This window comes from Rhizorhabdus antheiae (assembly GCF_049889055.1).
Lineage (GTDB): Bacteria > Pseudomonadota > Alphaproteobacteria > Sphingomonadales > Sphingomonadaceae > Rhizorhabdus.
In genome coordinates this window covers 451,812-507,049 of sequence record NZ_JBLTWO010000002.1, presented here as the reverse complement: position 1 = coordinate 507,049, position 55,238 = coordinate 451,812, and the positions used below count along the sequence as shown (strand labels likewise).

The 55,238-nt window shown below is 65.2% G+C and carries 57 protein-coding genes and 3 tRNA genes (2 of these 60 cut by a window edge); 22 read left to right on the top strand and 38 right to left on the bottom strand.

Translation table 11 applies throughout. The annotated features are described in order from the left end of the window. From ACNI3R_RS06770 to pgeF, 6 genes are all read left to right on the top strand, one after another. Nucleotides 1-601, top strand: partial view of a DnaJ C-terminal domain-containing protein gene (locus ACNI3R_RS06770; protein ID WP_426181052.1) — the 3' portion only. 365 nt of this gene lie to the left of the window's left edge; only the last 601 of its 966 coding nucleotides appear in the window; its start codon lies beyond the left edge, outside the window; the stop codon is at nucleotides 599-601. Between the two features lie 47 nt (nucleotides 602-648). Then, nucleotides 649-1,572: a YihY/virulence factor BrkB family protein gene (locus ACNI3R_RS06765; RefSeq protein ID WP_426181050.1), complete on the top strand. Its 924-nt coding sequence runs from the start codon at nucleotides 649-651 to the stop codon at nucleotides 1,570-1,572. Between the two features lie 10 nt (nucleotides 1,573-1,582). Beyond that, complete coding sequence (gene fabI, locus ACNI3R_RS06760) at nucleotides 1,583-2,386, top strand: enoyl-ACP reductase FabI (protein ID WP_426181048.1); 804 nt, start codon at nucleotides 1,583-1,585, stop codon at nucleotides 2,384-2,386. A 134-nt stretch (nucleotides 2,387-2,520) separates the two neighbouring features. After that, the gene (gene aroC / locus ACNI3R_RS06755; RefSeq protein ID WP_426181046.1) at nucleotides 2,521-3,594 is read left to right on the top strand and encodes a chorismate synthase; all 1,074 of its coding nucleotides are present in this window, start codon (nucleotides 2,521-2,523) and stop codon (nucleotides 3,592-3,594) included. Continuing rightward, on the top strand, nucleotides 3,591-3,884 hold the full coding sequence (locus ACNI3R_RS06750) for an acylphosphatase (RefSeq protein WP_426181044.1): 294 nt from the start codon (nucleotides 3,591-3,593) through the stop codon (nucleotides 3,882-3,884). The genes aroC and ACNI3R_RS06750 overlap by 4 nt, the downstream gene beginning before the upstream one ends. Further along, nucleotides 3,881-4,651, top strand: coding sequence for a peptidoglycan editing factor PgeF (gene pgeF, locus ACNI3R_RS06745; protein ID WP_426181042.1), 771 nt, complete (start codon nucleotides 3,881-3,883; stop codon nucleotides 4,649-4,651). Before ACNI3R_RS06750 ends, pgeF begins: the two co-directional genes overlap by 4 nt. 64 nt (nucleotides 4,652-4,715) lie before the next feature. Here the strand turns inward: pgeF and ACNI3R_RS06740 are convergent, their stop codons facing one another. Further along, complete coding sequence (locus ACNI3R_RS06740; protein WP_426181040.1) at nucleotides 4,716-5,501, bottom strand: DUF1134 domain-containing protein; 786 nt, start codon at nucleotides 5,499-5,501, stop codon at nucleotides 4,716-4,718. A gap of 157 nt (nucleotides 5,502-5,658) precedes the next feature. On the opposite strand from ACNI3R_RS06740, the gene ACNI3R_RS06735 reads away from it, so the two are divergent. Then, a tRNA-Ser gene (locus ACNI3R_RS06735) sits at nucleotides 5,659-5,751 on the top strand. A gap of 89 nt (nucleotides 5,752-5,840) precedes the next feature. Here the strand turns inward: ACNI3R_RS06735 and ACNI3R_RS06730 are convergent. The 10 genes from ACNI3R_RS06730 to ACNI3R_RS06685 form a co-directional block, all read right to left on the bottom strand. Further along, on the bottom strand, nucleotides 5,841-6,191 hold the full coding sequence (locus ACNI3R_RS06730) for a hypothetical protein (protein ID WP_426181038.1): 351 nt from the start codon (nucleotides 6,189-6,191) through the stop codon (nucleotides 5,841-5,843). Beyond that, entirely contained in the window at nucleotides 6,170-6,625 is a 456-nt protein-coding gene (locus ACNI3R_RS06725; RefSeq protein ID WP_426181036.1) for an acyl carrier protein, read from the bottom strand. Before ACNI3R_RS06725 ends, ACNI3R_RS06730 begins: the two co-directional genes overlap by 22 nt. A 24-nt stretch (nucleotides 6,626-6,649) precedes the next feature. Beyond that, nucleotides 6,650-7,066 (bottom strand): hypothetical protein, encoded by a 417-nt coding sequence (locus ACNI3R_RS06720; protein WP_426181034.1) that lies wholly within the window; start codon nucleotides 7,064-7,066, stop codon nucleotides 6,650-6,652. After that, nucleotides 7,041-7,505 carry a Panacea domain-containing protein gene (locus ACNI3R_RS06715; protein ID WP_426181032.1) on the bottom strand — a complete coding sequence of 155 codons (465 nt, stop codon included), beginning with the start codon at nucleotides 7,503-7,505 and terminating at the stop codon, nucleotides 7,041-7,043. The genes ACNI3R_RS06720 and ACNI3R_RS06715 overlap by 26 nt, the downstream gene beginning before the upstream one ends. 135 nt (nucleotides 7,506-7,640) lie before the next feature. After that, nucleotides 7,641-8,654, bottom strand: a complete 1,014-nt coding sequence (locus tag ACNI3R_RS06710; protein ID WP_426181030.1) for a zinc-dependent alcohol dehydrogenase family protein — start codon at nucleotides 8,652-8,654, stop codon at nucleotides 7,641-7,643. Beyond that, nucleotides 8,651-9,568 (bottom strand): polysaccharide deacetylase family protein, encoded by a 918-nt coding sequence (locus ACNI3R_RS06705; protein ID WP_426181028.1) that lies wholly within the window; start codon nucleotides 9,566-9,568, stop codon nucleotides 8,651-8,653. Before ACNI3R_RS06705 ends, ACNI3R_RS06710 begins: the two co-directional genes overlap by 4 nt. Further along, complete coding sequence (locus tag ACNI3R_RS06700) at nucleotides 9,565-10,452, bottom strand: polysaccharide deacetylase family protein (protein WP_426181026.1); 888 nt, start codon at nucleotides 10,450-10,452, stop codon at nucleotides 9,565-9,567. Before ACNI3R_RS06700 ends, ACNI3R_RS06705 begins: the two co-directional genes overlap by 4 nt. Then, complete coding sequence (locus tag ACNI3R_RS06695) at nucleotides 10,452-11,132, bottom strand: isochorismatase family protein (protein ID WP_426181024.1); 681 nt, start codon at nucleotides 11,130-11,132, stop codon at nucleotides 10,452-10,454. Before ACNI3R_RS06695 ends, ACNI3R_RS06700 begins: the two co-directional genes overlap by 1 nt. Nucleotides 11,133-11,263: 131 nt before the next feature. After that, nucleotides 11,264-13,486, bottom strand: coding sequence for a TonB-dependent receptor (locus ACNI3R_RS06690; RefSeq protein WP_426181022.1), 2,223 nt, complete (start codon nucleotides 13,484-13,486; stop codon nucleotides 11,264-11,266). 73 nt (nucleotides 13,487-13,559) lie between these two features. Next, nucleotides 13,560-14,861 carry an MFS transporter gene (locus ACNI3R_RS06685; RefSeq protein ID WP_426181020.1) on the bottom strand — a complete coding sequence of 434 codons (1,302 nt, stop codon included), beginning with the start codon at nucleotides 14,859-14,861 and terminating at the stop codon, nucleotides 13,560-13,562. 138 nt (nucleotides 14,862-14,999) lie between these two features. Here ACNI3R_RS06685 and ACNI3R_RS06680 point away from each other — a divergent pair, with 138 nt between their 5' ends. The 4 genes from ACNI3R_RS06680 (at nucleotide 15,000) to ACNI3R_RS06665 (ending at nucleotide 19,739) form a co-directional block, all read left to right on the top strand. Further along, nucleotides 15,000-15,653, top strand: coding sequence for a cytochrome b (locus tag ACNI3R_RS06680; protein ID WP_426181018.1), 654 nt, complete (start codon nucleotides 15,000-15,002; stop codon nucleotides 15,651-15,653). A 48-nt stretch (nucleotides 15,654-15,701) separates the two neighbouring features. After that, the gene (locus tag ACNI3R_RS06675) at nucleotides 15,702-16,658 is read left to right on the top strand and encodes a hypothetical protein (RefSeq protein ID WP_426181016.1); all 957 of its coding nucleotides are present in this window, start codon (nucleotides 15,702-15,704) and stop codon (nucleotides 16,656-16,658) included. A 141-nt stretch (nucleotides 16,659-16,799) separates the two neighbouring features. Next, complete coding sequence (locus tag ACNI3R_RS06670; protein WP_426181014.1) at nucleotides 16,800-18,305, top strand: aldehyde dehydrogenase family protein; 1,506 nt, start codon at nucleotides 16,800-16,802, stop codon at nucleotides 18,303-18,305. 48 nt (nucleotides 18,306-18,353) lie between these two features. Then, the gene (locus ACNI3R_RS06665; RefSeq protein WP_426181012.1) at nucleotides 18,354-19,739 is read left to right on the top strand and encodes an MFS transporter; all 1,386 of its coding nucleotides are present in this window, start codon (nucleotides 18,354-18,356) and stop codon (nucleotides 19,737-19,739) included. On the opposite strand, the gene ACNI3R_RS06660 is transcribed toward ACNI3R_RS06665, so the two are convergent. Both ACNI3R_RS06660 and ACNI3R_RS06655 read right to left on the bottom strand, forming a co-directional pair. Further along, on the bottom strand, nucleotides 19,711-21,078 hold the full coding sequence (locus ACNI3R_RS06660) for an MFS transporter (RefSeq protein ID WP_426181010.1): 1,368 nt from the start codon (nucleotides 21,076-21,078) through the stop codon (nucleotides 19,711-19,713). The genes ACNI3R_RS06665 and ACNI3R_RS06660 overlap by 29 nt on opposite strands. After that, the gene (locus tag ACNI3R_RS06655) at nucleotides 21,075-21,968 is read right to left on the bottom strand and encodes an alpha/beta fold hydrolase (protein ID WP_426181008.1); all 894 of its coding nucleotides are present in this window, start codon (nucleotides 21,966-21,968) and stop codon (nucleotides 21,075-21,077) included. Before ACNI3R_RS06655 ends, ACNI3R_RS06660 begins: the two co-directional genes overlap by 4 nt. A 115-nt stretch (nucleotides 21,969-22,083) precedes the next feature. Between ACNI3R_RS06655 and ACNI3R_RS06650 the strand changes: the two genes are divergently transcribed. Genes ACNI3R_RS06650 through ACNI3R_RS06635 form a run of 4 tightly spaced genes read left to right on the top strand, consistent with a single transcriptional unit; the run spans nucleotide 22,084 to nucleotide 26,375 of the window. Then, nucleotides 22,084-23,388 (top strand): M24 family metallopeptidase, encoded by a 1,305-nt coding sequence (locus tag ACNI3R_RS06650; RefSeq protein WP_426181006.1) that lies wholly within the window; start codon nucleotides 22,084-22,086, stop codon nucleotides 23,386-23,388. Then, entirely contained in the window at nucleotides 23,385-24,185 is an 801-nt protein-coding gene (locus ACNI3R_RS06645; RefSeq protein ID WP_426181004.1) for an LLM class flavin-dependent oxidoreductase, read from the top strand. Before ACNI3R_RS06650 ends, ACNI3R_RS06645 begins: the two co-directional genes overlap by 4 nt. Then, entirely contained in the window at nucleotides 24,182-25,417 is a 1,236-nt protein-coding gene (locus ACNI3R_RS06640; RefSeq protein WP_426181002.1) for an LLM class flavin-dependent oxidoreductase, read from the top strand. The genes ACNI3R_RS06645 and ACNI3R_RS06640 overlap by 4 nt, the downstream gene beginning before the upstream one ends. Further along, a complete protein-coding gene (locus ACNI3R_RS06635; protein WP_426181000.1) occupies nucleotides 25,407-26,375 on the top strand; it encodes an alpha/beta fold hydrolase in 969 nt (322 codons plus the stop codon). The genes ACNI3R_RS06640 and ACNI3R_RS06635 overlap by 11 nt, the downstream gene beginning before the upstream one ends. Here ACNI3R_RS06635 and ACNI3R_RS06630 read toward each other — a convergent pair. Next, the gene (locus tag ACNI3R_RS06630) at nucleotides 26,353-27,597 is read right to left on the bottom strand and encodes a serine hydrolase domain-containing protein (RefSeq protein WP_426180998.1); all 1,245 of its coding nucleotides are present in this window, start codon (nucleotides 27,595-27,597) and stop codon (nucleotides 26,353-26,355) included. The two genes, ACNI3R_RS06635 and ACNI3R_RS06630, sit on opposite strands and share 23 nt — an antisense overlap. A gap of 213 nt (nucleotides 27,598-27,810) precedes the next feature. Here ACNI3R_RS06630 and ACNI3R_RS06625 point away from each other — a divergent pair, with 213 nt between their 5' ends. Further along, nucleotides 27,811-29,019: an FAD-dependent oxidoreductase gene (locus ACNI3R_RS06625; protein WP_426180996.1), complete on the top strand. Its 1,209-nt coding sequence runs from the start codon at nucleotides 27,811-27,813 to the stop codon at nucleotides 29,017-29,019. Nucleotides 29,020-29,081: 62 nt separating this feature from the next. Continuing rightward, entirely contained in the window at nucleotides 29,082-29,828 is a 747-nt protein-coding gene (locus tag ACNI3R_RS06620; RefSeq protein ID WP_426180995.1) for a maleate cis-trans isomerase family protein, read from the top strand. On the opposite strand, the gene ACNI3R_RS06615 is transcribed toward ACNI3R_RS06620, so the two are convergent. The 7 genes from ACNI3R_RS06615 to ACNI3R_RS06585 all read right to left on the bottom strand — a co-directional run bounded on the left by ACNI3R_RS06615 (nucleotide 29,782) and on the right by ACNI3R_RS06585 (nucleotide 36,561). Then, nucleotides 29,782-30,711: a metallophosphoesterase gene (locus ACNI3R_RS06615; RefSeq protein WP_426180993.1), complete on the bottom strand. Its 930-nt coding sequence runs from the start codon at nucleotides 30,709-30,711 to the stop codon at nucleotides 29,782-29,784. The genes ACNI3R_RS06620 and ACNI3R_RS06615 overlap by 47 nt on opposite strands. 43 nt (nucleotides 30,712-30,754) lie before the next feature. Next, nucleotides 30,755-30,830 (bottom strand) — tRNA-Lys (locus tag ACNI3R_RS06610). A 179-nt stretch (nucleotides 30,831-31,009) separates the two neighbouring features. After that, nucleotides 31,010-32,113, bottom strand: a complete 1,104-nt coding sequence (gene rodA / locus ACNI3R_RS06605) for a rod shape-determining protein RodA (protein WP_426180991.1) — start codon at nucleotides 32,111-32,113, stop codon at nucleotides 31,010-31,012. Further along, nucleotides 32,110-34,122, bottom strand: coding sequence for a penicillin-binding protein 2 (mrdA, locus tag ACNI3R_RS06600; RefSeq protein WP_426180990.1), 2,013 nt, complete (start codon nucleotides 34,120-34,122; stop codon nucleotides 32,110-32,112). The genes rodA and mrdA overlap by 4 nt, the downstream gene beginning before the upstream one ends. After that, entirely contained in the window at nucleotides 34,119-34,631 is a 513-nt protein-coding gene (mreD, locus tag ACNI3R_RS06595) for a rod shape-determining protein MreD (RefSeq protein ID WP_426180989.1), read from the bottom strand. Before mreD ends, mrdA begins: the two co-directional genes overlap by 4 nt. After that, complete coding sequence (mreC, locus tag ACNI3R_RS06590) at nucleotides 34,628-35,503, bottom strand: rod shape-determining protein MreC (RefSeq protein WP_426180988.1); 876 nt, start codon at nucleotides 35,501-35,503, stop codon at nucleotides 34,628-34,630. Before mreC ends, mreD begins: the two co-directional genes overlap by 4 nt. Before the next feature lie 17 nt (nucleotides 35,504-35,520). Then, the gene (locus tag ACNI3R_RS06585) at nucleotides 35,521-36,561 is read right to left on the bottom strand and encodes a rod shape-determining protein (RefSeq protein WP_296625118.1); all 1,041 of its coding nucleotides are present in this window, start codon (nucleotides 36,559-36,561) and stop codon (nucleotides 35,521-35,523) included. A 127-nt stretch (nucleotides 36,562-36,688) separates the two neighbouring features. On the opposite strand from ACNI3R_RS06585, the gene mutL reads away from it, so the two are divergent. The 4 genes from mutL to ACNI3R_RS06565 all read left to right on the top strand — a co-directional run bounded on the left by mutL (nucleotide 36,689) and on the right by ACNI3R_RS06565 (nucleotide 40,350). Next, complete coding sequence (mutL, locus tag ACNI3R_RS06580; protein ID WP_426180986.1) at nucleotides 36,689-38,479, top strand: DNA mismatch repair endonuclease MutL; 1,791 nt, start codon at nucleotides 36,689-36,691, stop codon at nucleotides 38,477-38,479. 185 nt (nucleotides 38,480-38,664) lie between these two features. Next, nucleotides 38,665-38,931, top strand: coding sequence for an usg protein (locus ACNI3R_RS06575; RefSeq protein WP_426180984.1), 267 nt, complete (start codon nucleotides 38,665-38,667; stop codon nucleotides 38,929-38,931). A 240-nt stretch (nucleotides 38,932-39,171) separates the two neighbouring features. Next, the gene (locus ACNI3R_RS06570; protein WP_426180982.1) at nucleotides 39,172-39,612 is read left to right on the top strand and encodes a hypothetical protein; all 441 of its coding nucleotides are present in this window, start codon (nucleotides 39,172-39,174) and stop codon (nucleotides 39,610-39,612) included. 24 nt (nucleotides 39,613-39,636) lie between these two features. Continuing rightward, a complete protein-coding gene (locus ACNI3R_RS06565; RefSeq protein WP_426180980.1) occupies nucleotides 39,637-40,350 on the top strand; it encodes a DUF2971 domain-containing protein in 714 nt (237 codons plus the stop codon). A 107-nt stretch (nucleotides 40,351-40,457) separates the two neighbouring features. Here the strand turns inward: ACNI3R_RS06565 and ACNI3R_RS06560 are convergent, their stop codons facing one another. From ACNI3R_RS06560 to ACNI3R_RS06520, 9 genes are all read right to left on the bottom strand, one after another. Beyond that, on the bottom strand, nucleotides 40,458-40,631 hold the full coding sequence (locus tag ACNI3R_RS06560) for a hypothetical protein (RefSeq protein WP_426180978.1): 174 nt from the start codon (nucleotides 40,629-40,631) through the stop codon (nucleotides 40,458-40,460). Beyond that, entirely contained in the window at nucleotides 40,628-41,392 is a 765-nt protein-coding gene (locus tag ACNI3R_RS06555; RefSeq protein WP_426180977.1) for an MBL fold metallo-hydrolase, read from the bottom strand. The genes ACNI3R_RS06560 and ACNI3R_RS06555 overlap by 4 nt, the downstream gene beginning before the upstream one ends. Then, complete coding sequence (locus ACNI3R_RS06550) at nucleotides 41,389-42,165, bottom strand: TatD family hydrolase (protein ID WP_426180975.1); 777 nt, start codon at nucleotides 42,163-42,165, stop codon at nucleotides 41,389-41,391. The genes ACNI3R_RS06555 and ACNI3R_RS06550 overlap by 4 nt, the downstream gene beginning before the upstream one ends. Next, entirely contained in the window at nucleotides 42,165-43,724 is a 1,560-nt protein-coding gene (gene metG / locus ACNI3R_RS06545; protein WP_426180973.1) for a methionine--tRNA ligase, read from the bottom strand. Before metG ends, ACNI3R_RS06550 begins: the two co-directional genes overlap by 1 nt. Nucleotides 43,725-43,791: 67 nt before the next feature. Continuing rightward, nucleotides 43,792-44,766 carry a DNA polymerase III subunit delta' gene (locus ACNI3R_RS06540; RefSeq protein ID WP_426180971.1) on the bottom strand — a complete coding sequence of 325 codons (975 nt, stop codon included), beginning with the start codon at nucleotides 44,764-44,766 and terminating at the stop codon, nucleotides 43,792-43,794. After that, nucleotides 44,763-45,389: a dTMP kinase gene (tmk, locus tag ACNI3R_RS06535; RefSeq protein ID WP_426180970.1), complete on the bottom strand. Its 627-nt coding sequence runs from the start codon at nucleotides 45,387-45,389 to the stop codon at nucleotides 44,763-44,765. The genes ACNI3R_RS06540 and tmk overlap by 4 nt, the downstream gene beginning before the upstream one ends. A gap of 4 nt (nucleotides 45,390-45,393) precedes the next feature. Continuing rightward, nucleotides 45,394-46,572: a D-alanyl-D-alanine carboxypeptidase family protein gene (locus ACNI3R_RS06530; protein ID WP_426180968.1), complete on the bottom strand. Its 1,179-nt coding sequence runs from the start codon at nucleotides 46,570-46,572 to the stop codon at nucleotides 45,394-45,396. Beyond that, nucleotides 46,569-47,495: a septal ring lytic transglycosylase RlpA family protein gene (locus ACNI3R_RS06525; RefSeq protein WP_426180966.1), complete on the bottom strand. Its 927-nt coding sequence runs from the start codon at nucleotides 47,493-47,495 to the stop codon at nucleotides 46,569-46,571. Before ACNI3R_RS06525 ends, ACNI3R_RS06530 begins: the two co-directional genes overlap by 4 nt. Further along, a complete protein-coding gene (locus ACNI3R_RS06520; protein ID WP_426180964.1) occupies nucleotides 47,492-48,610 on the bottom strand; it encodes a lytic murein transglycosylase in 1,119 nt (372 codons plus the stop codon). Before ACNI3R_RS06520 ends, ACNI3R_RS06525 begins: the two co-directional genes overlap by 4 nt. Nucleotides 48,611-48,734: 124 nt before the next feature. Between ACNI3R_RS06520 and ACNI3R_RS06515 the strand changes: the two genes are divergently transcribed. Then, nucleotides 48,735-48,824, top strand: a tRNA-Ser gene (locus tag ACNI3R_RS06515). Nucleotides 48,825-49,031: 207 nt separating this feature from the next. On the opposite strand, the gene ACNI3R_RS06510 is transcribed toward ACNI3R_RS06515, so the two are convergent. The 8 genes from ACNI3R_RS06510 to bamA form a co-directional block, all read right to left on the bottom strand. Beyond that, complete coding sequence (locus ACNI3R_RS06510) at nucleotides 49,032-49,781, bottom strand: hypothetical protein (RefSeq protein ID WP_426180962.1); 750 nt, start codon at nucleotides 49,779-49,781, stop codon at nucleotides 49,032-49,034. A 36-nt stretch (nucleotides 49,782-49,817) separates the two neighbouring features. Then, complete coding sequence (locus tag ACNI3R_RS06505; protein ID WP_426180960.1) at nucleotides 49,818-50,594, bottom strand: hypothetical protein; 777 nt, start codon at nucleotides 50,592-50,594, stop codon at nucleotides 49,818-49,820. An 80-nt stretch (nucleotides 50,595-50,674) separates the two neighbouring features. Continuing rightward, nucleotides 50,675-51,463 (bottom strand): class I SAM-dependent methyltransferase, encoded by a 789-nt coding sequence (locus ACNI3R_RS06500; RefSeq protein WP_426180958.1) that lies wholly within the window; start codon nucleotides 51,461-51,463, stop codon nucleotides 50,675-50,677. Then, the gene (locus ACNI3R_RS06495; RefSeq protein WP_426180956.1) at nucleotides 51,460-51,810 is read right to left on the bottom strand and encodes a VanZ family protein; all 351 of its coding nucleotides are present in this window, start codon (nucleotides 51,808-51,810) and stop codon (nucleotides 51,460-51,462) included. The genes ACNI3R_RS06500 and ACNI3R_RS06495 overlap by 4 nt, the downstream gene beginning before the upstream one ends. Before the next feature lie 90 nt (nucleotides 51,811-51,900). Continuing rightward, complete coding sequence (rpmE, locus tag ACNI3R_RS06490; protein ID WP_426180954.1) at nucleotides 51,901-52,131, bottom strand: 50S ribosomal protein L31; 231 nt, start codon at nucleotides 52,129-52,131, stop codon at nucleotides 51,901-51,903. Between the two features lie 114 nt (nucleotides 52,132-52,245). After that, nucleotides 52,246-52,719, bottom strand: a complete 474-nt coding sequence (gene fabZ, locus ACNI3R_RS06485) for a 3-hydroxyacyl-ACP dehydratase FabZ (RefSeq protein ID WP_426180952.1) — start codon at nucleotides 52,717-52,719, stop codon at nucleotides 52,246-52,248. 10 nt (nucleotides 52,720-52,729) lie between these two features. Next, entirely contained in the window at nucleotides 52,730-53,362 is a 633-nt protein-coding gene (locus ACNI3R_RS06480; protein ID WP_426180951.1) for an OmpH family outer membrane protein, read from the bottom strand. Next, nucleotides 53,362-55,238 carry the 3' portion of an outer membrane protein assembly factor BamA gene (bamA, locus tag ACNI3R_RS06475; protein WP_426180949.1) on the bottom strand. 835 nt of this gene lie beyond the right edge of the window, so only the last 1,877 of its 2,712 coding nucleotides appear in the window; its start codon lies off the right edge, out of view; its stop codon occupies nucleotides 53,362-53,364. Before bamA ends, ACNI3R_RS06480 begins: the two co-directional genes overlap by 1 nt.

Below are 55,238 nucleotides of genomic sequence, written 5' to 3'. Positions count from 1 at the left end.
TGGCGCCGGTCCCGGCCCTGGTGCTGCCCGACGGGGCGGCTTCGGCGGCTTTGGTACACAGGGCGGCGGGCGCCCGATGCGCGGCGCGGACGTGTCCTACAAGCTGAGCGTCCCCTTCGAAGATGCTGCCGCGCTCAAGCCGCAGCGGATCAGCCTGCCGAGCGGCAAGACGATCGACGTCAAGCTGCCCAATGGCGTCGAGACCGGCACCCAGATGCGGCTTGCCGGGCAGGGGGACGAGGGTCCGGGCGGGCGCGGCGACGCGATCGTCACGGTCGAACTGCGTCCGCACCGCTATTTCACCCGCGACGGCGACGACGTCCGGCTTGACCTGCCCGTCGCTCTGGAAGAGGCGGTGCTGGGCGAAAAGGTCCGCGTGCCGACCGTGGACGGCGCGGTCATGCTCGCTATCCCGAAGGGCACCACATCCGGCAAGACGCTGCGCCTGAAAGGCAAGGGTTTCCATCGCAAGGATGGCAGCCGCGGCGATCAGCTGGTCACGGTCATGATCGATATTCCGCAGGGGGATGCGGAACTTGAAGCCTTTGTCGAGCGCTGGAGCGGCAAGGGCCAGCGCAATCCGCGCGCCCAGTTCGAATAGGCGAAGGAACGGGCGGGTGACGGCAGGGGTTTCGGGGCGGTTTCGCGATGCTGGATGAATCCCCCGAAGCCCGCCGCCAACGCCCCCTCGAAACCCATCTCGACCAGCTCCGCCCTGGTGGACGCATCTTCCTGGTGCTCAAGCGCGCGGCGATCGGCGTCTATTCGGACGGGTTCATCCACGCCGGCAACATCGCCTATCTCGCGCTGTTGACGATGTTTCCTTTCTTCATCGTCATGGCGGCGCTGGCGCAGCTGGTCGGGCGGACCCCCGATGTCCAGCAAGCCGTCTATGGTTTCCTCGCAACGGTGCCGACATCGGTCCGCGATCTCGTCGCTCAGCCCATCAACGACGTTCTTGCCGCCAACAACAAGGGGACGCTGCTCTGGTTCGGCGCGCTGATCGGGCTGTGGACCGTGGGCAGCTTCGTCGAAACGATCCGCGACATCCTTTACCGCGCTTATGGCGTGAAGCCGAGCAAGGGATTCTGGCATTATCGCGCGGGGAGCATCCTGATCATCGTCGTGTCGGTGGTCATGGCGATGGCCGCGTTCAGCGCGCAGGTCGTGCTGACCGGCGTCGAGCAGTTCGTCGTCCGGCTGCTGCCCTTCGCGGAAGGGTTCACCGCGCTGATCAGCGTCTCGCGCATCGCCCCGCTGCTTATGCTTATCGGTGCACTCTACGCCTTGTTCACGGTTCTCGCCCCGGCACGCTACCGGATGACGGGTTGCCCCAAATGGCCGGGCGCCCTGTTCACCGCCAGCTGGTGGATGGCGGTGACGATGCTGCTGCCCCTCGTCGTGGGTGCTTTCGGCGGCTATGGGCGCACCTATGGCAGTCTGGCGGGGGTCATCGTGACCCTGCTGTTCTTCTGGCTGGTGGGGTTGGGGCTGGTCTTTGGCGCGCACCTCAACGCGGCACTAGCCGAAACCCCGGAAACTTCTGTAAAGGAAGCCGCGCCGAACGAATAAGGGAGTTGTCGTGGCCGGTTTGATGAAGGGGAAACGCGGGCTGATCATGGGCCTTGCCAATGATCGGTCGCTGGCTTGGGGCATCGCCAAGGCTCTCCACGAGCAGGGCGCCGAGATGGCGTTCAGCTATCAGGGCGAGGCACTCGAACGGCGCGTGCGGCCGCTGGCCGAGCAGGTCGGTTCCGATTTCCTGATCGAGTGCGACGTGTCGACCGCCGAGGGTGTCGATGCGGCCTTCGCCACGCTGGCGGCGCGCTGGCCCAAGATCGACTTTCTGGTCCACGCGATCGGCTTTTCGGACAAGAACGAGCTGCGCGGCCTCTATGTCGACACCAGCCTCGAAAATTTCCTGCTGACGATGAACATCTCGGCCTACAGCTTCGTCGCGGTCACCCGCCGGGCGCGGGCGATGATGCCCGAGGGCGGCTCGATCCTGACGCTCAGCTATTATGGCGCCGAAAAGGTCGTGCCCCATTACAACGTCATGGGCGTCGCCAAGGCGGCGCTGGAAACCAGCGTCAAATATCTGGCGATGGACCTGGGCCCCGAGAATATCCGCGTCAACGCGATCTCCGCCGGCCCGATCAAGACGCTGGCGGCCAGCGGCATCGGCGACTTCCGCTACATCCTCAAGTGGAACGAGCTCAACTCGCCGCTGCGTCGCAACGTGACGATCGAAGATGTCGGCGGGGCAGGGGTCTATCTTCTGTCCGACCTCGCATCGGGCGTGACCGGCGAAATCCACCATGTCGACGCCGGCTACAACGTCATCGGAATGAAGGCCGAGGACGCGCCCGACATCGCGCTGGCGTGATCGCATCGGGCGGCGCGCGTCGCGGCCCTGCACGAACGGAATAGAGAAGATATCATGAACGCGCTGGAGGCAGGCCTTCATCCTCCCAAGCCCGAGGCTTGGGCCCCGCACTCTTACCAGAAGGGAGAGGGCTGATGTCGTTCAACAGCTTCGGCCGCGTTTTCCGCTTCAGCACCTGGGGCGAGAGCCATGGACCGGCGATCGGCGCCGTCGTCGACGGTTGCCCGCCGGGCCTGGAGATCAGCGAGGCGGCGATTCAGCCCTGGCTCGACAAGCGCCGCCCGGGTACCTCGCGCTTCACCACCCAGCGGCAGGAGCCCGATCAGGTCCGCATCCTGTCGGGGGTTTTCGACGGCCGGACGACGGGTACGCCGATCAGCCTGATGATCGAGAATGTCGACCAGCGCTCGAAGGATTATTCGGAGGTCGCGCTCGCCTATCGGCCGGGTCATGCCGATTATGCCTATGACGCCAAATATGGCTTCCGCGACTATCGCGGCGGCGGGCGCAGCTCGGCGCGCGAAACCGCGTCGCGCGTCGCGGCGGGCGCGGTCGCGCGGCTCGTCATCCCCGAGGTGCGGATCCGTGCCTATCTGACCGAATTGGGCGGCGATGCGATCGACCGTGCCGCGTATGACGATGCGGCGATCGACGAGAATCCGTTCTTCTGCCCGGATCGTGCGGCTGCCGCACGGTGGGAAAGGATCGTCGACGAGGCGCGCAAGGCAGGCTCGTCGGTCGGCGCGATCGTCGAATGCGTGGCCGAGGGTCTGCCGGCGGGATGGGGCGCGCCGCTCTATGCCAAGCTCGACAGCGAACTGGCATCGGCCTGCATGTCGATCAACGCGGTCAAGGGTTTCGAGATCGGCGACGGCTTCGACGCGGCCCGGCTGACGGGCGAGAGCAACGCCGACCCGATGCGGCCCGGCCCCGACGGGCGGCCCGAATTCCTCGCCAACCATGCGGGCGGCGTTGCGGGCGGCATTTCGACCGGTCAGCCGCTGATCGTGCGGATCGCGCTCAAGCCGACCTCGTCGATCCTGACCCCGGTCGAGACGATCGGGCGCGATGGTGCTGCGGCCGACATCCGCACCAAGGGGCGGCACGACCCCTGCGTCGGCATCCGCGCTGCGCCGGTGCTCGAGGCGATGGTCGCGCTGGTCCTGGCCGATCAGAAACTGCTCCACCGCGCGCAGGTCGGCGCGTGACCGAAACCGAAGCCCGGGTTGCCCGGCGCGTGCGGATCACCGGCAAGGTGCAGGGCGTCTGGTTTCGCGCCTGGACGGTTCAGCAGGCGACCGAACTCGGCCTCGATGGCTGGGTCCGCAACCGGCTCGACGGATCGGTCGAGGCGCTGGTCAGCGGCGCACCGGCCAAGGTCGAGGCCTTCATCGAGCGCTGCCATAGCGGATCGCCGGCAAGCCGGGTCGACCGCGTCGAGGTGGAGGGCACCCCCGGTATCGTCGCCGCCGGCTTCACGCAGAAGCCGACCGTATGAGCGATCGCCCCGTTCCCATTCGCGTTTCGGCGCTCGAAGGCTTGCCGCATGGCTTTCTCGGCCGCGAGGGCGGGGTGTCGCAGGGCATCCACGCCGGTCTCAATGTCGGCCTGGGGTCCGACGACGACCGCGATGCCATAATGGAGAATCGCCGCCGTGCGGTCGAGGCGGTTGCGCCCGGACATAAGCTCGTCACCCTCCACCAGGTCCATTCGCCCGACGTCGTGACCGTGACCGAGCCCTTTGTGGACGATGCCCGTCCGCATGCCGATGCGCTGGTGACCGCGACGCCCGGGCTGCTGCTGGGCATCCTCACCGCCGACTGCGTGCCGGTGCTGTTCGCCGACATAGAAGCCGGGGTAGTCGGCGCGGCTCATGCCGGCTGGAAGGGCGCAATCACCGGCGTGACCGACCGAACGCTCGACGCGATGGTCGCGCTCGGCGCCGATCGGGACAGGATCATCGCGGCGATCGGCCCGTGCATCGCGCGCGCCTCTTATGAGGTCGACGCGGCGTTCGTCGCGCGGTTCGCCGACGCCGACCCCGAGAATGAGCGCTTTTTCGCCGATGGTCGCCGCGCGGGCCATGCCCAGTTCGACATCGAGGCCTATGTCGCGCATCGCCTGGCGCAGGCCGGGGTGGGGCGGGTGATCGCGCTCGGCGAGGACACCTATGCGCAGCCGGATCGCTTCTTCAGCTTCCGTCGTGCGACGCATCGCGGCGAACCCGGCTATGGCCGCCAGATCTCGCTGATCGGCCTGCCCTGAAAAGCGAAGCGCCGCCGGGCCGGGTGGCCGGGCGGCGCAAGCCTGTCGAACGTTGCCGTGCTCCTTAGAAGGGCAGGATTTTCGACTTCTTGGTGAAATTCATATAGCCGACATTGACGCCGAGCCGCCAGCCGACGCCGAGCCGGATGGGGATCAGCACCACGTCGCCGCGCCGCAGATAGGTCGCGGTGAAGCCGCCGATCACATAGGCCGTGCCCTCGACCGCCGGGAAACGCTGATAGATGTCGGCGCTGTCGTACAGATTATAGACGAGGACGAAGCTCTTGGCGCCATTGGCGCCGAGATCGAAGCCGAGCGACGGGCCGGTCCAGTAGATCGGCTGCTGCCCCTCGACCTTGTGGAACAGCGTGCCCGAGCCATAGCGGACGCCGACGATCACTGCGCCGCCGGCTTCCCGGCCCGCAATATAGGCATTGGGCTTGCCCTGTTCGGCGAAGATCTTCTCGATCAGCTTGGCGAGGCCCTGCGCGCCCTTGCCGAAGGTGCCCTCGGCCGCGCTCAGCACGTCGTCCTGCGCATAGGTGCCGCCCTCGACCGCCTCGACCGCCTGCGCGCGGGTCGACGTGGGCATGGGACTGCCCTCCACCCGCAGGGCTTCGTCGGCGGCCGTCGCCGTGTCGGTCGGGGCCGGCGCGTCGGCGGGTGCATCAGCCGGCGTTGCCGCCGCTGCGGGTGCGCTGACGGTCGTACCGTAATTGGCTTCGCTGGCGGGCACGGCGGCAAGATCGCTCGCCTGGTTCGGGTCGACCGTCCGCACCTGAGCCTGCGCCGTCGCCGACACCGCCAAGGCCATTGCCGCGCTGAATCCCAGCGTCATCGTCCTGAACATCGCATCCTCCGGAAAACTGCCTTGGCCGTGCGTCTTAAAGCGCCTTTTGGCTGTCGCTGCAATGAACGCCATCCTGAATATTACTGGCGAAAAAATTGCTGACACAGCCTGTTGATCCCGCCGCACCTGCCCGCTATAGCCCGGCCTCTGCCGACCCGGAGACGTGGGTGAGTGGCTGAAACCAGCGGTTTGCTAAACCGCCGTACCGGTAAATCTGGTACCGAGGGTTCGAATCCCTCCGTCTCCGCCAATTCTGTTGAAATCATTGGTTTTTTTCAGGATTTCCCGAAAACTACCACATAGCCTACCACAAAGGTGTTTGGCTTCGGTTGGCGCTGATTACGACGTAACGCCTAAGTCGGCGCGCATGGCTTCCTTCATATCTTCGTGCGCTTTGTCGCGGCCCGGACGGTCGCCGTTCGTTTCAACGATCCGGCAAACGGCGTCCCGAACGTTGGCGGACCCGACCAACTCGCATCGCATTTGCCAATATGCGAAATGCTTTGCAGCTTCGTCCGTGCCTTCGACGGCGGCGCGATGATACGCCTCTAGCAAACCGACATAGGCGGCTTGCTTTTCTTTGAAGCTACGTTCGGTTTTGGCAGCGCGTTGGGACAACCACGACTGGATTAACGCCGTCACGATAGAGCCAAGCCCAAAGGCTGTTATCAGTTGTATGACTTCGACCATGCCCCTGCCTTCACCGCTTCTATCAGTTCGGCGACCGTTATCGCCAATTCAGACTTGGCCGATTTGCGACGCGGCAACTTTGACAGTCCCCAATATGCCGCGAATACGAAGGCCAACGCCAACAACATCGCTGCCCATTTCGGCCAATTCAATGCCGCCCCGGTGGCTCCTCCCGCCGCTGCGAATGGCACAACAACAGCTGTGTTCCATAAAGACAAGCCTTCCGGTGAGAAGTGTCGTGACCAATTTTCTTGAAGTGATAAGAAATCTGTGCCGAACCGCTGATTGACTTTAACGAAAAATTCAACTGCGTCATCGCCGTCCATGCCTAAGTCTTCTCGCAAGCGCGACGATGGTTGAATCCTTTCGATAGGAAGTCTTCGTTCGCGGGCCAACATCTGCGCTATATCAGATTCTACGTCGTCGTTGGCCATGCTGGACACTCGACGGTTCAAGATTCAGCCTATACGCTTCTTGAAGTGATTGCCGATGACTCCAACCAAAAGTCCGGCGGTCATGATGCTTTGAAGGTGAGACACGTCCTCGCCGCCTAACCAGCGCCAACACGAAGGCGCTGCCATATGCCACAACCACACGCAACCAACGCCTGTGATGGCCAGAGCAGCCGCCCATAGCGCGCAAATGGCGATAAGCTCGAAATGATGGCGAAAGCGTTGGTTCCGGTTGTGCTCGCGGCGATCAGCGTCGCGCTTCAGTTCTTCCGGAGATGCGTTGCGTGAGAGAAACTCGGCCTCAGCCCATGCTTTTTCAATGGAAGCGCTATCGTTCGAAGCCGCTTGTTCGGCACGAGGGAGGCCGGGAATTTGCGGCGTTGGAACGCCGCCCTTTTCAGGCGGTGGTTCCGTTTCGTTCACGCGACAATCGCTGATAGTGTGCACCAATAAGGTCGTTGGAAATTACGGTGCCAAATTCACCTTGGTGGTAAGTCTGCGCCCAAGGCGTTTCCGGCATGTGCGTAATGTTGGACAGCGAAATACCGTCCATGTTTCCGTAGATTCGGAAAACCTGTTGAACCATATCGTCTTCGTAATAGTCCAACGCTTCTTGTGGTGCCCACATTGGGGCAGTGACCGGGGAGCGCCCGTAGCTGCGAACGCCGTTATAAACGTCGCGCACAACCGGGCCATACTTCCAGGCTTCGACAGGCTGTGCGATGAGCGGGCGACCGTTCAAACCAAGCATCCAGCCATGTGCGATATAAACAAGCTTTAGAACTTGCATGGGGGTCAGCGACCGCCCTTGTTCCCTTGCGAGTTCAAGAAAGCGGTTCGCGACGATGCGTGCATCAGCCATTTCGAACCCTTACCCGTCAGCGGCTACGCGCAATGCGCGCCGAATGCCATCGTCTAATATAGGCTCGTTATCGCGTTTCTGCAATGTTCTCTTTCCGCGTGTGCACCGAGCGAACCCCGGCCGGCACACATGGTCTTATCCCACCTTGATCAGCACCTTGCCGAGATGCGCACCCGACTTGAGGTAGCGACACGCCTCCAGCGCTTCGTCGAAGGCGAAGGTCCGGTCGATCACCGGTGCGAAGCCGGTCGATTCCATCGCGCGGACGAGGCGGACGAGCATCGCGCGGCTGCCTTCGGCGATGCCCTTCAGCGTGATGTTCTTGCCGATGATGCTGCCATAATTGGGCAACGGCCCGTCGGAGCCGGTGACGCCGATGATGACGATGCGGGCGTTGACCGCGCAGGCGTTGATCGACTGGGGCAGGGTGTTCTGGCCTCCGGTCTCGACCACGATATCGGCGCCGCGTCCGCCGGTCTGGCGCTGAAGCTCGGCCGCCCAGTCGGGATGCGTCGCATAGTTGATCGTGTAATCCGCGCCGAGCGCGCGCGCCTGATCGAGCTTGGCGTCGCTCGACGAGGTGATGGCGGCGAAGGCGCCATTGGCCTTGGCGATCTGCAGCGCGGCCATCGCGACCCCGCCGGTGCCCAGCGCCACGACGAGGTCGCCCGCGCGGACCTGTCCGACTTCGACGACGGCATGCCAGGCGGTGAGCGTCGCAGCGGCCAGCGGGGCTGCGGCTTCGTCGCTCAGGCTGTCGGGCACCTTGACCAGTGCGGCGGCGGGAACCTTGACATATTCGGCCATCCAGCCGTCGAGCATGGTGCCGAGGTCGGCGCCGAAATGGCGCATCTCGAACGGTCCGTCGATCCAGGACACGAAATGGGCGAGGATGGCGCGGTCGCCCACGGCGATGCCCGTCGCGCCTTCGCCGAGCGAGACGACTTCGCCGAGACCCTCGGAGAAGGGAATGCGGTCTTCGGCCTTCCTGGCACCATAGCGGCCTTCGAGGATCTGGAGGTCGCGGTTGTTGAGACAGACGAAGCGGACCTTCAGGACCGCTTCGCCGGGGCCGGCGACCGGCATGGGGCGCTCGACAAGGGTCAGCGATTCAAGGCCGTTCTGCGGACCGAGTTGATAGGCTTTCACGCTTGGCTCCTGTAGGAATCGAGGATGTCGCACCCGCGCGCAAACCATGTCGCGGGGCTGGCTTTCAGATCGGCGAGGAGGCGCTCGAAGGCGTCCATCCGATAGGGCAGGCCGATGATATAGGGGGTGAGGTGCAGCGGCAGCAACCGCCCGCCGCCGCCGTCCGCCGCTTCGGCCGCGAGCCAGGCCTGCGCGTCGAGCATCTGCTCGGCATAGCTGTCGACCGACTGCTGTTGCACGTTGATGATCTGCCGGTCCGACAATTCATGGTTCAGGGGCAGGTTGACCAGCCCGTTGGCGAAGCTCCACGGCATGTCGTCATTGGCCCAGTCGCAGCCATATTCGATGCCGGCCTCGACCAGCAGGTCGGGCGTGGCGAAGCTTTGCGAACGGGCGATCGAATGCCAGCCGCGCGGCGCCGTGCCGGTCTGATCCGACAGGGCCGCGATGCTGTCGCGGATCAGGCGGCGCTCGTCCTCTACGGGCAGGGTGGAGGCGATCGTGCCGTTCATGTCGGTCGAATGGGCGATCACCTCATGGCCGGCGTCGACGATGTCGCGGATGACCGAAGGATAGCGCCGTGCGATGGCGCCGTTCGCGGCGACCGAGACCTGAACACCCGCCTTGGCGAAGGCGTCGAGCAGCCGGTAGAAGCCGATCCGGGTGCCATATTCGCGCGCGGTATAATGGCGATAGTCGGGATAGGCCGTCTGCATGTGCCCCGGCGCGCGGAAGGGCGTGTCCGAGGGCGTGATCGGGAACCATTCGAGGCTGACCACGATCCAGACCGCCACGCCCTTGCCGTCCGGCCAGGCCAGCGGCTTGCGCGTCGGCATCGCCGAATAGGCATAGAGATCATGATCATAGCCGAGCCGGCGGCGCGGATAGTCGAGATAGCTGGGATCGAGGCTCATGCGTCGGCTCCTCCATGCGCCGCGCGCCATGCGTCGGCGATGTCGCCCGAGCGGGTGATCCACGCCCGGCCATCGGCGGCGATCTGGCGCAGCACCTCCTCGAAGGCGCCGATGCGGTGCGGCTGACCGATCAGATAGGAGTGGAGCGGAATGCACATGACGGTGCCCGAAGGCTCGTCGGCCAGTCGCTCGAACTGCCGGATCAGCGTGCGGGCGTATTCGCGCGGGCTCATATTATAGATGAAGAAGCCATAATGGTCGTTGACCTCGAGGCTGTAGGGCATCGAGATCAGGTCGCCGCTCGCGGTCTTCACGCGCTGGGGCTGGTCGTCGTGATAGAGGTCGCAGGTGTAGTCGAGCCCATATTCGGCGATCAGGTCGAGCGTGCGCGGCGTATGGGTGAGGGCGGGGGCGAGCCAGCCGCGGATCGTCTGCCCGGTCGCGTCGCGCACGGTGCGGATCGAGTCCTCGATGATCGCGCGCTCCTGCGCCTCGTCCATGCCGTAGGAATAGCGGGTGTTGTAGATGCCGTGGCTGAAGAACTCCCACCCGCGCGCATTGGCATCCGCGACCACGTCCGGATGGTGCTGGCACAAGGCGACCGACAGGCTGACCGAGCCGGGAAAGCCGTGCCGGCTCATCACGTCGGCCATGCGCCAATGTCCGACCCGGTTGGCATAATCGCGATGGGAATAGCCGACCACATCCGGGTGCGGCCTGGCCCAGGACGCGCGGTGCGGGTTCTTCGGCGGGTCGATCTCATAATATTCGAGATTGGGCGACACCCAGACCGCGACCTTCTTGTCGCCCGGCCAGCTGAACGGCTTGCGCCCGCGATAGGGCGAGAAATCGTACAGCTCGGGGTCGGGGCTGCCTTCCTGCATCAGCGCGCCTCCAGCCAGTCGATCACGGTCTGCACCGGCTCGACGTCGGCATATTTGAGCTGCAGGTCGGTCAGATTGGCGAAGTGATAGGATTCATGCTTGTCGGCGCAGGTCTCGATCGGAACGATCGTACGATAGCCGCGGCTCAGACTGTCGACGGCGGTGGCGCGCACGCAGCCCGAGGTCGAGCCGCCGGTGATCACCACCGTATCGACCTTGTGCCACACCAGCAGGCTCTGCAGCGGCGTCTCGAAAAAGGCCGAGGGCATGCGCTTGGTGTAGATGGTGTCGGCAGGATCGATCTCGCAGCGCTCGTCGAAGGCGTGGCGGTCGGATTCATATTTGATGTTCTGCAGGCTGTCGGGGGTGTTGGTGCGGGTGCCCCAGACGCCGGCATCGCTTGCGTCCTCGGCATAGGCGACATGCGTCCAGATGACCGGCATGCCCTTGTCCCGCGCCAGGCGCGAGATGCTGTTGGTGTATTCGATCTGGCGAGGGTCGGTCTCGTAGGCGGTCTTGTACCGGTCTATCCGCGTATAGGCGTTCTGGAAGTCGACATTGACGATGGCCAGCTTCTCGCCAAAGCCGAATTTGGCGCGCGAGGGGTTGGCCATCACCTGCTCGAAGATCTGACGGGCGGTCCTGTCTTCACAGATCATTTTCGTCCCGACGATGCCCATAGCGTTTCCATCCGTGATCTCGTGGTGCCGGAGCCCGCATTCGCAAGGTGGCGAATGCGGGCTGTCGGTCTTCTATAGGTCATGCGGTCGCGCAGGCCATCGCTGGTCGGCCGCTATTGTCCGCTTGCCGGTCAGATCTTCACGCGAAGACGGCCGGTGAAGCGGCGGGGATCGCCCGGAAACAGCGAGATGAAGTTCGCGGTCACCGTGCGCTGGTCGGTCAGGTTCGAGACCTCGAACGAGATGCGATAGCGATCGTCATCGGTCGTGAAGCTGATCGCGGCGTCGACGAAATCCTCGGTCGTGGTCTTGGTCGTGTTGAGGATGGCGACCCAGTAAGGCGAGTTGTGGCGCCAGTTGGTGCTGCCGGTGAAATAGCCGCCCAGGCTGGCAACCGGGACGTCATAGGACGCGCCGGCGCTGACCTGGAAGGTCGGCACGCGGACCGGGGTCAGCGAGGTGGTCAGCGTCGTCGCCAGCGGTGAGATGTAGGTGTAGCGGCCCTTCATGTAGGACGGGTTGGCGAACAGGCTGAGGTTGCCGAACTTGGCGGTCGCTTCCACTTCGACGCCATAGACACGGAAGGTGCCGGCGTTGAACGGCAGGCTGGCGATGACGCCCAACGAGTTGGGCACACCGGCGGTTACCTGAAGGTCGGTGGTGCGGGCATAATAGCCGGTGACGTTGAGGCGCAGCTTGCGATCGAACAGCTCCGACTTGATGCCGGTTTCATAGGACCAGGTCTTTTCGGGCCGGAAGGTGACCGCGTTCTGCGGAAGCGAGGCGGTGCCGTTCCAGCCACCCGACTTGAAACCATTGGTCGCCGACGCGAACAGCATGACGTCAGGGTTGATCTTGTAATCGACCGCGACGCGGGGGGTGAAGCGCTTGACCGTCTGCTTGAGCGGGATGCCGAAGGCCGCGACGGCGGCATTGCCATAGGAGAGCGTCGGGAACTGCGTGGACCGGATGAAGTCGAGCTTCTTCTTCTCCCAGGTGTAGCGGCCGCCGAGCGTGAGGGTCAGCTGCTCGGTCGCGTGGAAATCGGCCTGCGCATAATAGGCTGCCGTCTCTACGGCATGTTTGTAGAGCGCGTCCTGGATCGGGCGGAAGGCGGTGGTGCCGCCGGAGAAGCTCGTCTGACGATCGTCCGAGGTCTCCTTGAGATAGAAGAGGCCCGTGACGAGGTCGACCTTTTCCCCGAAGGAATAGTTCAGCTTGAGCTCGTGACTATGTTGCTCGTGAACGGCATTGTCGACGAGGATGAAGCCGGCATATTTGTTGACGGCCGAGGCATTATATTCGTTGATATAGCCCTGGTCGAGGTGGCGATAGCCGAAGATGTAGGTGATCGAGCCGTTCTCGATCTCGTAATTGGCGTTGCCGCCGATCGCGAAATTTTCGGACAGGTTGCAGTTGCCCCGCTCGAGGGTCAGCAGTTTGGTGACATTGTCGCCGCCGCAATTGGTCTGCGAGAGGCCGGCTGCGCTTTCGTAGAAGACGGGGCGCGTCGTGGCATTCTTGACGTAGGGGTTGATACCCGGAACGCTGCGAAGGCCGGTATAGGTGCTCCGGTTGCTCGTGAATTCGGCGGACAGGTCGATCGTCAGCCCGTCAGTCGGCAGGAAGCGGACGTCGCCGCGGACGCCATAGCTCTCTTCGCCGTTCAGCCAGTCGCCATTGGTGATGTTCTTCAGATAGCCGCGATCATGCACGACGAAGCCGGACAGCTTGGTCAGCACCTTGTCGCTGACCGGGAGGTCCGCGCTCGCCTTCATCGTGTAGCGCTGGTAAGAACCGGCGGTCAGTTCGATCTTCAGCCCGGCATCGGGCGAAGGCTTGCGCATGATGACGGCGATCGCGCCGCCGGTGGTGTTGCGACCGAACAGCGTACCCTGCGGTCCGCGCAGGACCTCGACGCGCTCGGTGTCGAAAAAGGCGTAGTTATTGGCGTTCTGGCGCGCGATGTAGATGTCGTCGACATAGGTCGTGACCGGCGCGTCGAACGTCGCGGTGGACTGCGAATTGCCGAGGCCGCGCAGATAATAGGCGTTTGCGGTCGCGAGACCTGCATTGTGCTGGGAGATCATGCCCGGCACGAACTTCGAGGTGCTGATCGCATCGAAGACCGCCAGCCGTTCGATCATCTTCTCGCTGAACGCGGTGACGGTGACCGGCACCGACTGCAGTTTCTCGGCGCGGCGCTGCGATGTGACGACGATATCCTCGAGGCCCTGCACGGCGTCCGAACTGGCCTGCGGTGCGGTCGGGCTGGACGCCTGGGCATAAGCTGGGCCTGCGGCGAGAATGATCGGACCCATGAGCGAGGTAAGCAGCAAACGGTGGCTGGTCATGTCTTTCCCCTTTTTTCGGCCACGTGCCGAACACGCGTGCCAGCCACTATTGTTATATTGATATACTCTTAAGTCAAATGGATCGGTCGGCTTTATCTGATGCGGTCAGTCGGGGGTATCTCCCGAGAAAAAGAAAAGCCGCCGAGCAGACAGGAAGAACGACCGCTGACGCCAGCAAGGCCGGGGCGAAGTCCTGGGTGCGATCGCGAATCACGCCGAAGACCAGCGGGGCGAATCCTGCGCCGGTCGCGAAGCACACGTAGAAGATGCTGTAGATCGCCGAATAGGCGCGCATCCCGAAGAAGCGGGAGGTCAGATAGGCGACGACATCATATTCGATGCCGAGCGCAAAGCCGATGAGGAGGATCGCGAAGCGGGCCATAGCCGGATCGAGGGTGCCACCCGCCAGGATGACACAGGAAATTGCCGGCATGCCGAGCAATATGAACGCGACCGCCGGTGCCCAGAACCGATCGAGCAGCAGACCGCCGATCAGACGCCCCGCGATCGACGCCAGACCGATGAGCGGCGTGATCGTGAGGATCGTCTGCGGGTCGAGGCCGCGGTCGAGCAGGATCGGCTCGAGATTGGGTACGGCGCCGGCGAGCGCGAAGGAGATCGGAAAAAGCACGATGGCGATGAGCCAGAAGCGCCAGTGCCGAAGGGCCTGTCTCCGGCTAAGCCCCGTCAGCGCCTCGGCGCCTGCGCTCTGGATCGTCATTGCGTTCCGGAAGGAGGGCGTGCCCTTCTGTTCGCGAAACAGAAGCATGACCATCGGCAGAGCCACCAGCAGCGGAAGCAGACCGAGCGCGACATAGCCTGCACGCCAGCCGTGAAGCCCGATGACCCAGGCGAGGAGCGGCTTGCAGACTATCCCGAAAAGGCCGGTCCCCGTCATCGCGATGCCGAGCGCCAGGCCCCGATGACGGTCGAACCACTGGTTGACCGTCCTCGTGAAGGTGATCGGCAATGTGCCCGCCCCGAGCGCGGCGGCGACCGCCCAGGTCGCATAGAACTGGATCAGCGAGTTGCCGAGGGCGGCCAGCGAGAGATAGGCGAGGCCGAAGCAGGCGAGCGAGGCGATCGCGATCGGGCGAGTTCCATATCTGTCGCAGAGCATGCCGGTTATCGGGGCCGCGACGATGACCGTCACGGTGGTGATGGTCAGACCCGCCATGATCTCGCCGAGCGACCATCCGAACTCGCGCGCCAGATGCGGTGCGAACACGCCTGCCGTGTAGAAGGGCATGGCGGCCAGGCCGCAGCCTATGCCCAGAAGCGCTGCAAGAAGTATGGGCCATCCCCGCCGAAACTCGCTGCTGCTTTGGCCGGTGTCGCTGACATCGGCCATTTCACCATCAATTTTTGCCTGCATGCCGCACACTCCAGTGGCTCCCGCAATACAGGACCATCTTGCTGTCACCGAACCCACAGGAAGCGCCCAGTCTATCCGGCCAGTGGGCACGAGCGTGTGCGATATTGAGCGGAGCGATCGGTAGCGCATCACCGCAGGATGACCCGATCAGGAATTGAGAGCACCCGGCGCGCGCATGCCGCCGAGGCAGCGACAGGCTGGACACGCACCGCCCGGTGGCTGCATTGGAGCACTGCGCTTGCCATCGCGGTGGAGGTCCCCGCAGGCTTCACCATGGCGTGGACCTATCTGGACGGCGTGAAAGGCGGGCCCCTCGCAGGCCTCCAGATCCGGGCGAGCCAGGTCCACCACACGCTGGGCATGATCCTGCTCTTCACGACACTGTTCCGGCTCTACTGGCGGGGGCGTCATCCGGCACCGGCCCTGCCGTCGGAGGTTTCCGCTCCGGGCCGGCTGCTGGCGCGTATCGTGCAGGCGGCCTTGTACGCCTTGCTCCTGCTCATCCCCCTCAGCGGTTGGGCAGCGCTCTCCGCACTGGCAGGAGGCGCAGGCTTTCCAGCACCGGAAATGTGGTTCTTCGGCCATGATGGTTTTGGCCCCGGCGGCATCATTCCGCATCTCGTCGCACCGCGTCCGTGGAACGATCCGCTCGGCTATGGGCTTTTCGCACGCGCGCATGTGTGGATGCTGTGGGCAGGGGGTGGCTTGCTCGCGCTCCATATTGGCGGCGCCATGAAGCACCATCTTCTCGACCGGACGCCTGTGTTGCTCCGCATGATGGGCCGCAAATAGGCCGACCTCTCCCATTCTCCTCCACGCGATCATTGGCGGCCCAGAAACATGCTTTCATTGGACAATGGCTTCGAGGAGGCGGTCGGCATCGTCGCCGACTGTCAGGCAAGCGCCCAGCGGCTTTGCCGCGCCTTCGACTATAAGATACGCCATGAGGGGACGCTCCCGACAGCTGCCGGCCAGCTGCTCGGTTTGGATAGCACGGCGGCACGCGAAATCCTGATCGCACACCCCGATGCGGCGCGCGGCGCAATCCGCCTCGTCACGCCCGAAGGGCTGCCCGGCCCGCTGATGCGCGACGGCGCTCAGGCGTGGGACAGCGGCGGCATCTTCGACATCAATATCCGCGCGCTGGCGGGGATAGACGCGTTGCACCGCCAACTCGGCGCGGCAGGCTTCCGCGCGCACGCCCCCATCGTCGATTGGGACTTCGGCGTGCTGTCGGTCCGCGAGGTCGTGGAGAGCGATGCCGATGGGCTGTGCATCGCGCTGATGGAGCGCATCCACCCGCCGCTTACAGGCTATGACGGCCTTGGCGGCAATGCGTCCTGGGTGTTCAATTCGACCCAGGTTGTGCCGAATTTCGACGCTGCGCGCGCCTTGTTCGTCGACCATCTCGGCTGGCTGCCCGTACAGGAGACCGAAGGGCCGGCGGGGACAGTCGGCGGCGCCAACTGCATGGGTCTGCCGGTCGCGCTTGCCGGCGATATCCGGATGCGCATCGGCATCTACCACCCACGCGGACGCATGGAGGGGTCGATCGAGATCATCAGCTATGGTTGCGGCGGGCTCGACTTCTCCGCCGCCCGACCACCCCAGCGTGGCTGGGCCGCCATACGACTTCCGGTGACGGACCTCACCGCCTTTGCCGCCGCCATGACCCAGGCAGGCTGCGCGGTCGGCAAAACGGTGCGGTTCCATTGGGCGCCGCATGGCGATGTCGAGGCGCTTGCCGCGACCGCGTCCTGGGGTGCTCGCTTCGAGGCACTGCGGCTGCTGGACTGAGCGCCGGCACAGGCAACAAGACCTTTTCGGACAAACCTATCCGCCAAGCGGTTTTTCGGACGTGGCGCCATGGCTGCCGCCAAGCCGAACAGGCAGTCAGATTGCAACAAGAGGAGCATCCTCCAAGGAGCAATCACGGTCATGGCTTTCGATCCTCTCGCGCTGCGCCCCACCAATCTCGCCTTTCTTGCCCGCCGCGCAGGCGGGGAGGGGCTGCTGATCGACGGAGAATGGCGCAAGGCCGAGAACGGCGCCGACTTTGCCACGCTCGATCCGGCGACCGGGCGGGAAACGGGCCGGATCGCAGCGGCAAGCCCTGCCGATGTCGATGCTGCGGTGAGCGCAGCCCGTACGGCTCTGGCGGGTTGGCAGGCGACCATGCCGGTCGAGCGAGCGCGTATATTGTGGCGCGTCGCCGATCTGATCGAAGCCCATATCGACGATCTCGCGGAGCTCGAGACGCTCGACCAGGGGAAGCCTCTGTTCGTCGGCCGCTGGGCCGAGATACCGGGGGCGATCAACCAGTTCCGCTTCTTCGCCGGTCAGGCGATGGCGATCGAGGGCAATTCGATCGAGAGCTCGATCAACTATCAGCCGGCCGGCCGGCAGATGCGCAGCTGGACCGTGCGCGAGCCGGTGGGCGTCGTCGCCGCGATCGTGCCGTGGAACTCGCCGCTGGTTCTCACCGCGATGAAGCTGGCACCGGCGCTTGCGGCCGGCTGCACCATCGTCCTCAAGCCGGCCGAGGACACCTCCCTGAGCGCGCTGCGCCTCGCCGAACTCATGCTGGAAGCCGGGGTGCCCGCAGGCGTGCTCAACGTCGTCACGGGTCTCGGCGGCCAGACCGGGGCAACCCTGGCGGCGCATCCGCAGGTGGACAAGATCGCCTTTACCGGTTCGACGGCGACGGGCCGGGCCGTGCTCGACGCCGCCAAGACCAATTTCAAGCGGGTGACGCTCGAACTGGGCGGCAAGTCGCCCTCGATCGTGTTTCCCGACGCCGACATGAGCATCGCCATTCCGGGCGTTGCCAATGCGATCTTCTTCAACGGCGGGCAGGTCTGCATCGCCGGCTCGCGCCTCTACGTCCACCGCTCGGTCCACGATCAGGTGGTCGAGGGCGTCGCCGCCTATGCCAGGGGGCTGAAGATTGGGCATGGCCTTGCCGCCGACACGCAATTGGGTCCGGTCGTCTCCGCGCGCCACGCCGAGCGCGTCGAGGGGTTCCTGCAGCGGGCGCGGGGCGAGGGCGCAACGATGCTGACAGGCGGGGAAAGGACCGGCGACGCCGGCACCTTCATCACCCCGACGGTGGTCGTCGACGTCAAGCCGGGCATGGAAATCGTGCGCGAGGAGGTGTTCGGCCCGGTGCTGGTCGCCCAGGCCTTCGACGAGCCCGAGGAGGTCATCGCCGCCGCCAATGACAGCGACTATGGCCTGGCGGCCAGCGTCTGGACCGAGAGCCTGTCGACCGCGCACCGCATGTCCGGCGCGATCCGCGCGGGAACGGTGTGGATCAACTGCCACGCCATGTATGACGCGTCCTTGCCGATCGGCGGCGTCAAGCAGTCTGGCTGGGGCCGCGACAGCGGCAAGCAGGCGCTCGAAAACTATCTCGAATGGAAAACCATCTGCGCCTGCGTGTGATAGGCTGAGCCACCCGCCCGACCGAATCCCTCTTCTTCCGGGAACGCCATGACCGCAACGACCGCCGCCGCCTCGCCCGCCAAACCGACCGACGAGGTGCCGACCGGCGTCGTCCTGCGCTACGGCGTGGGGCAACTCGGTGCGCAGGTTTTCCGCGATACACCCGCAGTTCTCCTGCCACTGTTCATGACGACGATGCTGGGCGTTCCGGCCTGGCTGGCGGGCCTGGTCGTCTTGGTGCCCAAGCTGTGGCTGATCCTCTGCGATCCGCTGGTCGGCGCCTGGTCCGACCGGTTGAAGACCGCAATCGGCCGCACGCCGTTCCTGATCGGTGGAGCAGTGGGCACGACGATCGGCTTCATTGCGCTGTTCGCCTTCACCGCCTATCCCAGCCCCTATGTCGCGGCCGCTGCGATCTGCGCGCTGTTCTTCCTCGCCTCGACCGCGTTCAGCATCTACTCGGTCCCCTATCTCGCCATCGCCGCCGAGCTTTCCGGCGATCCGCATCAGCGCAACCGGATCATGGTGCTGCGGATGGTCTTCGCGACCCTCGGCGTGCTGGTGGGTGTCGGGCTGGCGCAGCCGATCGTCGTCCATTTCGGCGGGGGTGCCGCCGGCTGGCACGCGATGAGCTGGATCTTCGGCGCGATCTGCCTCGCCTCGATGCTGACCACCGCCAGCGGCATGCGCAAGGTGCCGCTGATCCAGGCGGGCGCGGTGGCCGGAAGCCTGCGCGAGCAGCTCCGGGTCGTCGGGCGCAACCGTCCCTTTCTCATCCTGCTGGCCACCAGTTTCCTGTCGAATATCGGGCAGGCGGCGAGCTACACGGTCATCGGCTTCGTCTTTCTCTACGCTATCCAGGCAATCTGGCTGATCCCGATCTTCATCCTGTGCATGTCGGCGGCCAGCCTCGCGGCGCAGCCGTTGTGGCTGTGGCTGCCGCGCCGCATCGGCAAGCCCCGCGCCTATGTTCTCGCCTCGCTCGTCTGGGCGGCGGTCACGGTGACCTGGCTGTGGGTGGGTAAGGGCGGCGCCGACGTCGCGACGCTCCCCGGCGGACAGCCCGTCAACAGCCAGCATCTGCTGATCCTGGCCCGTGCGGTCGTGATCGGCCTTGCGAACAGCGGCTTCATCCTGCTGGCGCTGTCGATGATGACCGACACGGTCGACTATCAGCGCCGCACGCAGGGCGTCGCCAACGAGGGCGTCTTCGCAGGCCTGTTCTCGGCCATGGAGAAGCTGGCCTTCGCGCTTGGCCCGGTCATCGCCGGGATCGTCATGAGCGCCTTCGGCTTCGTGTCCTCGACCGGTGGTGCTGCGGCGCAGAGCGACCGGGCGATCACCGGAATCATCCTGCTCTACAGCGTGATCCCCGCCAGCCTGCAGGGCATCGCCTTGCTGGTGTTCAGCCGTTACCGGCTGCCGCGCTCCTGACCCTTTCGAGCTTCGCCTCGTCGAGATCATAGGCCCAGAGGAACAGGCCGTTGATCGCGAACATCGCCATGGGGATGACCGCATAGCCGAGCTGCAGGGCGAGCATGGCGCTCGCCGGCTGCTCGACGATCGCGCCGCCGGTGGTCGGCACATAATGGAACAGGCGCAGGAAGACGCCGAGCACCGCCACGCCCAGCGCGAAGGCGACCTTTTCGATCACCGCGATGGTGCTCGACAGCAGCCCCTCGCGCGCCTGACCGCTGACGAGCCGGTCATAAGCAAGCGTATCGCCCAGCATCGAGATCGACATCAGGATGATCGCGCCCGACCCGGCACCGCTGGTGATGCCGCGCAGGACCAGCCCGACCGTGCCGGTGGACCGATCGGCCAGCAACCAGCTGAGCGCGGTGCCGCAGAACAACAGCACGCCCGCGAGATAGGTGGCGCGCTTGCCCCAGCGGCGGCCGCAGCGGACCCACAGCGGCATCGACAGCGCGACGACGATGTTCTGCGTCACCGCGAGCACGATCTGCCCATCATAGCCGACCCCGAGCACGTTCAGCATGAACAGCAGGCCGGTGGACGCGATCGAGGCGAAGGAGAGGAACTGGAAGACCTTGGCCCCCAGCAGCAGCATGAAGGGTCGGTTGCGGCCGATCGAGCGCAGGTCGGCCAGGCCGGGGAGATGACGACTGGTCGCAACGCCTTCGCCATGCTGGACCGGGACGGCGAGGGCGGTTGCCGTCATCGCGCCGCCGATGATCAGGGCCATGACCAGACCCATGGTGAAATAGCCGTCGGCACCGCCGCCACCGCGCTGGATCAGGCTGGCTGTTACCGCCATCGCGAGCAGCTGGCCGATCGAGACGAACATGGTGCGGAAGGACAGCAGGCGCGTGCGCTCGTGGAAGCCGTTGGTCAGCTCGGCCGGCATCGCCATATAGGGCACGTTGAACAGCGAATAGGCGGTCGAATAGAGCAGCAGAGCGGCAATCATCCAGGCGATCAGCGGCCCCTGACCGGTGACCGGCGGCGCGAACAGCATCAGGAAGGATGCCGACGACAGCAGCGCGCCCGCCAGAAGGAAAGGCTTGCGCCGTCCCCAGCGCGAACGCGTCCGGTCGCTCATCGAGCCGACCGTCACGTCGATCACCGCATCGGCGAGCTTCGACACCATCAGCAGGAAGCCGGCAATTTCCGGCGACTGGCCGAGCACCGTGGACATGAAGGCCGGATAATATGCCGTCACGGCGTTGAGCATGATCGAGACGCCGACCGTGCCGACGCCGAAGCCGAGGCAAATCGACAGAGGAAGCTTGTCGCGGGTGGCGTTCATCATGCGTCTCCACCGACAAGGAAGTGCGCCATGGCCGCCGCCTTGGCGGCATCCCCCGCCCCGATGCTGACCGCCCGGCCGTCGGCAAGGATTTCGAGCGCGCGGGCGACCGAACGGTTGAGGATGTCCAGTTCGCTGTCCGGCTTGAGCAGCAGTGTCGGCGCGGCGATCCGCCCCATCCGCTCGAACGCCTTGTAGCGGAAGGCTGCGATATAGGGCTTCGAATAGCTGCCGAGCGACTTCAGCACGTCCAAGGTAATCCGGTGGAGGATCTCCGGCGGTGGGATGGGTACGGCCAGTCGGTTCTGCGGCTGCTGCATGAAATGGGGGAAGAACAGCGCCTGATCGCGGCAGAAGTTGAACGCCCAGATCAGGTGCCTGCCATAAGCGTCGGGTTCCACCACCGGCGCATAATTGGCGATCACCGCCTCGCGCAGGTCGTCGGGATATTCGGTGATGCCGTCCAGCACCACGCGGCGAATGCGCTCCGGGAAGGCCGCCGCCAGTTCGCAGGCGATGCGCGCGCCGGTGTGGGTGCCGTAGACGTCGACCGTGGCGAGCCCCAGCACATCGCACAGACGGCGCATCGCATCGGCGAAATAGCCGATATCGGGTTCGTCTAGAGCGGGTATGCAGGAGTCTCCGTTGCCCGGCGTGTCGGGCGCGACGATCTCGCCCCGAACGCCGGTTGCACGCAAGGCCAGCATCAGCTTCTGCATGAACCAGGAGGATGCGGGGGAGGCGTGCAGGAGCAGCAGCGGGGGAGCCGATGGGTCGGCTGCCATGAGCCGGCGCAGATGCACCTGGCCTTCCTCGATCCGGACGAAGGCGCGTTCGATCGCCTCAGGGGCGGGGGCGGCGGCGGAGCCAGACGGCCGGGTGCTATCATCCATAGAATGAGGCTAATCCAAGCCCCGGTCGCCCGACCAAGCTTCACCCACCTGTCCAGCTGGCGGATAGAGCAAAGCTTTCGGAGCCCAGCCGAGGAACAGGCCGCAGACTAGGCGGGTGATCGCGACCCCGAAATCCGACGACGATGCTCTGCTGCTGGTCGAACTGGGACAGCGGGGGCCGATCAATATCGAACGCGCACTGGCCGTGATGGGAAGACACGGTCTTGACGGGATCGTCCTTGGACAGCCGGTCAACGTGTTTCATGCCCTCGGCCACTGGCCGCAGATCGCGCGGACCCGTACCGGACAACCGGCGGGGACCTTCGCGCTTCTTGCACGGGGGCGGCCCGAGCAATGGGGCCTCGTCACCAGCCGCTTCCTGCATCAATATAGCTGGGCCGATGGCCGCAACCGCGACGACGTCGGGCTGTGGCTGTACGAGGCGCTTGGCGACGACGCTTCGCTTCACGATGCATCGGGTGGTGGCGGAGGCCCGCTGTTCACCGATCGCGGCGCCGTTCCGCTGTCCCCGGTCGAGCGGCATCGGGCCGCGATTGCCTCTCAGGCGAACGAGCGTCCCGCCTTGCCCGACAGCGGCGCTGCGCTGGTCGCTGCCATGCGCGATCTCGGGCTCTGGTCGGGCCGGATCGGCTATGACGAGCCGGTGATCGCCGAGGTGTGCCGGCGGCGCGACCATCCGGGGGAGATCGTCCCCGCGCTCAACGCGCTGTGCGAGATCCGCCTCATCAAGTCCGATCTGGAACGCCGGCTGATGGCGCGCGCGGCGGCGGAGAACGTCGCGGCGCTCGACGCCACCGGCCGCGCCATTCGCGCGGGAGCGACCCACCGCGAGCTGCAGGATCTGTTTCGCGTCGAGGCCGCCTTGCGCGGCAACAGCGCGGTCTTCCTCAACGTCGACCGGGTTTCGGCCGATCACTCGATGGGCCGCGTTGTCGAGGGGCAGACGCTGATGCTGGACGGGGTCAGCCACTTCCTCAACTATCATGGCGATTTCGCGCGGACCGTATTCGTCGGCGAGCCGCCACGTTCGGCGGCCCGCGCCGCCGAGGCCGCCGCCTTCGGCTGGCAGGCGGTGCGCGAGCGGCTGCGTCCCGGCCTGCGCTATTCCGAGATTTGCGCGATCGGCGCCGATGCCGTCCGCAAGGCCGGCTTTGACACGATCATCGGCTTCGGCCCGCACAGCGTCGGGCTCGCCCATACCGACGAGCCGGGAGAGGACCATGGCGGCTTCTGGCGCAAGCCGGACATCGTCCTCGAGGCCGGCATGATCCTGTCGGTCGATTGCCCGGTGATGGACATCGGGATCGGCGGATCGGCGCATTGCGAGGATCTAGTCCTCATAACCGACGCGGGCTGCGAGCCCATTCACCCCCTCCACGATCCGGTGATCATCCTATGAGCAGGGCCTTTCTTCTTTCGGTATCGACGGGCGATCCGCGCCTGAACGATCCCCTATGGGCACGGCACGTCCTGTCCGCTGCAGAGCAGGCGGGGATCGACCTGTTCGTTATGGGGCGCCCCGACGCCCGCCCTTTCGATGCACAGGTGATCCTGGGCTGGGCAGCCGCCGCGACGAGCCGGATCGGCATCGTCGCCACCGTGCCCGCCGCCACCTCGCATCCTTTCCATGTCGCGCGCGCCTTGTCGGCGGTCGATTATCTGGCGGACGGGCGGAGCGGGTGGCTGCCGCTGTCCGGGGGCGCGCCCGACGGCATGGCCGAGGACATGGTCGCCGCCGTTTGCGGCCTCTGGGATGGCTGGAGTGCCGACGCGTTGATCATCGACAAGGCGTCCGGACGCTATCTCGATGCGTCCAGGGTGCGACCGACCAACCATGAGGGCCCCTTCTTCAAGGTTGCCGGGCCGGTCAACGCTATGCGTCCGCCGCAGGGTCATATCCTGCTGCTGGTCGATGGTGCAGATCCGGTTGCGGTGCCGGATGCCGACATCGCTCTGGTCGAGGAAGGGCAGGCACTGTCGGCACGCCGCCGGCTGCTCAAGGCCGGTATCGACAGCGATCCTGCCGCCCTTGCCGAGCGCTTTGCCCGGCGCGAGCTCGATGGCGTCCATTTCGCCTTGAACGATGCGATGGCCGACATCGCGCTGATCGCGGAACGCTTCGGCCATCTGGTCGATCCGCGCGAGGGGGAGACGCTGCGCAACCGGCTCGGTCTCGCCCTCGAGGAGTTTGCATGATGACCGAGCATTGCGCCCCCCAAATCCACCTCTGGGCCTTTCTGCAGGGGATCGGCCACTACCCGAGCGGCTGGCGCCATCCGCAGGCGACGCCCGCCGAGGTCTTCACGATGGACTATTATCGCCGCGTCGGTCAGCTGGCCGAGCGGGGACGCTTCGACGCGATCGTGTTCGGCGATCAGCTCCACTCGCGCGGGGCGGGCGGACGCACATCGGAGCGGCTGGCGATGCCGACACTCGATCCGGTCACGCTGCTGGCAGCCATGGCGGCGGTGACCGAGCATGTCGGCCTCGTCGCAACCATATCGACCACCTACAACTCGCCGCAGATGCTGGCCGAGCGGCTGGCGACGATGGACCGCATTACCGGCGGACGGGCAGGGTGGAACATCGTGACCTCCGCTTATGCCACCACCGCCGGCAATTTCGGTGAGGACCAGATGCCCGAGAAATCGGCGCGCTACGCCAATGCCGTGAGCACCGTCGCCGAGGCGACCCGCCTCTGGCAACAGGCAGAGGTGCCGATTCCACAGGGCCGGCCGGTGTTCATCCAGGCCGGCCAGTCCGGCGAAGGGCGCGATTTTGCCGCGCGTGCGGCCGAAGCGATCTTCTGCCCGGCCGCGACGATCGAAGACGGAATCGCCTTCCGCACCGACCTGCGCGAGCGGATCGCCGCCGTCGGTCGCAATCCCGACGCGGTCCGGATCATGCCGGGCCTGTCCTTCATCCTGGCGCCGACCGAGCAGGAGGCACTGGCCAAGGACGCCGCCCTGCTCGATCTGGCCGATCTCGACCTGTGCATCGAATATCTGGCCGAATCGCTGACGGTCGATCTGAGCGGGCAGGATCCTTCGGCGCCGATCCCGCTCGACTATATTCTCGATACCACGCTCGCCCCGCGCGAGGACATCGCCAGGGTGCTGACCGGTCCGGCATCGAAAGGGATTTCACTCGGCGCGTTCGCTACCGCTTATGTGCGAACGCCACGTGGTCACAATGTCTTCAGGGGTACGCCCGAGCAGATGGCCGACATGATGATCCGCTGGGTCGATGCCGGCGCCTGCGACGGCTTCACGCTGCAGCCTGCCTGGATGCCGGGCGAACTCGAACTGTTCGTGGATCAGGTCGTGCCCATCCTGCAGGAGAAAGGCCGCCTGCGCCGGGAATATCCGGGCAAGACCCTGCGCGATACGCTCGGCCTCGGACCACTGGGGGCGAACCTTGCTGCATAAGGCGGCCCTGATCGCCGCCACGCTGTTGGCGCTCTGCCAACCCGCATCGGCAGAGCAGTTCAACCCGTCGGATCGCGCCACGGTCACGGCGCGTTGGGCGCAGGCGCCGTCGCGCTTCGTGACCGTCGACGGGGTGCCGATCCACGTCCGCGAGGAGGGACGGAAGGGCGCTCCGGTCGTCGTCCTGCTGCACGGTTCGATCGTGAACCTGCATGAATGGGACGCGGTCGCTGCGCTGCTGAAGAAGAAATATCGCGTCGTCCGGTTCGACTGGTCGCCTTATGGGCTGACCGGTCCCGACCCCAAGGACGTCTATTCCACCCCGCGCGCGGCCGAACTGATGGACGGACTGATGCGGGCGCTCGGCCATGAGCGCTTCGTGCTGGTCGCGACCTCGAACGGCGCCAATGTCGCGCTCGAATACAACCGCGCCTTTCCGGGTCATGCGACCGCCATCGCGCTGTCGATCCTGCCGCTCGCACGCCCGAGCCAGACGCGGAAGGTGGATCCGCGCCTGCTTGCCCTGCTCAAGGCGACCGACCAGTACACACCGGGCTGGCGTCCGCACGAATTCTGGCGGCTCGTGATCAAGGACACCACGCCGGCCGGCTTCGAGCCGCCGCGTGCCTTCGTCGATTCGATCTATGACATGAATTCGCTACCCGGTGCGCTTGAGCGGCAGGCGCGCTATATCGCCGCCAATACCCAGCTGTTCCGCACGACCGATGTCGGCGCGGTGGCCGAGACGGTGACCGTACCGGTGCTGCTGCAATGGTGCGAGGTCGACGATGTGATCAGCCAGGGCCCCGAGGCCTCGGTCGCGCGGTTCCGCAACACCCGCGTCGATCTGATCCGCTATCCGGGCCTCGGTCATTTTCCGATGATCGAGGACCCGGACCTGTTCGGCGGAGATCTGTCGCGCTGGATCGCGAAGGTCAGTCGCCGCCGCGCGAACTAAGCCCCCGGATCAGCGTGTTGGGCAGGAAGGCATTGTCCCATTCGGGACGGCCATCCTTGGGCGCAGGCGGAGTCGCCCCCACGCGCAGGACGATCAGCCGATTCTTCGGGCTGATCGCCACCTGCTGATTGGAATTTCCGTCGAACATGAACAGTGCGGGATCGAGAAAGGGCTCGCTGTGAAGCACCTGCGGCCCGAGCATCCCCGGGGCACCGAAGGGCCGGCGCTGGCGATAGGGTTCGCCCAGCCAGATGCCGAGCCCGAAATTGGGGTTCTGCTCGGTGCCCTTGCGCATCTCGGCGACATAGCCGTCGGGCAGCAGCCGCTTGCCCTGCCACATGCCGTCCTGGAGCAGCAGCACCGCGAAGCGCAGATAGGTGTCGGCCGGCATCGTCGCGCAGCAACCGGCATGGGCGAGGCCGCCCGGTTTCCCGACCCACAACGTTCCCCCCTGCGCACCGAGCGGCTTCAACACCTCGCGCGTCACCCAGTCGCCATAGCGCATCCCCGTGGCCCCTTCGATCACCATGGCGATCGCTTCGCTGGGCGCATTGGCATAGGAGTAATGCTTCCCCGGCTCGTGCGGCATCGGATAGGTGTCGATGATCCGGTCACCGAAATCGGGATGCAGCAGGACACGGATATAGGGGTGATTGGGATCGGTGCTGAGCCCCTGGTCGAGCATCCCCGATCGCATATCGAGCAGATAGCGGATCGTGATCTTCTCTTTCGGCGTGCCCTTCGCCTTCGGGATGAAATCGGCGATCGACTGGTCGATCGAGCGGATCTTGCCTAGCGCCAGCGCCCGGCCGATGGCGATCGCCGTCAAAGGCTTCGACAGCGACTTGGAGGTTAGCGGCGTATGCTCGGTCACGCCCGGCGCATACCATTGGGTGACGAGGCGGCCGTCATGCCAGACCATGAAGGCGCTGCTGTTCATCTGCTCGGCATAAGCGCGCGCTGTCTCCAGAGCCTCCGCCGAAATGCCGCTTTTTTCCGGTGCAATCCTGGGCAGCGGCTTCCAGCGCCTTGCCCCCACCAGCGGCTCGGTCGGCTCATAGACCGGGTTTGCCATGTCCTTGAGATAGACGGCGACCCTCTGTCGATAGATGGCTTCCGGATCGTCCGTGGGAGACTGGGCCGACACGGACGGCATCAGCCCGGACAAGGACAGACCCATCAGCGAGACCGCTATGGCCGGCGCACGGAAGCGTGAAGTCATGGTTGCACCCCTCGATAATCCTCTACGGCAAGTGAGCGCCGATCGCCATAAAGGGCGAGGCTCGCCGCGTGCTTCCTTGTGACCGCCGACCAGACATTTTCGTGCGATCGACCGGTCAATCACCGCAAGGCGGATAGTTCACCGGCTTTCGGCGCAGCCCAAAGACGAGCGGTCCATAGTTCCATCTGCAAGTAAGATTGGAGTCCGCTCGATATGACAGGGGTTGATCGGTGTCAGGTAGCGATCGTCGGAGCCGGTCCCGTAGGGACGGTTCTCGCCACGCTTCTGGCCCAGGCGGGGTTTGACGTTGTCGTGCTGGAAGCGGGCGAGGATTGCGCCCAGGACCTGCGCGCGTCGACCTTCCATCCGCCAACGCTGGAAATGCTCGACACGATCGGCATCACGCCGATGCTGCTCGAAAAGGGGCTGAAGGCGCCCGTCTATCATTGGCGGGACCGCACGACCGGTGAGGTCATCGACTTCGATCTGTCGGAAATCTCGGACGTCACGCGCTATCCGTTCCGGATCCAGTGCGAACAATATCATCTGTCGCGTGCGCTTGCCGGCGGGCTGGAGAAATATTCGAACGCACGGATGATGTTCAACAATCGCCTGCTCACCTTCGAGGAGGACGAGGATGGGATCGACCTGTGGACGGAGACGCCCTACGGGATCAACCAGCTCCGCACCGACTTCCTGATCGGGGCCGACGGCGCCAATTCGATCGTGCGCAAGTGGCTGGGCATCGAGTTCGACGGCTTCACCTATCCCGAGCGCTTCCTGTGCCTGTCGACCGATCTGGAGCTTGCCGATCATCTGCCGAATCTGGCGCTGGTCAACTATGTGTCCGATCCGAAGGAATGGCTGGTCCTCCTGCGCGTGCCCTCGCTGTGGCGCGTCCTCGTTCCCACCGACGGCGCGCAGAGCGACGAGGATCTTCGCTCGGATGCAATGAAGAACGGCATCTTCGATCGGCTCGTCGGCGATGGCGCTTCGGTCAGGACCGAGCATCGGACGCTGTACCGGGTCCATCAGCGAGTTGCCAAATCCTTCCGCGAGGGGCGCATCATGCTGGTGGGCGATGCCGCCCACCTCAACAATCCGCTCGGCGGCTTCGGCATGAATTCGGGCGTCCATGATGCCTTCAACCTGTTCGAGAAGATCGAGCCGGTGCTGAGGGGCAAGGCGGAGCTCGACACCAATCTCGCACTCTATGATCGTCAGCGGCGCGAAGTGACGCACAGCTTCACCCAGATGCAGACCAAGGAAAACATGGCCTTCATCAAGAGCGGCCAGGACGAAGCCCATGAAGCGCGCCGTCTCAAGATGCTGGGTATCAAGCAGAATGACGAAACCCGCCGTAACTATCTGATGCGGCAAGCGATGTTCGACAGCCTCGCCCAGGCGGCTGCGATCAACTGAGCAACACCGGGCGCAGCAGCGGAGGGGCTTGCTGCGCCCGTTTCACCGGAGAACACCCAAAAATGGTCGACGTTCAGGGATACCGTGCCTGTCTCGGCGTGATCGCCCCTTCCACCAACACCACCGTCCAGCCCGACATGGAGCGGATGCGCCCCGCCGGGGTGACCAACCATTTCTCCCGAATCTTCGTGGAGGACCCGGTCGCCCTGTCGAACGAGGACTTCATCGCGGGCACGACCGCGATCGCCGAAAATACGATGGACGCGGTTCGTTCGGTCATGACCCTGCGCCCCGAATATCTGGTGCTCGGCATGTCGGCGATCACCTTCTACGGCGGTGTCGAAGGCGGCCGGAAGTTCAAGGCGGAGGTCGAGACGCTGGCGGGAGTCGGCGCATCGACCGGGTCGGAATCGATCGCTGCGGCGCTTCACGCTTATGGCAATGTGAAGAGGGTCAGCTTCGTCTCGCCCTATTATCCGGTCGCCAATGCCGAAGTGCGCCGCTTCCTCGAAGAGTCGGGCTTTTCGGTGGTCCGCGACGTTCCGTTGCTGTGCAAGCGCTGGACCGACATCGCCAAGGTCACCCCGCAACGGTTGCGTGAGGTGATCGATCATCTCGATGGCCCCGACGTCGATGCGATCGTCCAGGTCGGAACCAATTTGTCGATGGTGAGCCTCGCCGCAGAATATGAAGCGAAGCTCGACAAGCCCGTAATCGCGATCAACAGCGCGACCTACTGGCACGCGCTGCGGACGCTGGGCATCACCGACCGGATCGAGGGCCTGGGACGGCTGTTTGCGGAGTTTTAGAGCGGGCTCCAGTGTCCGGCCCCGACAGATTCGATTTGCTGACGGTGATGACCCACATATCGGGTGGAGCGCCAAAGCGGAGCGGGAGCAGGCTGGTCCCTAGCCCCGCGCCGACCACCAGTGTCTTGCCGCCTTCGACGACCACACCGCACGCATATCTGTCGCCATAGGCGGACATGGTGGACAGGGCGCCCATGACGGGCAGTCTGATCTGACCGCAATGGGTATGTCCCGCAAGCATGAGTTCCACGCCGTCCGGAAGGGTGGGGAAGGGGTCCGGGCTGTGGCTGAGCAGGATCGGCGCCCCGCCAAGCTTGGTCATGGCGTCCAGCGTCGCGTCGAGATCGTCATGATGCGTGAAGGCATCATCCAGGCCTCCGATAGCCAAAGGGCCTGCTCGAACGGCGCTATTGTCCAGCACGGTGACGCCGATCCTCGCCAAAGCCACCCGCGCGATTGCGGCGTCGCGCCAGTGATCGTGATTGCCCAGCACGGCAAATGTCCCGAAGCGACTTCTCAGTTTTCGAAGCGGAGCGACCGCCTCAGCCAGCGAATAGCGTCGCGTGGAAACGCTCTTGTCGCTGACCAGATCTCCCGCGATCAGCACGGCATCGGGCCGCAGGGCGTTCGCCTGCTCTACGATCCGAGCGAGGCGGGACGGAGGCATGTCTGGCCCGGCCACATGAATGTCGGAGATCAGCAGCAGGCGGAGCCGCTCGTCAATGCTGTCGGCCGGCAACAGGGCGACCTCGGTATGGCGGACGATGGGATCGACCAGCGCGTTCCAGTAGGAACGGCCGACGAACAAGCCGAGGACAAGGGTGGCTGCGAACAGAATGCTCGCTACCCTCTTCCAGAGGGATCGCCACCTTTGCGTCGGCATTTCTGACCTCGCCGGACCGGTGCTATCATTCTTGGGAAGGGAATGGTGGACGCACTAGGGCTCGAACCTAGGACCCGCTGATTAAGAGTCAGCTGCTCTACCAACTGAGCTATGCGTCCACTTTCCGGCGGCGGGGGATGGTTGGTCCCGCTGTGGAGGCGCGCCTTTAGCACCCGCTCCTTTGAAATGTAAACCGCCAAATTCCACTTTCTGCCAATTTTTTTCGCTGCGGCGCGGCGGTGCCGGAAATGTCGAATAATTCCGATTGCGATCAGCCTCTTAGCGATCGACCGAGCGGCTATTGGCCCGGGCGGACGCTGCGGTCGATCGCCATCAGCATGCCGATGCAGATCAGCACGGTCATCATCGCCGATCCGCCGAAGGAAACGAGGGGCAGGGGGATGCCAACCACCGGGGCCAGGCCCATCACCATCATCAGGTTGATCGCGAAATAGAAGAAGATGGTGGTGGTCAGTCCTGCCGCCGCCAGCCGCGCAAAGCGCCCCTTGGCCCGCCCGGCAACGCGCATCCCCCAGCGGATCACCATCATATAGCCGAAGATCAGGAACAGCCCGCCGACCAGTCCCCATTCCTCGGCCATGGTAGCGAAGACGAAGTCGGTGTGACGCTCGGGCAGATAGTCGAGGTGGCTCTGCGTTCCTTCGAGGAAGCCCTTGCCGGAAATGCCGCCCGAGCCGATCGCGATCTTCGACTGGATGATGTGGTAGCCGGTGCCGAGCGGGTCGGCTTCGGGATTGAGGAAGATGTTGATCCGGTCGCGCTGATAGCCATGCATCATCGACAGGGCGATCGGGAAGGCCGCTGCGAGAACCGCCCCGGCGCCGACGAACAGCCGCAGCGGCAGGCCCGACAGGAAGGCAACGGTGATGCCGCCGCCGCAGATCATCAACGCGGTGCCCAGATCGGGCTGGGTCATCACGAGAAAGGCCGGGATGCCGATCAGCAGCGCCGGCGGCCAGACGGCACTGAAGCGGCGTATCTCCCCGGCAGGCAGCATGTCGTAGAAGCGCGCCACCGTCAGCACGATCACCGGCTTCATCAGTTCGGACGGCTGCAGCCGGATGAAGCCGAGATCGAGCCAGCGCCGGCTGCCGCCCCCGACGAAGCCGAACAGTTCGACCAGCAGCAGCATTGCGACGAGGCCCAGATAGGCCGGCATCGTCATCGCCTTGAGCCGATGCTCGCCCAGGCGTGAAATGAGGATCGCCAGAGCGAGAAAGGCCATCAGGCGCGTGCCCTGCGACAGCGCCCAGGGCCGCATGCTGCCGCCCGCCGCCGAATAGAGGACGACGAGCCCGAAGCCCCCGATCGCGGCGACCAGTGCCAGCAGACCCCAGGGGACGTCGCGCAGCGGCGCGGGGACGATCGATTCCCGGCTCATTCGGGATCGCTCCCGTCTTCGCCGGTCGGCGGCGGGGGCGGATCGGCCTGAGCGCCGGTCTGTGCGCCGGCCGCTGCTCTGGTGCTATCGGCCGAGGGTTCTCCGCGCCGCGCCCAGGCATAGGCCTTGCGTTCCATTCGCTGCTCGATGGTGCCGCCCCAGCCTTGTTCGAGCAGGGCGAGCCGGTTTTCCGCGAGCTTGCGGTCGTAGAGATAGGTGATCATGTCGCGCGCGATCGGGGCACCCGATGCGCCATGCATGCCATGTTCGATCACCACCGACACGGCATAGCGCGGATCATCGACCGGCGCGAAGGCCACGAACAGGCCATGGTCACGATATTTCCAGGGTACGCCATGCGTTCCGAAATTGCCGGCCCGGCGCATCGCCATGGTGATCCGCCGCACCTGTGCGGTGCCCGTCTTTCCGGCCATCAGCAGGTCATCGATGTTCAGCCGGCCGGAAAAGCCCGTACCATAAGGCCCGTTGATGACGCCGCTCATAGCCTCCCGCACGATGTCGAGATGGCCGGGAGCGATGCCCAGCGATGCGCCCTGCGGCCCATGGCGCTTGTTGAGGATCAGCCGGGGCGCAAGCGCGGTGCCCGACGCGATGCGCGCCGCCATGATCGCCAGCTGCAGCGGGTTTGACAGCATATAGCCCTGGCCGATCGTGGCGTTGAGCGTGTCGGCCGTGGTCCAGCGTGCGCCCTTGTAGCGCTGCGCCTTCCACGCGGTATCGGGCACCGTCCCATAACGCTGCGACGGCATCGGCAGGTCGAACCGCTCGCCGAGCCCCAGCTTGCGCGCCATGGCCGCGATCCGGTCGATCCCGATCAGCCGCGCCATGGTGTAGAAATAGACGTCGCAGCTCGACGCGATCGCCCGGTGCATGTCGACCGGGCCATGGCCGCCATGGCGCCAGCAGTGGAAGTAACTGTTCCCGAGGCGATAGCGGCCGGTGCAGTTGACGCTCTGATGCGGATCGACCCCGGCCTCGAGCAAGGCGAGCGCGACCATCGGCTTCACCGTCGAGCCCGGCGGATAGAGCCCCTGCATCACCTTGTTGGTCAGCGGCAGATGATCGTCGTTCGACAGCAGATCCCATTCGAAATGGCTGATCCCGTCGGAGAAACTGTTCGGGTCGTACGCCGGCATCGACGCCATGGCGAGGATGCCGCCGGTCTTCACGTCGATCATGACCGCCGAAGCGCTTTCGGGGCCCAGGCGCGAGGCGGTGTAGCGCTGCAGCCCGGCGTCGATGGTGAGCTGCATCGCATTGCCGGGGACTTCGGGGCTGGTGGTCAGCTCGCGCACCACCTTGCCATGCGCGGTGACCTCGCTGCGCATCGCGCCGGGCTTGCCGCGCAGCCAGAGGTCCATAGTCTTTTCAAGACCTTCCTTACCGATCTTGAATCCCGGCGTGATCAGCAGAGGGTCGCGCGACTTGTCATAGTCGGCGGCCGATGCGGTGCCGACATAGCCGGTGACATGCGCCATGGCAGCGCCGGCAGGATAATAGCGGCCATAGCCGCTCGCGGGCTTCACGCCGGGCAGATTGGGCTGGCGCACGCTGACCGCCGCGAAGCGCTCATAATCGATATTCTCGGCGACCGGCACCGGCTGATAGCCGCGCGCCTTGGCGAGGTCGGTGCGGATGCGTTCGAGGTCGTCGGCGCTGAGGGCCAGAAGATCGCGCAGTTGCGCCAGCACCGCCTCGCCATTTTTCAGCTGGTTGGGGATGATATCGACGCGAAATGTGGTGCGGTTGATCGCGATCGGCCGGCCGCCCCGGTCGATGATCCATCCACGCCGGGGCGGCACCAGCGTCAGCTGGATGCGGTTGCTCTCGGACAGAGAGGTGTAGCGCTCATTCTGCGCGATCGAGAGCCACGCCATGCGCCCGGCGAGCACGGTACCCACCGCCACCTGTGCACCGCCCAGGAAGATGGCGCGGCGAGAGAAGGTGAAGGCGAGGCTCTGCTCGGTGATGAGGCGCGTGCGCTTCATCGTTTCAGGCGCCAGCGATCGAGCAGGGCGGTCAAGCGGAGGACCGCAGGGAAGCACAATATCGCGCCGACCGTCTGCGGCATGAGGACGAGCAGGCTGGTGGCGCTGTCGCTCGGCTGTGAGAATAGCCAGGAACCGGCACCGATGGCGGCGATCGCCACCGAAGCGATCGCCCATTCGATGCGACCGTCGCGCCACAGCACGAGTTGGTCGACCCATTCGAGTATCAGGAAGGCCACGGTCCAGAGGATTACCGCCGTCCCCAGATAATGGCCACATAAGAGATCGTCGGCGAGCCCGAGCGGCAACGCCATCCAGGCGGGCCAGAGTTCGGGCCTTAGCAACCGCCAGGCCAGAAGGATCATCAGGCCGAAGGGCGGCACGATCGGCTCTGTCGCGATAACCGGGAGCGCGCCCATGGCCGAGCCGATCAGGGTCGAACCGATCGGCACCCATCGCACCCGAAGCGGCAGCCGCTCGGTGAAGCCGTCGTGCAGCCGTCCGATCATGGCCGGGGCGGCGCGGGGCGGTCCGCGATCGGAGCCTGATAGACCGGATAGACCGCCGCGAAATCGGCCCGGGCCGGATCGGCGAGAGGCCGCGCGATCGCCCGGTCGCCCCGGATCTGCACGATGACCGCGACCGGGACATTGGGGAAGAACACCCCGCCTGTGCCCGAGGTAACGGCGAGGTCGCCGCGCCGGAACGGCCGGCCGCCGGAGATCAGGCCGCGTATCTCCATCGTCCCGTCGCCCTGTCCGGTGGCGATGGCGGGATTGCCGGTGCGCACGATGCGGACGGGCACCGCCGTCTCGCCATCGGTCAGCAGCAGCACGCGCGAGGCGAACAATCCGCCCTCATATATGCGGCCGACCAGCCCCTCGGGCGAACGCACCGTCATGCCGGATTTGACCCCGGCGGCGAGACCGGCGCTGAGGGTGGCGAAGCGGCGCTGGCCGGTCGGGGTCGAGCCGACGAGACGCGCCGACAATATCGGACGCGGCAGATTTTCCTGCAGGCCGACCAGCGCCTTGAGTCGGGCATTTTCCGCAGCAACGGCCTTGGCTGCGATCAACGCTCGACGTTGCGCCCCAAGCTGCTCGCGCAATGCCGCATTCTGGCTGCCGGCCATGATGTAATCGGACAGCGCATCCGCGCCGCCGCGCACCGCGTCGACGCCGCTTCGGCCGATGCCCGATGCCAGCGATCCCGCGTCGATCGCGATGCCCCGCAGCGTACCGAAGGCGCGCGGATCGAGCCGTGACAACAGCAGCAGCCCGGCACCGAGGACGATCCCCGCAACCGCGATGACATAGCCCGCGAACAGGCCATATTGGACCCGGCGGGAAAATCCTCGACGCCTGTGTCGGGGCGCCGCCATCGACGGTTACCCGCGGCTCAGGCGGTCTGCAGAACGCCGCGGAAGACCGAGTCCTCCAGCGCGCGCCCGGTGCCCAGTGCGACGCAGGTGAGCGGGTCTTCGGCGATCGAGACGGGCAGGCCGGTGGCCTCGCGCAGCACCTCGTCGATCCCCTGCAGCAGCGCGCCGCCGCCGGTCAGGACGATGCCCTGATCGACGATGTCCGCCGCCAGTTCGGGGGCGGTGTTTTCCAGCGCGATGCGGACGCCCTCGACGATCGCCGAAACCGGCTCGGTCAGCGCCTCGGCGATCTGCGCCTGGGTGATGGTGATTTCCTTGGGCACGCCGTTGACGAGGTCGCGACCCTTGATGTGGATCGTCTTGCCCTTGCCGTCGAGCGGCATCTTGGCGACGCCCACTTCCTGCTTGATCCGCTCGGCCGTGGCCTCCCCGATCAGCAGATTATGATTGCGGCGGACATAGGAGCTGATCGCCTCGTCCATCTTGTCGCCGCCGACACGGACCGACGTCGTATAGGCGAGGCCGCGCAGCGACAGCACCGCCACCTCGGTCGTGCCGCCACCGATGTCGACGACCATCGATCCGATAGGTTCGGTCACCGGCATGCCCGCACCGATCGCGGCGGCCATCGGCTCCTCGATCAGCCACACCTGGCTGGCGCCGGCGTTGGAAGCGGCATCGCGGATCGCGCGGCGCTCGACCGAGGTCGAGCCCGACGGCACGCAGATCACGATTTCGGGCCAGCGCATGAAGGTGCGGCGGCCATGAACCTTCTGGATGAAATGCTTGATCATCTGCTCGGCGACGTCGATGTCCGCGATCACGCCGTCGCGCAGCGGGCGGATCGCCTCGATCGTGCCGGGGGTCTTGCCCATCATCAGCTTGGCGTCGTCGCCGACCGCGCGGACCCGCTTGACCCCGTTGAGCGTCTCGATCGCGACCACCGACGGCTCGTTGAGGACGATGCCGCGCCCGCGAACATAGACGACGGTGTTGGCGGTGCCGAGGTCGATCGCCATATCATGCGACATGAACTTGAAATAGCGCTGCAGGAACATGCTTTGGTCCGTTCTCTAGGCCCGCCCCAGGCCGGATGAGGTCTCGCGAGCACCACCCGACAGGCCAAGGAAAACCGGCGTCTATCAAGGGATGCGGAACGCTGCCGCTTGGGCTAGGACGGGGACCATGTCAATACGCCGCCTGCCCGAACATCTTGTGAATCGCATCGCTGCCGGTGAAGTGGTTGAAAGACCGGCCAGCGCGCTCAAGGAACTGGTCGAGAATGCGATCGACGCGGGCGCTCGCCGCATCGCGGTAAATCTCTCGGAAGGCGGGCTTTCCGCGATCGAGGTGATCGACGACGGCTGCGGCATGGAGCCTGCACAGATCGCGCTGGCGCTGGAACGGCACGCGACGTCGAAACTGCCCGACGATGCGATCGAAGCGGTGACGACGCTCGGCTTTCGCGGCGAGGCGCTGCCCTCGATCGCGAGCGTCGCCGACCTGACGATCGAAAGCCGTGTCCGGGGCGCCGATGGCTGGCTCCGGCGCATCGACCATGGCGAGTTGGCGGGGGAGGGGCCGGCCGCGCTGCCGCCAGGCACGCGCATCAGGGTCGCGCATCTCTTCGCCAAGGTGCCGGCGCGGCGGAAGTTCCTGCGCTCGGCGCGGTCGGAATATGCGGCCTGCGTCGATGTCGTCCGCCGACTGGCTATGGCCCGGCCCGATATCGGCTTCAGCCTGGAACATGACGGCCGCCGCGCGATCCTCGTCTCGCCCGACGAGGATCGGGTGAGCCGGGTCGCCGCGCTGACCGACAAGGATCTGGCCGATAACAGCGTCGCGGTCGATTTCCGGCGCGAGGCGATCTCGCTGACCGGCGTCGCTGGCCTGCCGACCTTCAACCGCGGCGTCGCCGATCACCAATATCTGTTCGTCAATGGCCGCCCGGTGAAGGACCGGCTGCTGATCGGCGCGGTGCGCGCGGCCTATCAGGACATGCTGGCGCGCGACCGGCACCCGGTGATGGCGCTGTTCCTAGACCTGCCCGGCGATCTCGTCGACGTGAACGTCCACCCGGCCAAGACCGAGGTCCGCTTTCGCGATCCGGGCCTGATCCGGGGCATGATCGTCGGCGGGCTGCGCGCCGCGCTCGACGAGGCCGGCCATCGCAGCGTTCAGCGCGCCTCGGTCGCCAGCCTGGGCAGCTGGCAGGTTGGGGGCGGGGGATCGCCTTCGCCCTGGCCTATGACGGCAGGCGGGAGCCCGGCCTATCCCATGCCGACAGGTGATGTTGCCCCGCGCCAGGGGAGCGTCTGGGACCGGGTCGCGGACTATGCCCCCGCGCCGATGGCCCGCGCCGAAGCTTCGGCCGCGCCGGTGCCCGAGCCGGCGAGCTTCCCGATGGGCGTCGCCCGGGGGCAGATCGCCGCGACCTATATCGTCGCCGAGGCCAGCGACGGGCTTGTGATCGTCGACCAGCACGCCGCGCATGAGCGCCTCGTCCTCGAACGGATGCGCCGCGCCATGGCGGCCGGCGGCGTATCGCGGCAGGCCCTGCTGCTGCCCGAGGTGGTCGAGCTGGACGAGCCCGCCTGCGACCGGCTCGAGACGCGGCTCGGCGAACTGTCCGAAATGGGGCTCGACCTCGAACGCTTCGGCCCGCGTGCCATGCTGGTCCGCGCGACCCCGGCCTTACTGGGGCAGGGCGACGTCCAGGGCCTCGTCGTCGACCTCGCCGACGAACTCGCCGCCTATGACCAGGCGCTGTCGCTCAAGGAACGGCTCGACCATGTCGCCGCGACCATGGCCTGCCACGGATCGGTCCGCGCGGGCCGCAGCTTGTCGGTCGCCGAGATGAACGCGCTGCTCCGCGAGATGGAGGTCACGCCGCATTCGGGCCAGTGCAACCATGGCCGCCCGACCTGGATCAAGCTCGGCCATGACGAGATCGAGAAGCTGTTCGGCCGCAAATGAGCGCGGCATGAGAATCGCTTGACGCAGGGGCAAGCCATTCGGAAAAATCGGGTCAGGCAAGGAAAGGACCGATAGCGAAGAGCAAAGGAGGTAGGGATGGTTCGACCGCCTATGTCCATCATATATTTGACGAATATCGCAGCCACGGCCAAGCGCGCCTGCTCGCCCCGCGGGAGGCGGTCCGCATGAGCGACGACCTGCTGAAACAACTACGCGGCTATGGTCTCGCGACGGTCGAGATCCATTATTACATGCCCGACCATCCATCGCTGCTGCAGCTTTTCCTCTGGCAACATTATGATGTCGCGCCGGACTTCCCGATGCTCAACCGCTTTCTCGACCATTGGCGCCGCGAGATCGAGGCGGTGCTCCACTCGATCCGCGTGGCCCACCGCCACCTGATCGGCCCAACCGAATGGCGCGCGGTGGACGGGATCATCACGATCCAGTGAGGGAAGAGCCATAAACGAAGAGGCCCGCAGGATTTATGCGCTCGAGCCGGCAACTCACTGCAAGGCCCGCTGATAGGTCTCGGATCAGATTGCGAAATGTGATGAGTTATATATCGGCGCTGAATAAGGCAGGCTCGCTTCCATCGATGGGCCGGGATAGCGCCTATCTTTAGGTCAGAATGATCGTTTGAAGCATCGCCATGAACTCACCGATGCGCGATGACATATTAGGGGATTGAGATGATCGTTCTGGGCTTGACCGGACTGGCATTGGACCTAGCCGGCGTCATGTTGCTGGGTTTCGATCTTGTTAGGATACAGCGCGATCTTCGGCGCCATGCCGAAGCTCGGTTGTCTTCCCTGCGAGACGTTGCGGAAGCAGCCGGTGGCATGGACTCTTTCCTCACAAGCGTTTCAAGCGATTTTCGCGAATATTATCGGGACGAGGGGGCCTATCTTCCATCCGATGGGACGTTCGATTATCAGTCTGCCAAGCGGAGCTTTGATGAGGTGAAGGGAAGCATCGCGAATCTCGCCGAGCACCTCGGGACTATGGCGGCAATGCTTGGGGCGACCATCGAAAGCGACAAAGAAACAGCCGGAATGTCTCTCCGCTTTACCTACATGGGTTTACTTCTAATCGTCGCTGGCTTCATTCTGCAGATGGCCGGATATCTATAACATTCGAATCTGGGCTGAGGGACCATGGCTAAGATCGAAACATTTGCTCGTCCGACTTGGCTGTATCGATATCGTTCTATCGGTGCCGGATTATTGGACGGCACCCCTGCTGGAAAGACAAAGTTCGTCCAAGAAATGGAGGCCATCCTCAACGACTATGTCTGGTGTGCGCACTACAAAAATATGAATGATCCGATGGAAGGTCTGTACAAGGCCAGCACCAAGGTTCAAAATCACCCGCAATATAGTGAGTTCATTCGCAACTTAAAGAACGAGAAGCTTTCCTTGGGGATCGCATCGTTCTCTGAGACATGGAGTAATGAGTTAATGTGGGCACACTATGCAGACTCATTCCAAGGCATATGCATATGTTATTCTATGCCTACGTTACTTAGAGGAATGTCCGAGGAAAATGCCTTTGCCCGCATTGCCTATGGCAATAAGCCATATTATCTTGCACTGAACAGCATGAAGAATGATTTTGAACGCAGCCGCGCGGTTCTTTCAACGAAGCACCTAAGCTGGGCTTACGAGCGCGAATGGCGGCTGTTTTCATCGACGATCGGAAAGGCGACGTACGAGCGGGGCGCGATCAAGGCCATCTACTTGGGCGCGCGGCTCAAAAATAATGTCCGTGAAACGGTGCGCAGAATGGTCAAGCCATTGGCATTGCGGGTCCACACAACGGAAGCAGACGGCTATAGCATCGTTAAATCGCGGACGTACGGTTCTGAATGACGGGCCGTGGTGCTACACCTCAGAGCGGAGGTACAACGCAGGTCTATTCCAGCAGAGCCAAATTTCGATAATATATATTATGTTAAATTCCGACGTGTCAGGATCCTTCAAAAGCGGCTCGCGACGATCGCCACAAACGTCGCGATTACAAAGATCGCCACCCACAGCAGCGCCAGTTGCAGCATCCGCCCCTTGGCGACGCCGCGCTGGAGGAAGCGCGGGACGACCAGGATCAGCATCGCGGCGATCGCGACGAGGCCGACGATCATGTCTCCGTTCACAGCAGAACCTCCATTCCGTCATAGCCCGGCTCGACGCCGTCCGGCAGGGTCGCGGCCAGGGTCGCATAGTCCATCGACTGGTCCATATGCGTCAGCACGGCGCGCTTCGGCGCGCAGTCGCGGATCGCGGCCAGCGTCAGGTCCAGATGCGCGTGGGTCGGATGCGGACGCACGCGCAGCGCGTCGACGATCCACAGGTCGACGCCGGAGAACAATTCTCGCATATCGTCGGTAACGTCATGAAAATCTGTCGAATAGCCGATCGATCGACCGCCATGGTCGAAGCGCAGCCCGGCGCTGTAGATGGTCCCGTGCGGCTGAGCGACCGAGCGGATGCGGATGTCGCCGATCATCATGTCGGCGAGCAGATCGCCGGCCTCGACCGTCGACGGATAGCCATCGCGCCCGGCGAAGACATAGTCGAAGCGCTGGCGCAGCTGGCGGATCGTCGCCGGGAAACCGAAGCCCGGCACCGGCGTGCCGCGCGCATGGAAGATCTGGCGGCAATCGTCGATGCCGTGGCAATGATCGGCATGGTCGTGCGTCCACAGAATCGCATCGATCGCGATGACGTCGGCGTCGAGCAGCTGCTGGCGCATGTCGGGGGTCGTATCGACCAGGATGCGGGTCGTCGCGCTCTCGACCAGGATCGACGCCCGGCTGCGGCGGTTGCGCGGTTCGGCGGGATCGCAGGCGCCCCAGTCATTGCCGATCCGGGGCACGCCCGAGGATGTACCGCAGCCGAGAATGCGGACTTTCATGCCGCCACTTTTGCAAACAATCTGAAGAAGTTGCTCGACGTCTCTCGCGCCAGTTCCTCGATCGGCCAGTCGAGTTCGGCCGAGAGCATCCGTGCGGTGTCGACGACATAAGCCGGCTCGCAAGGCTTGCCCCGATGCGGCACCGGGGCGAGGAACGGGCTGTCAGTCTCGATCAGCAGCCGGCCGCGCGGGACGATATGCGCGGTGGCGCGCAGGTCGGCCGCGTTCTTGAAGGTCACGATCCCCGACAGCGAGATATAGCAGCCGAGGTCGAGCATCGCGCGGGCGAGGTCGGCGCTGCCGGTGAAGCAGTGGATGACGGCGGTGAAGGCCCCCTTCCCCATCTCCTCGGCCATGATCGCCTTGGTGTCCTCCTCCGCCTCGCGGGTGTGCACGATCAGCGGCAGGCCGGTTTCGCGCGCGGCGGCGATATGGCGGCGGAAGCTCGCCCGCTGCCGGTCGCGGTCAGACTTGTCGTAAAAGAAGTCGAGCCCGGTCTCGCCGATGCCGACGACACGCGGATGCCGGGCCTTCTCGACCAGCAAGGCGGTCTCGATATCCTCATGGGTATCCGCGTCATGCGGGTGGATGCCGACGCTCGCCCAGACATCGGGCTCACGCTCGGCCACCGCCAGCACGTCGTTCCACTCGGCCGCGCGGGTCGAGATGTTGAGCATCGTCGTGACGCCCGCCGCCCGGGCGCCCGCGAGCACCTCCTGCTGGCGCTCGGCGAGGCCCGCATAGTTGAGGTGGCAATGGCTATCGACGAACATCAGGCCTCGGCCGTCTCGAGTTCGAGCCGCGGGAAGAGCGGCACCGGCTGCGCAACGCGATAGCCCGAGGCGCGCAGCTCATCATACCAGCCCTGCCGCTCGAGCGCGGCGAAGTCGCGCGCATCGGCCGCCACGCCCATTTGGTCGAGCAGCTTGCCGGCGCTGGCCGGGATCACCGGCAGGATCGCGATGGCGAGGTCGCGGATCACCGCGAACAACGTGCCCAGCACGGTCTTCATCCGCTCCGGATCGGTCTTGCGCAGCGTCCAGGGGGCCTGGGCGTCGACATATTGGTTGCAGGCGAACACCGCCCTCATCCACGCTTCGATCCCGACCGAGAAGGACAGCTGCTCGAAGGCGCGCGGCAGTTCGTCGAGGCAGGCCGTAGCGACCGCGCGGACGAGCGCGGCGTCATCCTCGTTGCGGTCGAGCGCCGGCAATTCGCCGTCGAGATTCTTGAAGATCATCGACAAAGTGCGCTGCGCGAGATTGCCGAAGCTGTTGGCCAGCTCGGCATTGGCGCGGTTGACGATCGCCTCATGGCTGTAGCTGCCGTCCGAGCCGAAGCTGACCTCGCGCATCAGGAAATAGCGCAGCTGGTCGACGCCGTAGCGTTCGGCCATGCCCATCGGATCGACGACATTGCCGACCGACTTCGACATCTTCTCGCCCCGGTTGAGCAGGAAACCATGCCCGAACACCTGCTTCGGTAGCGGCACCTTCGCCGACATCAGAAAGGCGGGCCAGTAGACCGAGTGGAAGCGGACGATGTCCTTGCCGATCAGGTGCAGGCTCGCCGGCCAATAGCGGTCATAGGTCTCGCCACCATGGGGATAGCCGACCCCGGTCAGATAATTGGTCAGCGCGTCGACCCAGACATACATGACGTGGCCGGGGCTGCCAGGCACCGGCACGCCCCAGTCGAAGCTGGTGCGCGACATCGACAGATCGCTCAGACCGCCGCTGACGAAGCTCATCACCTCGTTGCGCCGGCTTTCGGGGCGGATGAAGTCGGGCTGGTCGCGATAGAGCGCCAGCAGCGGCTCCTGATATTTCGAAAGGCGGAAGAACCAGCTTTCCTCGACGGTCCATTCGACCGGCGTGCCCTGCGGCGACAGCTTCTGCTCGCCCTCGCCCTCGACCAGTTCCTTCTCGTCGTAAAAGGCCTCGTCGCGGACCGAATACCAGCCCTCATAGCGGTCGAGATAGAGATCGCCATTGGCCTCCATCGCCTGCCAGATCGCCTGGCTGGCGGCATAATGGTCGGCGTCGCTGGTGCGGATGAAGCGATCATAGCTGATGTTCAGAGCATCGTCCATTTCTTTGAAATAGGACGACATTTCATCAGCCAGCGCGCGCGGCTCCATGTCGCGGGCGCGGGCCGCCTGCACCATCTTCAGGCCATGTTCGTCGGTGCCGGTCTGGAAGCGCACGTCGCGCCCCATGCCGCGCTGGAAGCGGGCGATGACGTCGGCGGCGATCGCCTCATAGGCGTGGCCGATATGCGGGCGGCCATTGGGATAGCTGATCGCGGTGGTGATATAATAGGGCTCGGACATGGGCCTGCACTTAGTGCGTGATCGCCTGCTGTGGAAGCGCTTTGCGGCGCTGTCCGGTCCGAAAGGATCAGCGCCCCGCCGGGGCGAGCCGCGCAAGCAGGCCGGCCAGTTCGAACACGGTGGTGGCCGGGTCGAGCGAGAGGTGAACCGCGCTCTCGCCGATGCGGCGCGCCTCTTCCCAAAAGCGCAGCGCATCGGCCAGCGCCTGCCCGGTCCGCCGCCGCGCCTCGGCGGCGATCCGCGCGGGCGCGCGCTCGATGAAGGCTTCGTAGCGCGCCTGCGCGGCCTTGCCCGACAGCTGTTTCGCCAACTGCGCGCGGATCGCATTGGTGGCATCACCCTCGACGACGAGCCGGTCCATCGCGGCGTCGAGCGCGGCGATCTGCAGGCCGGCGAAGCTCAGCGCCCTGCCCGGTGATCCCTGCCCGCTGCGGATCAGCGCGTCGATCTCGTCGCGCGGCTCCTCGGGCAGCGCGGCCAGCAAGGCAGTCAGCATCTGCCGGTCGTCGAGCGGCGCGAAGCGCAGCTGGCGGCAGCGCGATCGGATCGTCGGCAGCAGGCGGCCCGGCGCATGGCTGACGAGGAAGAAGATCGTACCCGCCGGCGGCTCCTCGAGGCTCTTGAGCAGCGCATTGGCCGCCGGCCGTTCGAGATCGTCGATCGCATCGATGATGACGATCCGCCGGGACGACAGGCTGGGCGTCGTCGCGAACAGGCTTTGCAGCGAGCGCACCTGATCGATGCTGATCGAGCGGGCGAGATCCTCCGACCGGTCCTTGGTCAGGCGGGTCAGGATACGCAGATCCGGGTGGCTGCCGGCGCGGATATAATGGGAGACAGGATGCGTCTCGGGGGTTTCGAGACCGGGTAGCGACACCGGCGGTCCGGCGGCTTCGGCGAGCAGGCGGGTGGCGGCGGCCAGCGCGAAGCTCGCCTTGCCGATGCCCTCCGGCCCGGTGAGCAGCCAGGCATGGTGGAGCCGACCACTGTCCGCCGCCGACCGCAGTGCCGCGACCTGCTCCTCATGGCCCACCAATGTCACGGCAGCAGGTCCGCAAGCGCATCGAGTAGGCGGGCTGTGACCTCGTCGGGCGTGCCCCGCGCATCGATCCGGCGGACGCGACCGGGTTCGGAGGTGGCGATCGTCTCGAACGCCGATGCCACGGCGGCATGGTAGGCCGCATCGCGCCCACCGATCCGATCGGCGCCGTCACGGTCGCGCGCGGCGGCGCGGTGCGCGGCCTCTTCGGGCGGCAGGGTCAGCAACAGGGTCCGCTCGGGCAGGAAGCCGCCGCTTCCGAAGCCGTGCAGCGCGCGGATCCGGTCGAGCCCGAGCCCGCCCGCCCCGCCCTGATAGGCGACCGAACTGTCGACAAAGCGGTCACATAGCACCCATTTGCCGGCAGCCAGCGCCGGCTTGATCGTCTTCGCGACATGGTCGGCGCGCGCCGCCGCGAACAGCAGCGCCTCGGCTTCCATCGTCCAGCGGTCGCCGCTGCCTTCGAGGAGCAGGTGGCGGATCGCCTCGGCGCCTTCGCTGCCGCCGGGCTCGCGCGTCTCGACGACCTCGATCCCGCGCGCGCGTAGAGCAGCGGCCAGAGCGCGCGCCTGGGTCGACTTGCCCGCGCCCTCCCCGCCTTCCAGACTGACGAACCGGCCGGTCACGGCCTCAGGCGAGGCCGAACAGCCAGCGGAGGCCCGCCATCATCCGGTCGAAAAAGCCCGCCTCGCCCACGTCGCGATCGGCGACGAGCGGCAGCTTCTGCGGCGCCATGTCGGGACCGGACACGACCAGATCGGCAATATGGTCGCCCTTCTTGAACGGCGCCTTGATCGGTCCCTGATAGACGACCCGGCTCTTCAGGTCCGAACCGAGCCCGGCGGGCACGGTCACGACCAGATCCTTTGGCGCCACCAGACCCACTTCGCGCGCGTCGCCCAGCTGCACTTCGGCGATCTGCACCTTGCGGCCCTTCGGCGCGACCGGCTTCGACTGCCATGCGCGGAAGCCCCAGTTCATGAAGGACACCGATTGTTCGACGCGCTGGTTGAACGAGGTCAGCCCCGACAGCACCATCACCAGACGTCGCCCATTCTGCTCGGCCGAGCCGGTGAAGCCATAGCCGGCCTCCTCGGTGTGGCCGGTCTTGAGCCCGTCGGCTCCGGCGACGCGACCCAGCAGCGGGTCGCGATTGGCCTGGGTGATCGCCTGGCCGCTGCCCATGGTCTTGCCCCAGGTGAAGCTCGGCCGGCTGTAGAAGGTCTTGTAGAGCTTCGGATGCTCCTCGATCGTCTTTTCGGCGAGCGTGGCGAGGTCGCGCGCGCTGACATAGGTGACGCCGCCGTCGGGCCAGCCATTGGACGTTCCGAAATGGCTGTTGGTCAGGCCCATTTCCTTGGCGCGGCGGTTCATCAGCGCGACGAAGGCCTCTTCCGTGCCCGAGATATGCTCGGCCAGCACGACGCAGGCATCGTTGCCGGACAGGGTGACGATGCCGAACAGCAGATTGGCGACGCTCACCTGCTCGCCGGGCGACAGGAACATGGTCGATCCGGCGGCGGGACCGTGCCAGCGCTTCCACGTCTCGGGCCGCACCGTCGCCATCGCGTCGAGCTTGAGTTCGCCCTTCCGCACCAGATCGAAGGCGACATAGACCGTCATCATCTTCGCCATCGAGGCGGGCGGCATGCGCAGATCGGGATTCTTGGCGTAGAGGATCGCGCCCGAGGACAGGTCCTTCATGAAGGCCACCGGGGCCGGCGTGTCGAACGGGGGCGCCGCGGCTTCGGCCGGCAGCGACACGAACAACAGCATCCCGGAAAGCAGGGCGAACGTCTTACGCTTCATCGTCTTGGAAATCCCTCCGCAGTGGCGCCGTCGGCGGCTTCGATCCGCACCAGGCGCGACTCCTGATAGCCGCGTGACCGGACCTGCGCCAGCGCATTGCTCGCCTCGCCTTCACCCGGATAGGGACCGAGCCGAACCCGCCACAACGCGCCCACCGGCTCGACCCGCGCGCCCAGCAATTCGGCGATCTCCTCGGCGCGGGGCCGGCTGCTCAGCGCCGTCACCTGGACGAACCAGCCACCCACCGGCACCGCCGCAACTGGAACGGCCGCTGCAACGCGCGGCGGGGCCTTGGGCGTCGCCGGGCGCGTCGCGAAACGCTGGTTGAGCGAGGCCAGTTCGCTCGCCGAGGCATAGCGACGCTCGCTCGCCGGGCGGCCCGAACGCAGCGCCATGCGATCCTCGTCCGACGGATAGACCCGGCGCACGCGGACGCGCGACACCCCCGCCCGCTCGATCCCCAGAAGCTGGGCCGAGCGGCGCGACAGGTCGATGATGCGATTGGCGACGAATGGCCCGCGATCGTTGATCCGCACGACGATCGTCTTGCCCGTGTCGAGCGCGGTGACCTCGACATAGCTCGGCAGCGGCAGCGTCTTGTGGGCAGCACCGACGCGATCCATGTCGAACTGCTCGCCATTGGCGGTGCGCGCGCCGTGGAATTGCGCGCCATACCAGGAGGCGAGCCCGACCTCGTCATAGTCGGCGTCGTCCGAGGGCGAATACCACACCCCCGCAATCTGATAGGGCTTGCCGATCTTGACCGGCGTATCGGTGGCAGGCCCGCCCGAGGGCCGGGGCACCGGCGGACGGCCCGGCCGATCCGCCTGCGGCGCGCCGCAGGCGGCGAGCAGAAGCACCACCCCGAGCGCCGCCGCGCGGACATGGGCCACCGCAGGCCAGTGATCGCCCCGCGCACTCATTCGACGATCGCGTCGCCCAGAAGCCCGACCGACAGCGCGTAGAAGTTCGAGCAATTATAGTCGAGGATCGACCGATAATTGGTCGTCAGCAGATAGCCGGTGCGGCCGGGACCGTCGGGCTCGATCAGCGTAGCGAGCTCGTTCTCGGCCGGCACGCGTCCGCTCAGCATCGTCAGCCCATGGTCGCGCCATTCGGCGATCGTCAGCCAGCGGCTCTGCCGCGCGAACACGCGCGGGCAGCGGGGCGAGTTCATCGGCGAGCGGATCGCGGCCCGGTCGATCCCCTCGGGCACGCGCACCGCCACGCCCCAGGGCACGTCCTTCTTCCATCCGGCGTCGCGCAGATAATTGCCGATCGAGGCGAGCGCATCGGGTTCGCTGCGCCAGATATCAGCCTTGCCATCGCCGTCGCCGTCGCGCGCCAGGCGCAGATAGACGCTCGGCAGGAATTGCGGATAGCCGGTCGCGCCGGCCCAGCTGCCCTTCAGCCGATCGCGCGCCACGCCGCGCTGCATCAGCAGCAGCGTGTTGAGGAACTCGCCCGCGAACAGCTCGCGGCGACGCCCCTCATAAGCGAGCGTACCGAGCGCGCTCAGCAGATCGAAATTGCCGGTGAAGGTGCCATAGCCGGTCTCATGCCCATAGATCGCCAGCATGATCTGCTCGGGCACCCCGGTCTCACGCTCGATGCCGAGCAGCAGCGGTCGCAGGCTGCCATAGCGCGACCGACCCATGTTGATGCGGACCCGGTCGACATGGCTCGCCAGATAGGGCGCGAAGGGCGGCGTAGCGCTGTTCGACGTGCTGGCGCCCGGCTGCCCGCGATCGAGGCGCACGACGCGCGCGTTGAAATTGACCGTCGGCAGCGTGCGATCGAACAGCTCGCCCGAAATCCCCATCCCCGCCGCCCGGTCGCGCAGCGTCGCCAGATAGGCGCGCATCAGGCTGTCTTCGCTCGGCGCCGCCGGCTCGGGCGCATCGGTCAGCCGCGCGGCATCGTCGGGGGCCTGCGCTTCCTCGGCAACCGGCTGCTCCTGCGCCGCCCACGCCGGCACCGTTCCGACGACCGTCCATGCGGCCGCCAGGACCGCCCTACGCAACAGGCTCCGCATCATATCCCCTTTGGTGGAGGATCGTGCTTGCCACAGCTTGGCCGCGCATTGAACCGCTTTGATCGTACCCCTTGCACGAAAGGCCGCACGAGCGATAAAGCGACCCGACCGCGCGGCCCGGCTTCGCGGAGAGGTGGCCGAGTGGTTTAAGGCAGCGGTCTTGAAAACCGCCGTGGGTGGAAGCCCACCGTGGGTTCGAATCCCACCCTCTCCGCCATTTTCAGAGCGCCTCCGAGGGGCGCGCCGCTCTGGAGGCCGCGAGCTTCAGGCCACTGAAAACTCCTACCGCCACGGCTGTGTTGGCCGTGTTGGGGGATATCTACGGAACGCAGCACCCATTCAACCGCTGAAAAGAACATTATAAGCGGCAGCGAACTGACGGGAATCGGCTTGTTTGAGCGCCGGCTTCCCGTCCTATGGACAGTCAGGACTTTACAGGCTTTCTAACTGCCTTCGCTTCATTGTTGGCATATTCGGCAAAATTGGCCTTGAACACGCTTACAAGTTCGTCGAGCGCCGCCAGAGCATCTTCGCCTTCCTTGGGTGGGAAACGCTGCAAGCCATTGCCTCCCCACGCTTTATACTCGAAATCGATCGTTTGATCCTTGCCGAACTCGCGGACCATGAACAGGGTCCGCAGCGAACGCCCATAGAGCGTCGACTTCTGATAGAATACGTCCGCCACGATCAACTCGGAATAGCAGGTCGATTTCGAATCCGACCTCCGCGTCTTCACCGCATTCATCGTCTTGCGCTCAAGTGGCTTGGCGTGCGTCACGATGGTCGTGCCGGGGCTCATCTTGAGCATCGTGCGCAGGTCGAGCGCGAGCAAAGCATCGAGCTGGCTCGGGCTGTCCAGAGCACTGGCGAGCAGAGTCCGGTTGCTCGCATCGCGGTTCGCGTGAATGGCAGCGTCCAGCAGACCGCCACCCAACAGTCCCATCGTGATGGAGTTCATGCGCTCGGCAGGCCAGATGTGCAGTTCGCAACCGTCGGCGGCTGCCGAGGTGGGGGCGAAGGAGGCGGTTTCGGGAGCCGCGTTAGCCGGGGATGCAGTAGGTCCTGACGGTTCGGCTACCGTCGCAACTGCGGCAGCGACGCTATCCTGAGCATTTGCGGGACTGTTCCCGGCAATGAGCAGCATCATGCTCGCAGAAATCAGATAGTTCTTCATGCTCGATAACTCCCTGTTGTCGAGGCGGATGCCCCCTCATCTTCTCTTCTTGATGGGGGTGTTGAGCGAGGTGCCGAAATCCTGGACGCTGCGGACCAACGCCGTTTCCAATTCCTTCAGCGCCGGGGCAGCATCGGTTCCTGGAGCTGGAGGGAAAGCCGACAGCTTTACGGCGATTATCTGGCCGAAGCTTCGGGCTGGGCCCTCGATGTCGCCGAACCGCTTGAACCGGTAGATGACTTTCAGATAGCGACCGCTGACGATGTCCTCCTGAAAGAAGACATCGTCGATCGCCAGTTCGGCCTGACAGGAGGAGGGCGGCATTCCGGTCGTCGCCGCAAGCCAGGAACCGGGCGAGGTCCGCAGCGTCCTGCTGTCCAGCGCACCTTCATGAACTGTTGCGCTGTACCCCTCCAGCCCCAGCGCCTTGGCCACAGCCGCCGTCGACAATATGGCTCGCTGGCGATCGGTATCCAGAGGACCGACGGGCAGCCTTCTATAGCCGTCGCGCCCGTTCACCGCCCCATCGACGATGCCTCCATGCGCCCATCCGAGATAGGTGGAGCGGAGGTTGCTGCCGGGCCAGATGTGCAGGGAGCAGCCCTGCCCAGCAGGGTTCGGAGCGGCAGGCTCTACCGCTGGAGAACCGGGGTCCGCCCTGCCTGTGGTCGCAATCAGGATGAGGCCGACGAAGATCGACGATTGGAGCACTGGTCTTTGGAACGGCATAAGGATCGAGGAGCCTGAGAGAATCGCGCTGTCGAGGCATCTTCTAGCAGGCGGAAATTCTGCGTCTTTGCGCGATTCATCCAATCTCGATCAAATTGCCCCTCTGTCGAGGCCTCGCGCCCGAAGGAGCTCGGAAGCGCGTCTCTGCCAAGCCCGAGATCAGCTCATATCCGCTGCATTAGAAGCTCGACCGTAGGGGATAACCAGCCCGGTCCCAACCCTGTCGCCTTCCCCGCGGCCGAACAGACATGGGCGGCGGGCATCAGGCGACCGTGGATCGCCATGCGCGCCTTGCGCCAGGCGCAGTCGTTGCCGGCCACGCTGGCGAAGCGGCCCTTCAGCGCTGCTGCCAAGGCCAGCGGGGAAAGGCCGCGCTGGAGAGGACGACCGGTCAGACGATCGAAAGCCCTTGGCCAGTAATTGACGAGCCAGCGTCCCGAATGGCCTTCCTTGGGCGACAGGCGGCTGGCGGTGCCGCAGATCAGCAGCCGGCCGCCGGGCCGCAACAGGCGGTGGAACTCGGCGATGGTCGGGGAGAGCGCGTCGGCGTCGACATATTCGAGGACGCTGTTGGCGACGATCAGGTCGAAGCTCGCATCGGGAAAGGGCAGCGGCTCTCCAGGTCCGACTACAACCGCCCGCGCCTCAAACCCATGTCGCCTGCAATTGGCCGCCGCGATCGGTGGCATCGCGGGATCGACATCCACGCCCGTCGCCCGCCCACCGAGCGTCGCGAGGACGACCAGCGAACCTCCGACATTGCAGCCGAATTCGAGCACGTCCCTGTCCGCGACCTCGATCGCATAGGCGTCAAGCACGTGGCGCAGATGCGCCCATTCATAAGCAGCATAGCCGCCGACCCAGCGATCCTCTGGATCGAGCCCCGCCTCGACCGCCAGACGCGCGAACCGCGCATCCGCCTCCTCATCCTGCAGGCGGGGCGCTTCGATCATCGCCGCTTCAGCAGCCTTTCCAGCGGCCATGCCATCAGCAGTGCCACACCGATCGCAGCGCTGTCGGCGATCCAGTCCCAGACGCTGGCGTCGCGGTTCAACACAGGGATCGCCTGCGTCAGTTCGATCAGCGCCCCGAAAATGGACAGGCCGATGACGAGCCGCGGCCGCCCCGTGCCGCGCAGGGCCCATCGACCGAACAGCGTCAGAAACAGGAAGGCCGCGATATGGTTGATCTTGTCGCCGGCACCGAGATCGGGCGCCTTGTCCGACGGCATGATAGCCAGACCATAAATGATCAGTACGGCCGCCGCGTAAAGCCAGCGGCGGGCGCGATCAGGCAGCATCTCATACCCCTCCCTGAACGCGCTGTCCCCCAAATGAAAATGGCCGGGCAAGCGCCCAGCCATATCCATGTCCGAAGCTCGGAACCAAGCTTACTTCTTGGTGAGCGACAGCCCGCCGAAGCGCTTGTTGAAGCGGGCGACCTGGCCGCCGGCATCGAGCAACTGCGACTTGCCGCCCGTCCACGCCGGGTGGACCGAGGGATCGATGTCGAGCTGAAGCGTTTCGCCTTCCGAACCCCAGGTCGAGTGGGTGTCGTAGGTCGTACCGTCGACCAGCTGGACCTTGATCCGGTGGTAATCGGGATGGATATCTTTCTTCATCGTCAGAAGCTCCAGAAAATGGCTGGTTCCGACCAGCCTGGGGAAGCGAAGCGCGGCCCTTACAGCGTCGGCCCTGCGATGGCAAGACCAGACGCCGGAGCCCGCATAAAGCGATCATTCCTTGGGCGGATCGGCGATCATCGCGGTGAAATTGGCCTGGGCGGCGAGCTTGTCGCCCAGATAGGCCTTGCCCTCGAACTTGCAGACGCTGCCGCGCTTCTGCGCGAAGGCGACGTCGAGGCGCAGCAGCACGCCCGGTTCGACCGGAGTGCGGAACTTCACCTCGTCGATCGTCATGAAATAGACGAGCTTGCCCGAACCGGACAGGCCCAGCGATTCCACGGCGAGAACGCCCGCCGCTTGCGCCAGCGCCTCGACGATCAACACGCCCGGCATGATCGGGCGCCCGGGGAAATGCCCCTGGAAGAATTCCTCGTTGATCGTCACCGCCTTCACGGCCGAGATACGCTCGTTGACCACCAGCTCCTCGACGCGGTCGACGAGGAGCATGGGGTAGCGGTGCGGGATCGCCGCCATGACCCGCCGGACATCCAGCGGGCCAAGCACGGTCTTGTTGTCGTCGCTCATCGCGCGGCGATCAACGGCCCTGCGGCGCGGTTGCCTGGCCCTGCTCGGCCTGGCCCGGCTGCCAATTGGCCGGCGGAGTGATCGAGGCGCTCGGCACCAGCGCATTGAGCTGGGTCACGACGTCTGCGGTCAGGTCCGAGGTCGGCTGGAAGGCGAAGGCAGCCTCCGGACGCAGTACGACGCCGATTTTCTTCGCGGTCATCGCGGCCTTCAGCGCCTGCTCGACCTTGGCTTCGACCTGCTCGCGGACATAGGCCTGCGGGCGGGCGAAGGGAACGGCGAGGCGCTGCAGCTCGGCCTGGGCGGCCTGGCCCTTCTGCTGGAAGGTCGCGATCTTCGCGTCGAGCGTCGCCTTCGGCGTCGCGCTGTTCTTCTGGAGATTCTCGATCTCGGTGCGGAGCGTGTTGAGCTCGCCCTGCAGCGCGGTCTGGCGGGTCTGCGCGGCGGTGATCTGGGTCTTGTAGGTCGTCTGGACCTGGTTCATCGCCGACTGGAAGGCAGCGGAATTGACGATCGCGGCGTCGAGATCGACCACGGCGACCGCTGCAGGAGCAGCGGCGGCAGCGGCGGCCTGCGCATTGGCGGCGGCCGGCACGAGCATCAGGGCCGCAGCAGCGGCGGCGGTCTTCAGAAAAGCTTTCATCAGAACTGTGTCCCTACGTTGAATTGGAAGGTCTTGGTGTTGTCGCCCTTCTCCTTGAGGAGGGCCTTGGCGATGTCGATGCGGAACGGCCCGAAGGGCGAGTTCCAGTTCACGCCGAAACCGACCGAGAGACGCGGCTTGGCGGAGTTGCCGACGAAATCTTCGCGGAACGGACTGATCGTGGAGAAGGCCCGCGTATTCTGCGAGTTGCCGACGCACGGGCCGGTGGCTGTGGCAGAATAGCCTACCGAGCACAGCGTCGCTGCACCCGGATTGGTCGTGTCCGTCAGCGGCACCGTGTAGATTTGCCGCCCCTGGCTATCGAGGACAAGCCGCTCGACCGGCAGATATTTGCCGTTGGCGTCGAGTTGGAACGGATAGCCCGCGATCTCCGGAGCCGTGAGCGCCGGCCGGCTCGTACCGAATACCGCGCCGACGTCCATGAAGATGGACGGCCGCAGGCCAAGTTCGCGGGCGCCATTGCCCAGAGGAATCTCGAGTTCGAGACGCCCGCGATAATATGCATTGCCGCCGAGCGCATCGTCGGTCTGCGAATTGCGATCCGTCAGGAACGTCCCGGTGGTGGTATCGTAGAAGGAGCGGATCACGCGTGGACCGATGCCGCGGATGCCGAAGCCGCGCATGTCGGGCTCGCCAAGGTAGAAGCGGTCGATCAGGCGGACCTGCTGTCCCAGGCCCTTGATGTAGCCACCCTCGGCGCTTGCCGAGAACACGAAGCCGCTGCCGATACCCCAATATTTGGTCGCCTGGGCCGTGGTCTTGATATAGCGGACCGTGCCGCCGAGGCCGGCGAAGTCCTGGCTGAACACGGCGCGCTGGCCGCGCGTCGGCCGCAGGCGGTTGTTCAGATTGTCGAAGACGAGCGAGTAGCCGACCGACGAGGTCACGCGGTTTCCGATGGCGTCGCACAGATAGCGCCCCGCCACGATCGGATCGCAGGTGTCGCGAATGCCGTCATTGTCGGTGTCGGTGTAGAAGGTGAACTTGTTCAGCGACACCTGATCGTAGCTGAGGCCATAGCGCGTCGCGAGGGTGATGAACTCGGTCAGCGGGATGCCGGCGCGGATCTGGAAACCCGTTGTAGTCTGTTCGTAGGTGGTGTTGCGATCGTTGCCCGAAAAGTTGAACGAATTATAGTCGCGGCGGAACACGTCGAAGCCGACTGCGATATTCTTGTCGAACACATAAGGCTCGGTGAAGCCCAGTTCGATCGACTTCGAATAGGTCGAATAGCTTACGCCGGCGCGGACTTCCTGGCCCTTGCCCATGAAGTTGCGTTCGCGGATCGACAGGTCGACGATGAAGCGTTCGAGGCTCGAATAGCCCGCAGACACCTGCAACTCGCCGGTCGACTTTTCCTCGACATTGGCTTCGAGCACGACGCGATCGGGCGCCGAGCCCGGCTTCTGCTCGATCTCGAACTTGTCCTGGAAGAAGCCCAGCGACTGGATGCGGTCGCGCGACCGCTTGACCTTGAAGCTGTTGAACGCGTCGCCTTCCGACATGCGGAATTCGCGGCGGACGACCTTGTCCTTGGTGTGGGTGTTGCCGTTGATGTCTATCCGTTCGACATAGACGCGCGGCGACTGGTTGATCTTGAAGACCACCCCCATCGTCAGCTCTTCCTTGTCGCGGTTGAAGTCCGGACGAACGTCGGGGGTAAAGCCGAAGGCGCCGGTCGCCTCGGTGATCGAGTCGACCGTGTCCTCGACCGCCTTGGCGTTATACCAGTCGCCCTTCTTCATCGGCAGAAGAGCCTTGAACGCCTCGGGCTTGATGTCGCGGATCTCGCTCTCGAGGCTGACGTCGCCGAATTTGTAGCGCTGCCCTTCCTCCACCACATAGGTGATGATGA

Coding starts and splice junctions, on each gene's coding strand:
- ACNI3R_RS06715 (WP_426181032.1), bottom strand. CDS start 7,505: ATGGCTGATGCACGCATCGTCGCGAACCGCTTTCTTGAACTCGCAAGG.
- fabZ (WP_426180952.1), bottom strand. CDS start 52,719: ATGAGCGACGACAACAAGACCGTGCTTGGCCCGCTGGATGTCCGGCGG.
- ACNI3R_RS06575 (WP_426180984.1), top strand. CDS start 38,665: ATGAGCGACGACCTGCTGAAACAACTACGCGGCTATGGTCTCGCGACG.
- ACNI3R_RS06670 (WP_426181014.1), top strand. CDS start 16,800: ATGGCTTTCGATCCTCTCGCGCTGCGCCCCACCAATCTCGCCTTTCTT.
- metG (WP_426180973.1), bottom strand. CDS start 43,724: ATGTCCGAGCCCTATTATATCACCACCGCGATCAGCTATCCCAATGGC.
- ACNI3R_RS06550 (WP_426180975.1), bottom strand. CDS start 42,165: ATGTTCGTCGATAGCCATTGCCACCTCAACTATGCGGGCCTCGCCGAG.
- ACNI3R_RS06695 (WP_426181024.1), bottom strand. CDS start 11,132: ATGGGCATCGTCGGGACGAAAATGATCTGTGAAGACAGGACCGCCCGT.
- ACNI3R_RS06675 (WP_426181016.1), top strand. CDS start 15,702: ATGCTTTCATTGGACAATGGCTTCGAGGAGGCGGTCGGCATCGTCGCC.
- aroC (WP_426181046.1), top strand. CDS start 2,521: ATGTCGTTCAACAGCTTCGGCCGCGTTTTCCGCTTCAGCACCTGGGGC.
- ACNI3R_RS06615 (WP_426180993.1), bottom strand. CDS start 30,711: ATGCCGACGCAAAGGTGGCGATCCCTCTGGAAGAGGGTAGCGAGCATT.
- ACNI3R_RS06555 (WP_426180977.1), bottom strand. CDS start 41,392: ATGAAAGTCCGCATTCTCGGCTGCGGTACATCCTCGGGCGTGCCCCGG.
- ACNI3R_RS06565 (WP_426180980.1), top strand. CDS start 39,637: ATGGCTAAGATCGAAACATTTGCTCGTCCGACTTGGCTGTATCGATAT.
- ACNI3R_RS06525 (WP_426180966.1), bottom strand. CDS start 47,495: ATGAGTGCGCGGGGCGATCACTGGCCTGCGGTGGCCCATGTCCGCGCG.
- ACNI3R_RS06510 (WP_426180962.1), bottom strand. CDS start 49,781: ATGAAGAACTATCTGATTTCTGCGAGCATGATGCTGCTCATTGCCGGG.
- rpmE (WP_426180954.1), bottom strand. CDS start 52,131: ATGAAGAAAGATATCCATCCCGATTACCACCGGATCAAGGTCCAGCTG.
- pgeF (WP_426181042.1), top strand. CDS start 3,881: ATGAGCGATCGCCCCGTTCCCATTCGCGTTTCGGCGCTCGAAGGCTTG.
- ACNI3R_RS06665 (WP_426181012.1), top strand. CDS start 18,354: ATGACCGCAACGACCGCCGCCGCCTCGCCCGCCAAACCGACCGACGAG.
- ACNI3R_RS06500 (WP_426180958.1), bottom strand. CDS start 51,463: ATGATCGAAGCGCCCCGCCTGCAGGATGAGGAGGCGGATGCGCGGTTC.
- ACNI3R_RS06620 (WP_426180995.1), top strand. CDS start 29,082: ATGGTCGACGTTCAGGGATACCGTGCCTGTCTCGGCGTGATCGCCCCT.
- ACNI3R_RS06690 (WP_426181022.1), bottom strand. CDS start 13,486: ATGACCAGCCACCGTTTGCTGCTTACCTCGCTCATGGGTCCGATCATT.
- ACNI3R_RS06495 (WP_426180956.1), bottom strand. CDS start 51,810: ATGCTGCCTGATCGCGCCCGCCGCTGGCTTTACGCGGCGGCCGTACTG.
- mreD (WP_426180989.1), bottom strand. CDS start 34,631: ATGATCGGACGGCTGCACGACGGCTTCACCGAGCGGCTGCCGCTTCGG.
- ACNI3R_RS06725 (WP_426181036.1), bottom strand. CDS start 6,625: ATGGCCAACGACGACGTAGAATCTGATATAGCGCAGATGTTGGCCCGC.
- ACNI3R_RS06630 (WP_426180998.1), bottom strand. CDS start 27,597: ATGACTTCACGCTTCCGTGCGCCGGCCATAGCGGTCTCGCTGATGGGT.
- ACNI3R_RS06680 (WP_426181018.1), top strand. CDS start 15,000: ATGACCCGATCAGGAATTGAGAGCACCCGGCGCGCGCATGCCGCCGAG.
- ACNI3R_RS06730 (WP_426181038.1), bottom strand. CDS start 6,191: ATGGTCGAAGTCATACAACTGATAACAGCCTTTGGGCTTGGCTCTATC.
- ACNI3R_RS06685 (WP_426181020.1), bottom strand. CDS start 14,861: ATGCAGGCAAAAATTGATGGTGAAATGGCCGATGTCAGCGACACCGGC.
- ACNI3R_RS06740 (WP_426181040.1), bottom strand. CDS start 5,501: ATGTTCAGGACGATGACGCTGGGATTCAGCGCGGCAATGGCCTTGGCG.
- ACNI3R_RS06660 (WP_426181010.1), bottom strand. CDS start 21,078: ATGATGAACGCCACCCGCGACAAGCTTCCTCTGTCGATTTGCCTCGGC.
- ACNI3R_RS06520 (WP_426180964.1), bottom strand. CDS start 48,610: ATGATGCGGAGCCTGTTGCGTAGGGCGGTCCTGGCGGCCGCATGGACG.
- ACNI3R_RS06645 (WP_426181004.1), top strand. CDS start 23,385: ATGAGCAGGGCCTTTCTTCTTTCGGTATCGACGGGCGATCCGCGCCTG.
- ACNI3R_RS06655 (WP_426181008.1), bottom strand. CDS start 21,968: ATGGATGATAGCACCCGGCCGTCTGGCTCCGCCGCCGCCCCCGCCCCT.
- rodA (WP_426180991.1), bottom strand. CDS start 32,113: ATGAGCCGGGAATCGATCGTCCCCGCGCCGCTGCGCGACGTCCCCTGG.
- ACNI3R_RS06480 (WP_426180951.1), bottom strand. CDS start 53,362: ATGAAAGCTTTTCTGAAGACCGCCGCCGCTGCTGCGGCCCTGATGCTC.
- ACNI3R_RS06530 (WP_426180968.1), bottom strand. CDS start 46,572: ATGAAGCGTAAGACGTTCGCCCTGCTTTCCGGGATGCTGTTGTTCGTG.
- ACNI3R_RS06570 (WP_426180982.1), top strand. CDS start 39,172: ATGATCGTTCTGGGCTTGACCGGACTGGCATTGGACCTAGCCGGCGTC.
- ACNI3R_RS06625 (WP_426180996.1), top strand. CDS start 27,811: ATGACAGGGGTTGATCGGTGTCAGGTAGCGATCGTCGGAGCCGGTCCC.
- ACNI3R_RS06640 (WP_426181002.1), top strand. CDS start 24,182: ATGATGACCGAGCATTGCGCCCCCCAAATCCACCTCTGGGCCTTTCTG.
- ACNI3R_RS06585 (WP_296625118.1), bottom strand. CDS start 36,561: ATGTTCCTGCAGCGCTATTTCAAGTTCATGTCGCATGATATGGCGATC.
- ACNI3R_RS06705 (WP_426181028.1), bottom strand. CDS start 9,568: ATGAGCCTCGATCCCAGCTATCTCGACTATCCGCGCCGCCGGCTCGGC.
- ACNI3R_RS06700 (WP_426181026.1), bottom strand. CDS start 10,452: ATGCAGGAAGGCAGCCCCGACCCCGAGCTGTACGATTTCTCGCCCTAT.
- mrdA (WP_426180990.1), bottom strand. CDS start 34,122: ATGAAGCGCACGCGCCTCATCACCGAGCAGAGCCTCGCCTTCACCTTC.
- ACNI3R_RS06765 (WP_426181050.1), top strand. CDS start 649: ATGCTGGATGAATCCCCCGAAGCCCGCCGCCAACGCCCCCTCGAAACC.
- mutL (WP_426180986.1), top strand. CDS start 36,689: ATGTCAATACGCCGCCTGCCCGAACATCTTGTGAATCGCATCGCTGCC.
- mreC (WP_426180988.1), bottom strand. CDS start 35,503: ATGGCGGCGCCCCGACACAGGCGTCGAGGATTTTCCCGCCGGGTCCAA.